45 protein-coding genes (1 of these 45 only partly in view) are annotated in these 57,671 nt (G+C 73.4%); 31 read left to right on the plus strand and 14 right to left on the minus strand.

Annotated elements, in window-relative coordinates; genetic code table 11:
• Positions 1-37: 37 nt before the first annotated feature.
• The 4 genes from H9641_RS02540 to H9641_RS02555 form a co-directional block, all read right to left on the minus strand.
• The gene (locus H9641_RS02540) at positions 38-976 is read right to left on the minus strand and encodes an energy-coupling factor transporter transmembrane component T family protein (protein ID WP_318244340.1); all 939 of its coding nucleotides are present in this window, start codon (positions 974-976) and stop codon (positions 38-40) included.
• Entirely contained in the window at positions 973-2,811 is a 1,839-nt protein-coding gene (locus H9641_RS02545) for an ABC transporter ATP-binding protein (protein ID WP_191800751.1), read from the minus strand. Before H9641_RS02545 ends, H9641_RS02540 begins: the two co-directional genes overlap by 4 nt.
• Positions 2,811-3,851 carry a cell division protein FtsQ gene (locus tag H9641_RS02550; RefSeq protein ID WP_225219870.1) on the minus strand — a complete coding sequence of 347 codons (1,041 nt, stop codon included), beginning with the start codon at positions 3,849-3,851 and terminating at the stop codon, positions 2,811-2,813. Before H9641_RS02550 ends, H9641_RS02545 begins: the two co-directional genes overlap by 1 nt.
• A gap of 75 nt (positions 3,852-3,926) precedes the next feature.
• Positions 3,927-5,726, minus strand: a complete 1,800-nt coding sequence (locus H9641_RS02555) for an HAD family hydrolase (RefSeq protein ID WP_318244341.1) — start codon at positions 5,724-5,726, stop codon at positions 3,927-3,929.
• A 119-nt stretch (positions 5,727-5,845) separates the two neighbouring features.
• On the opposite strand from H9641_RS02555, the gene H9641_RS02560 reads away from it, so the two are divergent.
• The 3 genes from H9641_RS02560 to H9641_RS02570 all read left to right on the plus strand — a co-directional run bounded on the left by H9641_RS02560 (position 5,846) and on the right by H9641_RS02570 (position 10,078).
• On the plus strand, positions 5,846-6,826 hold the full coding sequence (locus tag H9641_RS02560; protein ID WP_191800753.1) for a LacI family DNA-binding transcriptional regulator: 981 nt from the start codon (positions 5,846-5,848) through the stop codon (positions 6,824-6,826).
• 199 nt (positions 6,827-7,025) lie between these two features.
• Complete coding sequence (locus H9641_RS02565; protein ID WP_318244342.1) at positions 7,026-8,543, plus strand: MFS transporter; 1,518 nt, start codon at positions 7,026-7,028, stop codon at positions 8,541-8,543.
• On the plus strand, positions 8,540-10,078 hold the full coding sequence (locus H9641_RS02570; protein WP_318244343.1) for a M20/M25/M40 family metallo-hydrolase: 1,539 nt from the start codon (positions 8,540-8,542) through the stop codon (positions 10,076-10,078). Before H9641_RS02565 ends, H9641_RS02570 begins: the two co-directional genes overlap by 4 nt.
• A 49-nt stretch (positions 10,079-10,127) precedes the next feature.
• On the opposite strand, the gene H9641_RS02575 is transcribed toward H9641_RS02570, so the two are convergent.
• Positions 10,128-10,832, minus strand: coding sequence for a TetR/AcrR family transcriptional regulator (locus H9641_RS02575; protein ID WP_191800758.1), 705 nt, complete (start codon positions 10,830-10,832; stop codon positions 10,128-10,130).
• A 169-nt stretch (positions 10,833-11,001) separates the two neighbouring features.
• Between H9641_RS02575 and H9641_RS02580 the strand changes: the two genes are divergently transcribed.
• The 7 genes from H9641_RS02580 (at position 11,002) to H9641_RS02610 (ending at position 16,866) form a co-directional block, all read left to right on the plus strand.
• A complete protein-coding gene (locus H9641_RS02580) occupies positions 11,002-11,580 on the plus strand; it encodes a hypothetical protein (protein ID WP_191800759.1) in 579 nt (192 codons plus the stop codon).
• Positions 11,581-11,653: 73 nt separating this feature from the next.
• Positions 11,654-12,082 carry a hypothetical protein gene (locus tag H9641_RS02585; RefSeq protein ID WP_191800761.1) on the plus strand — a complete coding sequence of 143 codons (429 nt, stop codon included), beginning with the start codon at positions 11,654-11,656 and terminating at the stop codon, positions 12,080-12,082.
• 111 nt (positions 12,083-12,193) lie between these two features.
• Positions 12,194-13,783 carry a DUF7059 domain-containing protein gene (locus H9641_RS02590; RefSeq protein WP_191800763.1) on the plus strand — a complete coding sequence of 530 codons (1,590 nt, stop codon included), beginning with the start codon at positions 12,194-12,196 and terminating at the stop codon, positions 13,781-13,783.
• Positions 13,784-13,995: 212 nt separating this feature from the next.
• Positions 13,996-14,412, plus strand: a complete 417-nt coding sequence (locus H9641_RS02595; RefSeq protein WP_191800765.1) for a VOC family protein — start codon at positions 13,996-13,998, stop codon at positions 14,410-14,412.
• A gap of 313 nt (positions 14,413-14,725) precedes the next feature.
• Positions 14,726-15,232, plus strand: coding sequence for an AAA family ATPase (locus H9641_RS02600; protein WP_318244344.1), 507 nt, complete (start codon positions 14,726-14,728; stop codon positions 15,230-15,232).
• A gap of 190 nt (positions 15,233-15,422) precedes the next feature.
• Positions 15,423-16,079 (plus strand): hypothetical protein, encoded by a 657-nt coding sequence (locus tag H9641_RS02605; RefSeq protein ID WP_191800767.1) that lies wholly within the window; start codon positions 15,423-15,425, stop codon positions 16,077-16,079.
• 202 nt (positions 16,080-16,281) lie between these two features.
• Complete coding sequence (locus H9641_RS02610; protein WP_191800768.1) at positions 16,282-16,866, plus strand: hypothetical protein; 585 nt, start codon at positions 16,282-16,284, stop codon at positions 16,864-16,866.
• 39 nt (positions 16,867-16,905) lie between these two features.
• Here the strand turns inward: H9641_RS02610 and H9641_RS02615 are convergent, their stop codons facing one another.
• Positions 16,906-17,565 carry a hypothetical protein gene (locus H9641_RS02615; protein WP_191800770.1) on the minus strand — a complete coding sequence of 220 codons (660 nt, stop codon included), beginning with the start codon at positions 17,563-17,565 and terminating at the stop codon, positions 16,906-16,908.
• Between the two features lie 336 nt (positions 17,566-17,901).
• Here H9641_RS02615 and H9641_RS02620 point away from each other — a divergent pair, with 336 nt between their 5' ends.
• Genes H9641_RS02620 through H9641_RS02630 form a run of 3 tightly spaced genes read left to right on the plus strand, consistent with a single transcriptional unit; the run spans position 17,902 to position 24,028 of the window.
• Positions 17,902-19,737 carry a DUF3375 domain-containing protein gene (locus H9641_RS02620; RefSeq protein ID WP_191800771.1) on the plus strand — a complete coding sequence of 612 codons (1,836 nt, stop codon included), beginning with the start codon at positions 17,902-17,904 and terminating at the stop codon, positions 19,735-19,737.
• The gene (locus H9641_RS02625) at positions 19,734-20,540 is read left to right on the plus strand and encodes a DUF4194 domain-containing protein (protein ID WP_191800773.1); all 807 of its coding nucleotides are present in this window, start codon (positions 19,734-19,736) and stop codon (positions 20,538-20,540) included. The genes H9641_RS02620 and H9641_RS02625 overlap by 4 nt, the downstream gene beginning before the upstream one ends.
• A complete protein-coding gene (locus H9641_RS02630) occupies positions 20,540-24,028 on the plus strand; it encodes an ATP-binding protein (RefSeq protein ID WP_191800776.1) in 3,489 nt (1,162 codons plus the stop codon). Before H9641_RS02625 ends, H9641_RS02630 begins: the two co-directional genes overlap by 1 nt.
• 142 nt (positions 24,029-24,170) lie before the next feature.
• Here the strand turns inward: H9641_RS02630 and H9641_RS02635 are convergent, their stop codons facing one another.
• The 3 genes from H9641_RS02635 to H9641_RS02645 all read right to left on the minus strand — a co-directional run bounded on the left by H9641_RS02635 (position 24,171) and on the right by H9641_RS02645 (position 27,639).
• On the minus strand, positions 24,171-25,970 hold the full coding sequence (locus H9641_RS02635) for a sensor histidine kinase (protein ID WP_191801126.1): 1,800 nt from the start codon (positions 25,968-25,970) through the stop codon (positions 24,171-24,173).
• 63 nt (positions 25,971-26,033) lie between these two features.
• Positions 26,034-26,873 carry a response regulator transcription factor gene (locus H9641_RS02640; RefSeq protein WP_318244346.1) on the minus strand — a complete coding sequence of 280 codons (840 nt, stop codon included), beginning with the start codon at positions 26,871-26,873 and terminating at the stop codon, positions 26,034-26,036.
• An 85-nt stretch (positions 26,874-26,958) separates the two neighbouring features.
• Entirely contained in the window at positions 26,959-27,639 is a 681-nt protein-coding gene (locus H9641_RS02645) for a TetR/AcrR family transcriptional regulator (RefSeq protein WP_139107917.1), read from the minus strand.
• A gap of 98 nt (positions 27,640-27,737) precedes the next feature.
• On the opposite strand from H9641_RS02645, the gene H9641_RS02650 reads away from it, so the two are divergent.
• The 8 genes from H9641_RS02650 to topA all read left to right on the plus strand — a co-directional run bounded on the left by H9641_RS02650 (position 27,738) and on the right by topA (position 41,047).
• A complete protein-coding gene (locus H9641_RS02650) occupies positions 27,738-30,464 on the plus strand; it encodes a beta-d-glucosidase (protein WP_318244347.1) in 2,727 nt (908 codons plus the stop codon).
• Between the two features lie 174 nt (positions 30,465-30,638).
• Positions 30,639-32,309 (plus strand): ABC transporter substrate-binding protein, encoded by a 1,671-nt coding sequence (locus H9641_RS02655; protein ID WP_191800779.1) that lies wholly within the window; start codon positions 30,639-30,641, stop codon positions 32,307-32,309.
• Between the two features lie 170 nt (positions 32,310-32,479).
• A complete protein-coding gene (locus H9641_RS02660) occupies positions 32,480-33,559 on the plus strand; it encodes an ABC transporter ATP-binding protein (RefSeq protein ID WP_191800780.1) in 1,080 nt (359 codons plus the stop codon).
• Positions 33,556-34,536 carry an ABC transporter permease gene (locus H9641_RS02665; protein WP_191800782.1) on the plus strand — a complete coding sequence of 327 codons (981 nt, stop codon included), beginning with the start codon at positions 33,556-33,558 and terminating at the stop codon, positions 34,534-34,536. The genes H9641_RS02660 and H9641_RS02665 overlap by 4 nt, the downstream gene beginning before the upstream one ends.
• Before the next feature lie 3 nt (positions 34,537-34,539).
• On the plus strand, positions 34,540-35,757 hold the full coding sequence (locus tag H9641_RS02670; protein ID WP_318244348.1) for an ABC transporter permease: 1,218 nt from the start codon (positions 34,540-34,542) through the stop codon (positions 35,755-35,757).
• Positions 35,754-36,842, plus strand: coding sequence for an ABC transporter ATP-binding protein (locus H9641_RS02675; RefSeq protein ID WP_191800784.1), 1,089 nt, complete (start codon positions 35,754-35,756; stop codon positions 36,840-36,842). The genes H9641_RS02670 and H9641_RS02675 overlap by 4 nt, the downstream gene beginning before the upstream one ends.
• Before the next feature lie 206 nt (positions 36,843-37,048).
• Positions 37,049-38,026, plus strand: a complete 978-nt coding sequence (locus H9641_RS02680) for a phosphatase PAP2 family protein (protein WP_318244349.1) — start codon at positions 37,049-37,051, stop codon at positions 38,024-38,026.
• Positions 38,027-38,242: 216 nt separating this feature from the next.
• A complete protein-coding gene (gene topA / locus H9641_RS02685) occupies positions 38,243-41,047 on the plus strand; it encodes a type I DNA topoisomerase (protein WP_191800786.1) in 2,805 nt (934 codons plus the stop codon).
• A 258-nt stretch (positions 41,048-41,305) separates the two neighbouring features.
• Here topA and H9641_RS02690 read toward each other — a convergent pair whose 3' ends face one another.
• Positions 41,306-42,451: a glycerol dehydrogenase gene (locus H9641_RS02690; RefSeq protein ID WP_191800788.1), complete on the minus strand. Its 1,146-nt coding sequence runs from the start codon at positions 42,449-42,451 to the stop codon at positions 41,306-41,308.
• A 157-nt stretch (positions 42,452-42,608) separates the two neighbouring features.
• Here H9641_RS02690 and H9641_RS02695 point away from each other — a divergent pair, with 157 nt between their 5' ends.
• Positions 42,609-43,136 (plus strand): MarR family winged helix-turn-helix transcriptional regulator, encoded by a 528-nt coding sequence (locus H9641_RS02695; protein ID WP_318244350.1) that lies wholly within the window; start codon positions 42,609-42,611, stop codon positions 43,134-43,136.
• Between the two features lies 1 nt (position 43,137).
• Positions 43,138-44,487 (plus strand): MFS transporter, encoded by a 1,350-nt coding sequence (locus H9641_RS02700; RefSeq protein WP_191800792.1) that lies wholly within the window; start codon positions 43,138-43,140, stop codon positions 44,485-44,487.
• A 100-nt stretch (positions 44,488-44,587) separates the two neighbouring features.
• Here H9641_RS02700 and H9641_RS02705 read toward each other — a convergent pair whose 3' ends face one another.
• Together H9641_RS02705 and H9641_RS02710 are read right to left on the minus strand one after the other, a co-directional pair.
• Positions 44,588-47,170 (minus strand): ABC transporter permease, encoded by a 2,583-nt coding sequence (locus H9641_RS02705; RefSeq protein ID WP_191800794.1) that lies wholly within the window; start codon positions 47,168-47,170, stop codon positions 44,588-44,590.
• Positions 47,170-48,000 carry an ABC transporter ATP-binding protein gene (locus H9641_RS02710; protein WP_191800796.1) on the minus strand — a complete coding sequence of 277 codons (831 nt, stop codon included), beginning with the start codon at positions 47,998-48,000 and terminating at the stop codon, positions 47,170-47,172. Before H9641_RS02710 ends, H9641_RS02705 begins: the two co-directional genes overlap by 1 nt.
• 178 nt (positions 48,001-48,178) lie before the next feature.
• Between H9641_RS02710 and H9641_RS02715 the strand changes: the two genes are divergently transcribed.
• The 3 genes from H9641_RS02715 to H9641_RS02725 all read left to right on the plus strand — a co-directional run bounded on the left by H9641_RS02715 (position 48,179) and on the right by H9641_RS02725 (position 52,188).
• The gene (locus H9641_RS02715) at positions 48,179-49,774 is read left to right on the plus strand and encodes an Ig-like domain-containing protein (RefSeq protein WP_191800798.1); all 1,596 of its coding nucleotides are present in this window, start codon (positions 48,179-48,181) and stop codon (positions 49,772-49,774) included.
• A 78-nt stretch (positions 49,775-49,852) separates the two neighbouring features.
• Positions 49,853-50,887: a Gfo/Idh/MocA family protein gene (locus H9641_RS02720; RefSeq protein ID WP_191800800.1), complete on the plus strand. Its 1,035-nt coding sequence runs from the start codon at positions 49,853-49,855 to the stop codon at positions 50,885-50,887.
• 203 nt (positions 50,888-51,090) lie between these two features.
• Positions 51,091-52,188: a Gfo/Idh/MocA family protein gene (locus tag H9641_RS02725; protein WP_191800802.1), complete on the plus strand. Its 1,098-nt coding sequence runs from the start codon at positions 51,091-51,093 to the stop codon at positions 52,186-52,188.
• A gap of 124 nt (positions 52,189-52,312) precedes the next feature.
• Here the strand turns inward: H9641_RS02725 and H9641_RS02730 are convergent, their stop codons facing one another.
• On the minus strand, positions 52,313-52,537 hold the full coding sequence (locus H9641_RS02730; protein ID WP_056762982.1) for a hypothetical protein: 225 nt from the start codon (positions 52,535-52,537) through the stop codon (positions 52,313-52,315).
• A gap of 88 nt (positions 52,538-52,625) precedes the next feature.
• Here H9641_RS02730 and H9641_RS02735 point away from each other — a divergent pair, with 88 nt between their 5' ends.
• From H9641_RS02735 to H9641_RS02745, 3 genes are all read left to right on the plus strand, one after another.
• Complete coding sequence (locus H9641_RS02735) at positions 52,626-53,186, plus strand: MarR family winged helix-turn-helix transcriptional regulator (RefSeq protein WP_191800804.1); 561 nt, start codon at positions 52,626-52,628, stop codon at positions 53,184-53,186.
• Between the two features lie 156 nt (positions 53,187-53,342).
• Entirely contained in the window at positions 53,343-54,440 is a 1,098-nt protein-coding gene (locus H9641_RS02740; protein WP_191800806.1) for an FUSC family protein, read from the plus strand.
• 96 nt (positions 54,441-54,536) lie between these two features.
• Complete coding sequence (locus tag H9641_RS02745) at positions 54,537-54,950, plus strand: hypothetical protein (RefSeq protein WP_068627274.1); 414 nt, start codon at positions 54,537-54,539, stop codon at positions 54,948-54,950.
• A gap of 7 nt (positions 54,951-54,957) precedes the next feature.
• Here the strand turns inward: H9641_RS02745 and H9641_RS02750 are convergent, their stop codons facing one another.
• Positions 54,958-55,689 (minus strand): HAD-IA family hydrolase, encoded by a 732-nt coding sequence (locus H9641_RS02750; protein ID WP_191800808.1) that lies wholly within the window; start codon positions 55,687-55,689, stop codon positions 54,958-54,960.
• Between the two features lie 66 nt (positions 55,690-55,755).
• Here H9641_RS02750 and tmk point away from each other — a divergent pair, with 66 nt between their 5' ends.
• Positions 55,756-56,541: a dTMP kinase gene (tmk, locus tag H9641_RS02755; protein ID WP_191800810.1), complete on the plus strand. Its 786-nt coding sequence runs from the start codon at positions 55,756-55,758 to the stop codon at positions 56,539-56,541.
• Positions 56,538-57,671: the 5' portion of a DNA polymerase III subunit delta' gene (locus H9641_RS02760; protein WP_191800812.1), read on the plus strand. 3 nt of this gene lie beyond the right edge of the window; only the first 1,134 of its 1,137 coding nucleotides appear in the window; the start codon lies at positions 56,538-56,540; the stop codon falls past the right edge of the window. The genes tmk and H9641_RS02760 overlap by 4 nt, the downstream gene beginning before the upstream one ends.

Consider the following 57,671-nt stretch of genomic DNA (forward strand, 5'->3'; position numbering starts at 1 on the left):
GCCCGGCGCGGCCGGGGCCCCCCCCGGGCCCGCTCCCTCAGCCCAGCACCGGCCACGTCGTACCCACCACGAACGCCGCGACCACGACGACGAGCGACGTCGCGAGCAGCGCGACGTCGCCCGCCCCGAACGCCAGGTGCGCGAGGCGGATGCGTCGGCCGGCGTCGTCACGCCGCTCGGTCGTGAAGCCCTTGGTCTCGAGGGCCTCGACCGTCGTCCGTGTCCGCTTGGCCGTGTTGAGCATGAGCGGGTAGAACGACTCGACGACGATGAGCGAGACCCGCCGTGCGGTGCGCCAGCCGAGCAGGCCGTGCCGGGTCGCGCGTGGTCCGCGCAGACGATGGCCGTCGATGATCGTGTGGAACTCGTCGATCAGCAGCGGCAGCATCCGGTAGCCGTAGCTGACCCCGAACCCCAGCATCGCGGGAGCGTGCAGCGCGAGGAGGGCGTCGGAGAGCTTCTCGGGGTCGAGAGAGACGAACGCGGCCATGCTCACGAGCGAGACCGTGCCGAGCTTGAGCGTGATGACCGCGAGCCCCTGGATCGCGGTCGCGTCGCCCTGGAGGAACCAGACGAGCGCCAGCAGGTAGAGGCACTGCCCCGCGATCCCGAGCGCGAACACCCCGAGCAGGAGGGGCCCGATCCTTGCCGCGAGCGCGGTGCCCGCCGCGATCACGAACAGGATCGCGAGCACCGTGAGGTCGTACGTGAACCACGGTGCCAGCCCGCACAGCGCGTACCAGAAGAGCACCGCGCGCGGGTCGCGCCGGGCGAGGAACCCGCCGCGCGTCGCGTAGGCGACACGCATGAGCTCGAGCTTGATCCACTCGAGCGACAGTCGTTCGCTGTCGGCCCGGCGGAGTCGCGAGGACCGCCCGCGCCCGGCACCGGTCGGAGGGGGAGCGTCGGTGCGTGGTGCCGGGCGCGGGGGGACCTGCGCGGACAGCGTGGTCGTGGCGCCGGTGGTGCTGCTCACGAGAGCCTCCCGTTGGTGCGTAGGGTCGCGTCGGGGGTCGTGGTCCGCAGGGACAGCCGGGCCACGAGCTCGGGCACCGACAGCGGGGCGGGCTCCAGCCCGAGGGCCGCCCCGAGCTGGACGACCTGTGGTGGGACGAGGCGGGCCTGGCGCAGGAGGTCCTGGCGCGAGAAGAGGGTCCGGGGGTCGGTGTCGGCGACGACCTGCCCCTGGTCGAGGACGATCACCCGGTCCGCCCACTCGGCGACCAGGTGCATGTCGTGGGTCGCGATCACGGTGCACCGGATGTGCGCCGCGAGGGCCGCGAGCATGTCGATCACGTCGTCGCGGCTGCGCAGGTCGAGGCTCGACGTGGGTTCGTCGAGCAGCAGCAGGCGGGGCCGCATCGCGAGCCCGACGGCGAGGGTCGCCCGCCGTTGCTGGCCGCCGGACAGCAGCCGCCCGTCACGGTCGGCGAGGGAGGTCAGGTCGACGCGGTCGAGGACCTCGGTCACGAGCGCCGCGGTCCCGGGCACGCGGCGTCCGGCGGGGTGCATCGCGACGTCGGCCCGGACGGAGTCCTTGAGGAACATCTCCTCGGGGCGCTGGCACAGGTAGCAGACCGTGTCGGCGAGCTCAGCGGCCGAGACGGTCCGGGTGTCGGTCCCGTCGACGCTCACGCTCCCTGCGTCCGGGACGTCGAGCCCGGACAGGAGCTTGAGGAGGGTCGACTTCCCGGCACCGTTCGAACCCACGAGCGCCACGCGCTCGCCCTCGTGCAGGTCGAGGTCGAGCCCGTCGATCACGACCGACCGGGGACCGGCGAGCGTGCGGTAGGCGCGGGTGACCCGCTCGACGCGGGCGATGACGGGGCCGCGGTGCGGGGCCGTCGCTCCCGGAGCGCCGGTGCCCTCGCCCGGAGCCTCCGCCGCCTGGTCGTCTGCCACGGGTCTGTCCGCTGCCGTGCCCCGGTCCGGACCCGACCCCGACGGCGTCGCCGGGGCCGGGGCCGGATCGGCGAGCTGCCGGTCCCGCAGCCACTCGATCGCCGCGGGGACGGTCGAGGGCACGGGGCCGTGCGGCTCGAAGGCCCGGGCGACCGCGGTGACCTGCGGGACCGGGATGTTCGCGGCCTCGAGGTCCTCGGTCCGGGCCAGGGCCTCGGCCACGGGCAGGTGCCAGCGGGGGAGCCCGTCGGCCATGAGGACCACCGACCGGGCGTAGCGGGCCACGAACTCGGCGTGGTGCTCGACCACGACGATCGTGATGCCGAGCTCCCGGTTGAGCCGCGACAGGTGCTCGTAGATCTCCTGGGCGCGGTGCGGGTCCACCTCGGCCACGGGCTCGTCGACCACGAGCACCGAGGGGGTCAGCGCGATCGCACCGGCGATGGCCGTGAGGTGCTGCTGGCCCCCCGAGAGCTGCCAGGTGAACCGGTCGGCCAGCGAGGTGATGTCGAGGGTCTCGAGCGCGGTCGTCGTCCGCTCCCGCCAGTCGGCCAGGCCGAAGTTGACGGGGGCGAACGAGACGTCGTCGCGCACCGTGGGGCGCACGAGCTGGTTGCCGAAGTCCTGGAAGACGTATCCGACGCTGTGCGAGAGCTCGGCGACCCCCACCTCGGCCGTGTCCTGGCCCAGGACGTGGACCGAGCCCTCGAGGTCGCCCGACCAGAAGTGCGGGACGAGGCCGTTGAACGTCTTGCACAGCGTCGTCTTGCCGGACCCGTTGCCGCCGACCACGGCGACGAAGTCGCCCGCCTCGATCCGCAGGTCGACCCCGCGCAGTGTGTCCTCCTCGGCGCCCGGGTAGCGGAACGTGAGCCCGCGGACCTCGATCGCCATGGCCGGCGCGGGCATCAGACCTCGCCCCGGTCCGCTGCGTGCTGCTGCGAGGCCGAGGTGAGCGGCGCACCTGCGTCGCGGCGCCGTCGGGCTCGCAGGACCGCGACCAGCACGCACGCCCCGGCGACCGCCAGCGCGGCCACCGTGAGGGCCACCCAGAGGTAGGCCGTGCCGTACTCGTCGACGAAGTCGGGCTGGAACGCGCCGAGCGTCATGAGGCCGCCCTCGCGGCCCACGAACTCCTCCCACTGCGAGACCACGCCGATCGCCACGGCCCCGAGCAGCGCCAGGACACCGATGAGCCAGAACGGCGTGCCGCGCGGCCCGACGAGCCGCGGCGGGTTCTGGGGGTCGCGCGGGCGCAGGCCCATGAGCGGCTCGATCTTCCCGTAGAGGCGCGGCGCGAGCCACATGGCCGGCAGGGCACCGAACAGGACGCCCGTGATGAGCAGCGCCATGACGAGCTCGATCGACTCGGACACCAGCACCGCCTGGAACAACCCGTTCGACTCCTCAAGCGTCTCCGGGTCGATCCCGATCCCGACCTTGGCGAGGTCGATGAGCCCCGAGGAGACTTTGTCGATCGAGACCAGGGCGAGCGCCGCGGCGAAGAGCTGACGACGGTTGCGCGGGTCGCGCACGATGCAGCCCGCGACGTAGATGCCCAGCAGGAGCTGGAGGAAGCCCTCGAGCTCGCCCAGACCGCCGAAGTCGCCGAGCAGCATGTCGGAGAAGACCATCTCGCCGAGCGGTGCGCCGATCGCGACCCACAGCGGGCAGAACAGGGCGGCGAGGACCACCGGGATGAACGCGAAGTACGCGACCTCGAGCTCGAACGGACCGACCTCGATGCTCGGCACGATCCCGGTGACGATGTCGGAGACCCCGAACAACGTCATCGACAGCACGAGGATCATGAGCTTCTGGGAGCTGCTGATGCCGTCCGGGTCGTGCAGGCGGCGGCGCAGGGCGCTCACGGGCGCGGCCGGCTTCCGGGCGGACGACGGGGGCGGGGACTGACGGGCCGGGGCGGTGGAGCTCGCGGAGCCGTTCATGGTGTGCCTTCCTGGGGCGGTAGGTGCTGCGGTGGGTGACGGGTGGTGCGTCAGGGGAAGGGCGTGGGCTGCCGGTCAGCCGTCGTGCCGCCGCGGGGGCGTCGGCGACGGCCGCGACGCGGGGGACCAGAGCGCCAGGAGGTCTCCGACCTCGGCGATCACGTGGTCGGGCCGGAGGGTGCCGTCGGCCGAGTCGAGGGTCGCGTCGCTGCTCGACCCACCGCGCACGAGCACGACGGTCCCGACGCCCGCGCCGCGCGCGGCCAGGACGTCACGGTGGGGCTTGTCCCCGACGAACCACGCGGACCGGGGGTCGGCGCCGAGCGCGGTCAGGGCCGTGCGGGCCGTGACCGGGTCGGGCTTGCGGTAGCCGAGCTCGTCCGAGTAGACGTGCACGCCCACGAGGTGGTCGATCCCGAACGCCTCGAGCTCCTCGCGGACCGCTCGTCCGCAGACCGTGTTGGACACGATCGCGACGGGGACCCCGCCGGCGCGCGCGGCCTCGAGCACGTCGCGCACCCCCGGGCGCAGGGTCGGCAGGCTCTTGGAGCGCGCGTACTCGAGGATCAGCGCGTACGCCTCGGCGCGAAGCCAGTCCTCGATCCCGTCCCCGAGGTGGGCAAGGGCCGGGCCGACCAGCTCGACCCAGAAGGTCGTCGCGTCGATCTCCTCGACGTCCTCGACGAGCCCGGCCGCGGGGTCCGCGGGAGTGCCCGCGGCGGGTGCCCCCTCGTGCCGGTCCTTCCAGGCGCGGTGGCGCACGCGCGCGCCGGCCACGGCCTCGACCGCCTCCTCGGGCGAGAGTGCGTACCCCGCGACGGCGAGCCGCTGCGAGAGGTGACGTCCGAACGCGAGGCGCGCCGCGTCGTCGGGCACCGAGGTCACGACGACGCCGCCGTGGTCCAGCAGGAGGGCCGACGGGCGTCCCGCGAGCGCGTCGGCCGCCGCCTCCGCCGCGGCGCCCGGCGCCGCGTCCGGCGTCCCCGCAGGGCGGGTCGACGCGCGCAGCAGGTCCGCGATCCCCTCGGGGGTGTCGAGCACGGCATCGGCCGTGTCGGTCACGGGGTAGGGCGGGACGTCGCTGTGGTGGCGCGTGAGGATCACGGCCCCGACGCCGGCGCGGCGTCCGGCGACCACGTCGCGGTCGAGCGTGTCGCCCACGTACCAGGTCCGCTCGGGGGTCGTGCCGAGCGCGCGCGCGGCCATCGCGATGATGCCCGGGTGGGGCTTGCGGAGGCCGACCTCGTCCGAGTAGACCTGCACGCCGAACGCCTCGTCGAGGCCGTGCGCGGCCAGCAGCGTGCGGTGCGCGCGGCCCGAGTGCGCGTTGGACACGATCCCGACCGTGACACCGAGCTCGGCTGCGGTCGCGAGCAGCTCGGGGATCCCGGGGCGCACGGTGTGCTCGCTCAGGGTCGCGGTCAGACGGGCCAGCAGCGTGCCCGCGCTGCCTGCGAGGACCTCTCGCGCGGCCAGGGGCAGGGGCGAGGCGAGGAAGTCGTGCCAGATGGTCCGGTGGTCCAGCTCGAGCGGCGCGAGGCGCCGGCTCGACGCGTTCTTCCAGTCCTTGAGAGCCTTGACGCCGCCGCGCAGGACGGGCTCGAGCGTCTCGGGCGACCAGCGGTGGCCCGCGCGGCCGAGCACCTCGCTGAGGTGGGTCGCGAGCTCGCCGTAGCCCTCGGGGCGCTTGGTCGTCTGGAAGATCACGCCGCCGAAGTCGAGGAGCAGCGCGTCGGGGCGCGCGCCCAGGCCGGGCGGCGTGCGGCGGGCTGCGACACGGGGCGCGACGCTCGCGAGCGTGAGGATCGCGCCGTCGTCGGCCGGGTCGGTGGCGCCGGGGAGCGGCGCGGGGCGGGTGAGGTCGGTCGTGGTCACAGTGGGACCGTAGGTACGGGAAGCGACGGCCCGGCGTCCGCCCGGTGTCCGGGAGGCAAACCACGCCCGAACTTCTGGAACGTTCCAGTTCCGAGCCGACGAGAGGGGACAATGGACCGGTGAACCCCCGCCCGACCCTCCTCGACGTCGCCGCTCACGCAGGCGTCTCCAAGTCGCTCGTCTCGCTCGCCCTGCGCGGCGACCGGGGCGTCAGCGAGCGCACCCGCGAACGCATCCGGCGCGCGGCCGACGACCTCGGCTACCGCTCCAACGCCCTCGCACGAAGCCTCAAGCAGGGCCGCACGATGCTCATCGGGGCCGTCCTGTCGAGCCTCGACAACCCGTACCACACCGAGATCGTCACGGGTGTGGAAGAGGCCGCGGGCACCGCAGGCTTCTCGGTGCTGCTCGTCCACGGGTCGCGCGACCGCGGGCACCTCGCGCGCCACCTCGACACGCTGCTGGGCCTCAACGTCGACGGGCTCGTCGTCATCAGCTCCTGGCTCGAGGAGGAGCACCTGCGTGCCGCCGCCCGCCGCGCACCCGTCGTCATGGTCGGGCGCCCGCTCGGCGCGGTCGACGGCGTCGACACCGTGACCAACGACGACGCCCGGGGCGCGGCGCTCGCGGTCGACCACCTCGTAGGCCTCGGGCGCTCGCGGATCGCGCACGTGAGCGCGAGCGCCCGCCCCGCCGGCCTCGCGCGCCGAGCGGGCTACGAGGCGGCCATGCGTCGCCACGGCCTGGCCGAGGCGATCCGGGTCGTCGGCCCCGACGTGCCGGTCGCGGACCTCGTCGCGGACGGCTACCAGGGCGTGTTCGCGCGCAACGACGTCGAGGCGTTCGACGTCGTGGACCACGCGCACGACCAGGGCCTGCGCGTTCCCGAGGACCTCGCGGTCGTCGGCTACGACGACTCGGCCCTCGCCCGGCGGGCCCGGCCCCGCCTCACGAGCGTCCACCAGCCGCGCGGGCGCATGGGGGCGCTCGCCGTCGAGCTGCTGCTCGAACGGCTGGGCGGTCGGGGCGAGGACCGGCACGAGGTGCTCGCCCCGCGCCTCGTGGTGCGCGGGTCGACGGTCGCGCCGCCTCCGGCGTGACGGCGTCCTGACCGGGGAGGCGGCCCCCGAGGGCGTGCTGCGCCCCGCCGGCGGACGGACGGCCGGGGCCCCGACCTCGACATCTACGTGAAACGTGAAGTACCTAGTATCCTGCCGAGCGGTCCAACGGCGGGCCAGGTACAGGCCGGTCCCACCCGGCCCTGCGGAGGCGAACATGTTGAGAGGCGTTCCAGGACGCGTGGACAGGGCCGGCAACGGCACGGCGCTCAAGGTCGGCGGGATCGCGGGCGGGATCGTCGGCTACCTGTTCTTCGTCGAGTTCACGAGCGGCATCCTCCAGGGCTTCTACACGCCGCTGCTGACCGACATCGCCCGGCACCTGAACATCCACGACGCCGACGTCAACTGGTTCGAGGCGGCCCAGCTGCTGCTCTCGGCCATGGTCGTGCCGGTCTTCGCCAAGCTCGGCGACATCCACGGCTACCGCCGGATGCTGCTCGTCACGACGGCTCTGACGGCCGCGGCCTCGTGGGCCGTGGCGTTCTCGCCGACCTTCTGGGTGTTCCTCGTGGCGTGGTCGCTCCAGGGGTTCTACGTGGTGTGGCTGCCGCTCCAGGTCGCGCTCGTCTACGCGCGCTCGCGCGGCCGTGCCGACGGCCCGTCGCTGACCCGCAGGGCGACCGGCGTGATCGTGGCCGCGCTCCAGGCGGGAGCGATCGTCGGGGCGCTGGCCGGCGGGCAGGCGGGCGCGCTGGCCCAGGACCGCCTCTGGCTGGCCCTGAGCATTCCCGCCATGGCCGTGACGGCCGTGTTCTTCGTGGTGTGGTTCCGCATCCCCGAGTCGCCCGAGAAGGGCGAGGGCACGCTCGACCGCGGCGGCGTGGTCCTGCTGAGCCTGACCCTGCTGCTCGTCAGCGCGGGGCTCACGTTCATGCGCACCAACGGCCTCGGCACGTGGTGGGCCTGGGGGCTCGTCGTGGTCGGGGTCGCGTCGCTGTGGCCCCTGGGGCGCTACGAGCTGCGCCAGGCCGACCCGCTCGTCGACCTGCGGGTCCTTCGCCGACCGACCATGTGGCCCATCATGGTCACCGCGGCCCTGTTCGGGGTCAGCATCCTGGGTGCCCAGGGGCCGCTGTCGACGTTCGCGCGCACCGACCCGGAGGTCTACGGCTACGGCCTGGGTGCGTCGTCCATGACGGTCTCGCTGCTCGTGGGCGGGTACGTGGTCTCGTGCCTGCTGGGGGCGCTCGCGTTCTCGCGCATCACCCGGCTGCTCACGCCCCGGCGAACGCTCATCCTCGCGGCCTCGCTCGTCGCGGTCGGCTACCTGCTGTTCCTGCCGTTCCACGAGACCACCGCGAACCTCCTGACGAACATGGTCGTCGCGGGGCTCGGGTCGGGAGCGCTCGTGGCGGCGCTCCCCGCGGCGGCCGCGGCCGCGGCCCCCGTGGGGCGCACGGCCGTCGCGACCGGCCTGACGAACACGACCAAGACCATCGGCGGCACGTTCGCGTCGTGCGTGTTCGCGCTGGCCCTGATCTCGGGCACGCACGCGACGCTCGACGGCTCCGAGGCCACGGCCGGTTCGCTCAGCGGCTACATGATCGTCTGGACGATCTGCGGGGTCACGGCGGTCGTGGCGGCCGTGGTGCTCGCGTTCGTCCCGCGGCTCGCTTTCGCGGACGCCGAGGCGGCGCCCGTCGAGCCCTTCGTCCCCCAGCGAGCACCCGTCGTCGTCAAGGAGGCGCAGCAGTGAGCAGCAGGAGCACAGGACAGGGCCCGACGGCGGCACGCGCCGTCGCGGGCGCCCTCACCGCAGGAGTGGTCGCCCTGGTCGGCGCCGGGGTCGCCCGGGCCGCGCGGTTCACGCCCCAGGGTGCGGACGTGCGCACGGGCCGGTTCGCGGGCAGCGGGACGCGCGCGACCCGACCCCAGGACGAGGCGGTGCGCGACGACCCGGCGAGCTACGCCGTCGGGACGGCCGAGCGGCTCAGTGCGCTGGTGCGCATCCCGACCGTGTCCTCGCGCGTGCCCGGCGAGGAGGACCCCGCGGTCTTCGAGGCGTTCGTCGAACGGCTCGCCGAGCTGTACCCGCGCGTGCACGAGCGGCTCACGCTCGAGCGCGTCGCGGGCCACGGCCTGCTCTTCCGGTGGCGCGGCCGGCAGGGCGCGGCACCGGCGGCGCCCGCGGTGCTCATGGCGCACTACGACGTCGTGCCCGTCGAGGCCGAGGACTGGTCGGGCGACCCGTTCTCCGGCGCGATCCGGGACGGCGCGGTGTGGGGGCGCGGCACGCTCGACGACAAGGGGTCGCTCGTGGTGCTCCTGGAGGCGGTCGAGTCGCTGCTCGCCCAGCGCTTCACGCCCGACCGTGACGTCTACCTGTCGTTCGGGCACAACGAGGAGACCGCGGGGGACGCCGCACGCTCGGCCGTGGCCGTGCTGCGCGAGCGCAAGATCAGCCCGTGGCTCGTGGTCGACGAGGGCGGGGCGGTGGTCGAGGGGGCGTTCCCGGGCGTGACCGCGCCCACGGCCGTCGTGGGCGTCGCGGAGAAGGGCATCCTCGACCTCGAGATCAGCACGCAGTCGCTCGGTGGGCACGCCTCGACGCCCGTGCGCGGAGGGGCCACGGCTCGGCTGGCGCGCGCGATCACGCGCATCGACGACCACCCGTTCCCCCCGCACCTGCCCGAGCCGACGCTCGAGATGATCGACACGCTCGGGCGCCACTCGCCGTTCGGGCTGCGGCTGCTGTTCGCGAGCGCCCGCCAGCTCCGCCCCGCGCTCGCCCGGGTCCTGGGGACGGTGAGCCCCGAGACGAACGCCATGGTCCGCACGACCGTCGCGATCACCCAGCTCCAGGGCAGCCCCGGGGCCAACCTCCTCGCGGCGTCCGCGAAGGCCAACGCGAACGTCCGGATCGCGACGGGCGAGACGGTCGAGACGGTCGTCGAGCGGCTCCGCCGCGTCGTCGACGACCCCACGATCGAGCTGCACGTGGTCTCGGGCGAGGACCCCTCGCCCGTGTCGCCGACCGACGGAGACCAGTTCGCGCTGGTCCGCGAGTCGATCGGCGCGGCGTACCCCGACGCGGTCGTGACGCCCTACGTCATGCTCGGCGCGTCCGACTCGCGCCACTTCTGCGAGATCTCCGAGCACGTCTACCGGTTCAGCCCGTTCGCGATGACGCGCGAGCAGCGCGAGTCGATCCACGGCGTCGACGAGCACGTGACGATCGACGCGCTGGGGCGCGGGGTCGTGTTCTACCGGGCGCTGCTGCGGGGGCTGTGAGGCGTCGCGCGGGGGCGGGCCACGGCCGGCGCCGGGCCCGAGCGGCGCTTCAGCGCCAGTGCTCGAGCAGCCGTGCCGTGGTCTCGGTCGCCCGGTCGAGGACCTGCTCGGCGCCGTCGGAGGCCGCGGACATGAGCGAGGCGTCGACGAAGTGGCCCAGGAGGTCGACGTCGGTCACGTGCTGGTACCCGCTCGCGTCCAGGACGGTCCGCAGCGCGGCCAGGAGGCGCGGGCGGGAGGCCCGCATGATGGGGCGGAGAGCGGGGTCGCGCATCGCGGTCAGCATGGGGTCGAGGCGCACGTCGACGACCGAGTCGTCGACCGACGGCGCGTAGAACGTCTCGATGAGCAGGCGGGCCGTGCGGGTCGTCGAGCGCTCGCGGCGCGCGAGGGCCGCAGCACGCTCGGTCGCTGCCGAGCCCCGCAGCTCCTCGGCGGCCTCGACCGCAGCGGTGACGAGCGACGAGCTCGACGGGAAGTAGTACGAGGCCGAACCTTGCGGCACCCCGGCGGCCTTCGCGACGCGGCGGTGGGTCACGGCGGGGAACCCCTCGGTGATGAGCAGGCGGGCCGCGGCCTCGACCATGGCGCGCTGGCGGAGGTTGCTCCGGTCCTGCACGGGCGTGCGGGCCTCGGTGTGCCGTCGGAGCGGCGGCTGGGAGGCGGCCGGGGTCGTCGGGGAACCCGAGGGGTGGCCTGCGCTGCCGGGGTCGTCGTCGGGCCGGTCGACCGGTCCCCGCTGTGTCGCACTCACCGGCCCATCCTAGGGAGAAAAGGCGCATTCCGGCGCGAGATGTCGCGCGGGCACCGCCCGGACGTGGGCTCGGACGTGCGGGCCCCGTCGAACCGGTGCGCCGCCGGGCTCCGCCGCTGCTGTGACCAGCGAGTTTCGGAGGAGGGCGCCGAGCAAGGATGATGGACGTATGAGTACCTCGTTCCTGCGCCCGACGACGGCGCTCGCCGTCGTCGCGCTCCTCGCCCTGGGGGCGTGCTCGGGAGGCGGCGACGCCGACTCGGCCGAGTCCTCGCCGAAGACCGCTGCGACCGGGTCCTCGACCGCCGAGGACAGCGCGGCCGTCGACGCGGCGACCGACGCCGCCTCGGCAGCCGACGCCGACGCAGAGGCCGCCGCCGCCGCGGGCGGAGAAGCGGACCCGGCGGTCGACACGTCGTTCTGCGCCGAGACGGAGGCGGCCTGGGCCGCGGCCAACACCGCCCAGGTGTCGATGAGCGTCGAGCACCCCCGCACCCTGGTGACCGGCTTCGAGAACGCGCGGGTCGCGCTCACGAGCGTCGAGCCGCCCGCGGAGGTCGCGGCCGACTGGAAGACCGTCACGTCCTACGTCACGACCGCGGCCGAAGCCCTGTCCAAGGCCGACATCGACTCCGCGAAGTCGATCGTCGGCGCGCTCGACGACGCGGGCAAGGACCTCGACACCGACGCCATGACGGCGGCCTCGGGACGCGTGACTGCCTACCTGGACGCGACCTGCACCGGGTGAATCCGATGGGGAGAAGTCCCCAGGGCGCGAATTCTCGCCGTGATCCTCACAGGAATGCTTCAGGATGGTGTGCATGACCAACCGAAAGAACCTGACCAAGACCGTCGGCGGCCTCGCGACTGCCGTCCTGCTGACCTTCTCCCTCGCCGCCTGCAGCGGCGACGCCGACGTCAAGGCGTTCTGCGAGACGGGTGAGGGCTTCGAGGACTCGATGAACGACGTCGACGCGAGCGACCCCGCGGCCGCGGGCGAGGCGTTCGACAAGCTCGTCACCGAGCTCAAGGCCGCCAAGGCCCCCGAGGCCATCGCGGCCGACTGGACCACGCTGACCGAGGGCTTCGAGAACATGGGGGAGACGCTCACGGCACTCTCCGAGCTCGACCCCACGGCCGACGACTACATGGAGAAGGCCACCGAGCTCTCCGACTCGCTCCAGTCGACCGACTTCCAGACGGCCGCGGACAACGTCGAGAAGTGGACGACCGAGAACTGCACGGCCTGACGTCCAGCCGTCCCGGAGGGGCGGGTCCGCAGCACGTGCTGCGGGCCCGCCCCTCTGTCGTCCTCGCGTGCGGTCGCGCGCGGCACCGGGTCACCGGGGGAGGATAGGCGCATGCCCCTCGGTGAACCCGCGATCGACCCACGCCTCCTGCCGCTCCTGCGGACCGACCTCGAAGGAGCCGGCTACACGGTCGACGGCGTCGAGGACTTCCTCGGTCCGCTCGCCGCAGCGGCCCTGCACCGCGAGCAGGCGGTGCCCGCGCTGCGTGTCGCCCGGGCCGCGCTCGACGACGCGACGGGCGCGACGTCGTCGGGCCGGAAGAAGGACCCCCGCGCCGTGCTCGCCGCGCTCTTCCTGCTGGGCCTCGAGGTCCGCCGCGCGGACCTCGACGCCGCCCTGCCCGGGGTCGGGACGGACGGCGCGGCGCGCCTCGGCCTCGTGGCCGCGGCAGGCAACGGGCCCGACGACGGCGTGCGCGCACTGGCCGACCTGCGCCCCTACGCCGCGGCCGACGCGGCGGGTCCGGTCACGTGGTGGCTGGCCTCCGACCTGGGCGAGCTCGCGACCGGGCGACGCCTCGCGGGAGACCACGTGCTGGGGGCGGGCGGGGCCTCGATCACGCTCGCACAGGTGACCATGCGGACTCCCGTGGGGCGGGTGCTCGACCTCGGGACCGGGTGCGGCATCCAGGCGCTGCACGCGTCGCGGCACGCGCAGTCCGTCGTCGCGACCGACATCTCCCGGCGCGCGCTGCGGTTCGCCGAGTTCAACGCGGCCCTCGACGGCGTGCGCCTCGACCTGCGCGAGGGCTCGATGCTCGACCCCGTCGCGGGCGAGCAGTTCGACCTCGTGGTCTCCAACCCGCCGTTCGTCATCACCCCCCGCGGTGCGTCGACCGCCGACGGTGCCATTCCCGAGTACGAGTACCGCGACGGCGGCCGCGCGGGAGACGACCTCGTGCGCGACCTGGTCCTGGGCGTCGGCGACGTGCTCGCGCCGGGCGGTGTCGCGCAGATGCTCGGCAACTGGGAGCACCGGCGGGGCGAGCCGTGGACCGAGCGCGTCGGGGCCTGGCTCGAAGAGGCCGGGCTCGACGGCTGGATCATCCAGCGCGAGGTCCTCGACCCGGCCGAGTACGCCGAGACGTGGATCCGTGACGGTGGCACCACGCCCGAGCGCGAGCCCGGGGCGTGGGCAGCGTCGTACGAGGCGTGGCTCGACGACTTCGCGACGCGCGACGTCGAGGCCGTGGGGTTCGGGATCGTGACGCTCCGCAAGCCGGGTGCGGGCCACGGCGTGAGCCTGCGCCGCCTCGAGGAGCACACGGGGTCGGTGCGCCAGCCGCTCGGCGGTCACCTCGCGGCCTCGCTCGCCGCCCACGACTGGCTCGAGGCCCGCGACGACGCCGCCCTCGCGTCGTCCCGGCTGTCCGTGGCGCCCGACGTGACCGAGGAACGCTACCTGACGCCCGGCGCCGAGGACCCGAACGTCGTGATCGTCCGGCAGGGCGACGGGCTGGGCCGCGGGATCCAGGCGTCGACAGGGCTCGCGGCGCTCGTGGGAGCGAGCGACGGCGAGCTCACCGTGGGGCAGCTGATCGGGGCGATCGCGTCGCTGTTCGAGGTGCCGGCCGGAGAGCTCGCGGGCGAGCTGCTGCCCGCGGTGCGGGGACTCGTGCGGGACGGCTTCCTGGTGCCGTGAGGGGGGCGTCCCGGTGCAGTGGCGGTGTGGGGTGCCGAGCATGCGGTTGGCGTCGTGAATCTGTCGATCTCGAACGGCCACCGCATGCTCGCCTGACGCCAACCGCATGCTCGTCGCGGGGGCCAGGGCCGGGACCCGAGCCCCTGACCCTGACGACGGTCGCGACCGGAATTCCTGCTGCGCCACGGACCCGCCGTCCTTAGGTTGAGCCCATGACCTCTCGCATCCAGCACACGACGATCGACGCCCGCGACGCCTACGCCCAGTCGGTCTGGTGGAGCGGGGTCCTCGGCTACGTCGAGGACCCCGACGACCCCAACCTGCCCGGCCACCAGGAGTGCATGATCTTCCCGCCGGCCGGCGGCGACGCACCCGCGGAGAGCCGTGGGCGCCTGCTGTTCATCGAGGTGCCCGAGGGCAAGGAGCTCAAGAACCGGCTCCACCTCGACCTGCGCCCCGTCGACGGGACCCGTGAGCAGGAGACCGAGAGGCTCCTCGGCCTGGGGGCCACGCAGCTCGCCGACCACCGCCGTCCCGACGGCTCGGGATGGTTCACGCTCGCGGACCCCGAGGGCAACGAGTTCTGCATCCTGCGCAGCGACGCCGAGGTCGCGGCCCAGGGAGGCTGAGCCCCGCGGTCTGTCGGGTGTGCAACCGGGTGCAGCTGGCGCCCCTGGGTGCCGGTGCCCGCCACCGGGTGCGCCGAGCACGAGGTTGCGGTCGTTCTCCCGGGGAATACGACCGTAACCTCGTGCTCGACCCCGGCGCGGTGTCGAGCGTGCGGTCGTCGTCATCCAGGCGGCGGACGGGAGCCGCCTCGCCGGCAGTGGACGTCGCCACCCGGACCGCCGTGGACATCGCCACCTGGACGACAACCACATGTTCGACTCCGTTCCGACGTTCGACCCCGTCCCGAAACATGACGGGCCTATCCTCGCGATCGTGCTGATCGCCATGGCTGGACTGCCCGGAACCGGTAAGAGCCGACTCGCGCGTCTGCTCGCGCGTGACCTGGGCGCGGTGATGCTCAGCGTCGACCCCGTCGAGGACGCGTTCCTGCGCGCCGGCGCGGTGCACGACGACGCCACGGGCCTGGGTGCGTACCTCGCCGTCGAGTCGGTCGCCCAGGAGAACCTGCTGCTGGGCAACGCGGTCATCGTCGACGCGGTCAACGACCACCCCGCGGCCCGGCAGCAGTGGATCGACCTCGCCGCGCGGACCGGCACCCGCCTCTGGTTCGTCGAGGTCTACCTCGCCGACGAGCGGCTGCACCGCGAGCGCCTCGTGACCAGGGGCTCGCGCTACCCCGCGCTGCCCGAGCCCGGCTGGGACTCGCTCGCCGCGCGAGCCCGGGCGCTCGCGGACTGGGCAGACCCACGGCTGAGGCTCGACGCCTCGCTCGACGACGCAGAGCTGCTGGCAGCGGCCAAGGACTGGCTGGACGGCTGACGTCGGGCTCGAGGGCCTCGAGCTCGGGGACCTGGCTCGCGGTTCGGGGCTCGGGTGTGCGCGACGAGTGGCTCGCGGTCCGCTGCCGAGCGTGCGGTTGCCGTCACGATCCGGGCCAGACCGGACGCCCACCGCATGCTCGGCATGGTGACCGATGGACTTCGCCTCGTGCGCACCGCACCCTCGTCCCATGAGACGAAGCCGACCCGGGGCGACGGGCGAGAGGCACTGGAGGGGAGGTTTCTACGAGCTGGCCCTGCTGATGGACGGTAGCGACCAGGGGAGACTCGGCGACGGCATCAAGGCGCTGGCCGCCGCCGCAGGACTCTCGGGGGCGACGATCGACACGGCAGCGGGACCGGTCGTCCCGGACCTGACGACCGCCGAGGGGCTGCGGCTCGCCGCCGAGGCGCTGGCCCAGGGACGACAGCTGCGAGGCAGGGTGCTCCTTCCCGCTGGGCGCGAGTCCGCCTGCGGAGTGCTGCTCCTGCGTGACGCCTTGGACGCGGTCGAGGACCCGGGGTCCGGTCCGGCCGGATGCTCGTTGGTCCTCTTCCTGCCGCTTGCCGGCCTGGCCTCCGCGGGCGTCGAAGTCGGCGGTTTCCCGTTCGGGGACCGGTCCGGGGTCGAGTCTCATGTCTGGCGGCGGCCACTCGACGAGTGGCTGGCCCGGATCGGCCGAGCGGTGCACGTCTCCGTCCCGTTCCGGCGCGCTGTGATCGGGTTCGACGTCGCAGGTGACGACGAGCTGTCGGTCGGGACGGAACTGTCGGTACCTGCTCCGCGCGACCGTGCGTTCCTGGTTCAGGAGCCCGACGGGCTGGTGTTCCTCGCGGCCGATCGTTGACGCGGGCCCCGTAGCCCGCTGCCGAGCATGCGGTTGCCGTCACGATCCGGGCCAGACCGGACGCCCACCGCATGCTCGACGGGTCCCCACCGCATGCTCGACCAGCGTCTCCTCGACCCCACATCGAGCCGCCGTCCCACCCGCGTTGACCAGGTCGGAAATCCGGTCCTGCATCAGAGACCTGGGGCGCTACGCTCCGGCCATGTCCCGTACCGTCTCGCTCGACGAGGCCCGCACGACCGGCGCCGTCGTCACGATCCACCGCCGCACCCTGGGCCCCGACACCGACCGGCTGGACGGCGTGGTGCTGGCGACGGGGGTGTGGACACTCGTCGGGTCGCTGGCGGACTGGGCTCACGCCGACGGCTACGAGGCGATCCGGACCGAGGACGTCACGAAGGTCCGCCGGTTGCGACGCGCGAACCAGCGTCTCGTCGAGCGCGCTGCTGCGGGGCTCGGGACCTGGCCGCTCCCGCACCCGGACCTCGCTGTCGACCTCGCGTCCGTCGAGGGCGTCGTGCGGTCGGTCGCCGGCACGAGCCGCCTGCTCGCGGTGCACGTCGAGGGCGAGTCTCCCGGCGAGTACTTCCCCGGAGCCGTGGGGGACCTGACGGACGAGGGTCTGGGGCTGCGGTTCATCGACACGGCCGGCCGTTGGGAGGCGGCGTCGAGGTGGTTCGGGCTCGACGAGATCACCCGTGTCTCGTGGGGGTCGCGCTACCTCGACATGTTCGACCGGTACGGGGACCGCCCCCCGTTCGAGCCGCGCGAGCTCTCCGACCGGTGACCGGCCCGGGGAGCGCCCGAGCTCGCCGAGGACATCGGCTCACCCGGATCGCCCGGCTCGCCCGCAGCGCGGCCCCGTCGGCACCGTCCGGTCGTCGTGCTCGTGCCGCGCACCCTGCGTCTCCCGCGACCTGCCTCCGGACCCGAGGAGCACCCAGACGGGGCCGAACACGACCCACGCACCGAGCACGATCGCGACGCGCAGCGCCCACCCCCACAGCGGGTCTCCCGGCCACTGGGCGGGAGGCACGAGCCCGGTCCCGGCGACGGTCGACAGGGTCGCGATCACCGCGAGCGCGATCACCGCGGCGACCGCTGCCCTCCCGAGCTCCTTGGTCTCGTGGAGCAGGCCCGCGAGGCCGTCCTTCGGCGGCTCGACGGGCTTCGGCCCGTCGCCGAAGCGGTACGCGGCGTGCGCGTCGGCCCAGCGGACGATCGAGTGCCCGAACGCCACCGTGAACCCCAGGTACACGGCCGCGAGCCCGTGCACGGCCTCGGGCGGTGACCCGCCCGCGACGCTCGCGATCGACACGCTCACGAGCACCAGGTCGATCAGGGGGACGCTGACCAGCAGGATCGTGCTCAGCCGGCGGCGGTGCAGCAGGTACCGAGCGATCAGCCCGGCGGCGAGCACGACCCAGAAGCCGACCTCGCACGCGAGGACCAGCAGGACCAGCGGGTTCTCCAGGAGGGTGCGCATGGTGTCCATGCTGGTCGGGAAGGTGCCCGACGGCGTCGCCCACCTCGCCGATCTTCGCTCGCCTCGCGTACATCGTTCGAGGGAGGGAAGGTCGGCGAGCACAGGGGGTCGGGTGGCCGTGCCGATCCCGGGATCGTGGGCCCCGGCGCCTAGGATGCTCGGTGCGGCAGGTGGGACGGACGGTCCTCGTGAGGAAGGGCGGCAGCTCGCCCAAGGGGCGTCGATCGGCGAGCACCGACCGACCAGCCGACCAGCACGACCGGCCGGCAGGACCACAGCCCGACCAGCACGACCGAGCACGCAGCACGAACCACAGACACACGCGAGAGGGCCTGAGTGCAGCACGACGACATCGACGCCCTGCGGCGCACCCCGGCCTGGCGCCTCCTGCGCTCGGACAACGCACCGCTCGCCCTGAGCTTCCTCGGCACGGTCTTCGTCGAGCAGAACGTCCGATCGATCGGCGAGGCCGAGCTGGTCTCGCTCCTCGACGACGCGCTCTACGCGATCGACGGACCGGACCGGCCCGCCCGCGCGCAGCCCCGACCCGTCGCGGAGGGGGACGAGCACGCCACCGGTGACGAGCCCGCGGTGGTGAGCGACGCCGTCGGGCCGGACGATGCCCACGCACGCGATGCCCACGCACCTGGGGTACCCGCGGACCACCCGACCGAGGCCCGTCGCTACCCCCGCTCGCCCAAGGCCTACCTCGACCACTGGTCCGCGCCCGAGCAGGGCTGGCTGCGCAAGTTCTACCCGACGGGCTCGGACGAGGCGCACTACGACGCGACCCCGGCCGTCGAGAAGGCCGTCGCGTGGGTAACGGCGCTGCGCGAGCGCAGCTTCGTGGGCACCGAGTCGCGCCTGAACACGGTCTTCGAGCTGCTGCGCCAGCTCACGGTCGGCACCGAGTCCGACGCCGACGCGCGCCTGCGCGAGCTCGAGGCGCGGCGGGCGCGGATCGACGAGGAGATCGAGCGTGTTCGCGCGGGCCAGCTCTCGCTGCTCGACGCGGCCGCCCAGCGCGACCGCTACCAGCAGCTCACGGGCACGGCCGCGGACCTGCTCGCGGACTTCCGCGAGGTCGAGGCGAACTTCCGGAACCTCGACCGCGACATGCGCGAGCGCATCACGGGCTGGGACGGGGCCAAGGGGGACCTGCTGGACGCGGTCGTCGGGAGCCGTTCGGCGATCGCGGACTCGGACCAGGGGCGCAGCTTCCACGCGTTCTACGACTTCCTCCTGGACCGCCAGCGTCAGGAGGAGTTCGCCGAGCTCGTCGAGAAGGTCCAGGCCCTGCCCGCGCTCGAGGAGCAGGTCGGGCCCGACGACGAGGCGGCCCCCGGGATCACGGGCCGTGCGGCCGGGCGACGCCTGCGCCGCATCCACTACGACTGGCTCGACGCGGGCGAGCGCACGCAGTCGACCGTGCGCGTCCTGTCCGAGCAGCTGCGCCGGTTCCTGGACGACCAGGTGTGGCTCGAGAACCGTCGCGTGATCGACATCCTGCGCAGCATCGAGGGCCATGCGCTCGCGCTGCGCGACGCTCCCGACCGCCTGCGCCTGGGCGCTGCGGACACCGGTCCGCTCGCGACGACCATGGACTCGACCTCGGTCGACGTGCACCTGCCGACCGAGCGCCCCCTCTACCGGCCCCAGCACCAGGAACCGCTCGCGAGCGAGGGGGTGACCGCGGGGGTCGCGGACTTCGACGCGTCGGCACTGTTCACGCAGGTCCACGTGGACCCCGAGCGCCTGAGCCGCACCGTCCGCGACGCTCTGCGCCGCCGCGGTCAGGTCTCGCTCGCGGAGCTCGTCGGGGAGAACCCGCTCGAGCAGGGCCTCGCGGAGCTCGTGACGTACCTGTCGCTCGACGACCCGCGCTTCGACGTCGTGCACGACCCCGCGCACACCGACGAGGTGCGGTGGGTCGTCGACGACCACGTGCCGGACCTGCCGGTGGCGGGCGCCGTCGAGGTCGCCGCGGTCGACGAGCGGCCCACCGGACCGCGCGTCCGGGTCGCGCGCGTGCCGCGCGTGACGTTCGCCCGCACGGGAGCCAGGGACCTCGCGGGGGCCGTGGCCCGGTCGCTCGCGCAGGCCCCGCCCGCTCCGCCCGGACCGTCCGCCCAGCAGTCTCCCCAGCCGTCTCCTCAGGAGGGAACCCCGTGAGCCAGCAGCCCGTCCGGACCGAACGCCCGGGGCAGACCGGCGGCCCGAGCCCCGAGCTGTCCCTCGTCGTGACCTCGCTCGTCAAGGGCGTCGTCTACCGCGAGGCCGGGACGCGCACGTGGCGCGACCTGCTCGCGCTCGAGGCGCAGGCGCGGGACTTCGTCGCGACGCTCGGCCTCGAGGTCGTGATCGACGAGTCCGAGGGGTACGCGTACCTGCGCGCGCAGCCCGAGGACGAGGGCGACGGCACGTTCATCCCGCGCCTCGTCGCGCGGCGCGAGCTGTCGTTCGACGTCAGCCTGCTGCTCGCGCTGCTGCGCAAGCGGCTCGCGCAGTTCGACTCCGAGGGCGGCGACACGCGCCTGGTCCTGACGCGCGACGAGATCGTGGACCTGGTCCGCGTGTTCCTGCCCGGGTCCAGCAACGAGGCCCGCGCACGCGACCGCGTCGAGGCCAACGTGCGCCGCGTGGTCGAGCTGGGCTTCCTGCGCCCCGTGCCGGACACCCCGGACACGTACGAGGTGCGCCGCATCCTCAAGGCGTTCGTCGACGGGCAGTGGCTCGCGGACTTCGACGCGCGCCTCGCGGAGTACGCGGCCGAGCTCGCGTCGCGCGACGGGGGAGCGCTCCTGCCCGATGGCGGAGCGCCCGCGGGCGTGCCGGCTGCGGCGGGTGCTGGCACGGGGGCCGCGCCGACCATGCGGTTGACGTCCGACGAGCATGCGGTCGGCGTCGAGAACGGGCCTGAATCGGACGACAACCGCATGCTCGGCACCGAGCGCCCGACCCACGAGGAGGCCTGATGGCCGAGGCACTGTTCAGCGCGGTCGAGCTGCACGACGCGGCAGCGGACCTGGACCAGCGGTCGGGCTACCGCCTCGACCGGCTCGAGGTCCTCAACTGGGGGACGTTCGACAAGTACGCGTGGAGCTTCGAGCTCGAGGGGCGTAACGCGCTCCTGACGGGGGACATCGGCTCGGGCAAGTCGACCATCGTCGACGCCATCACGACGCTCCTGCTCCCCGCGAACCGCATCAGCTACAACAAGGCGGCCGGCGCCGACACGCGCGAGCGCACGCTGCGCTCGTACGTGGCCGGGCACTACAAGTCCGAGCGCAACGAGGTCACGGGCGCCTCGCGGCACGTGGGCCTGCGGCGCGGCCACACCTACTCGGTCATCCTGGGCGAGTTCGCCAACCGCGGGTTCGACTCGCGCGCGGTGCTGGCGCAGGTGTTCTGGCTCAAGGACGGAGCGCAGGGGCAGCCCGAGCGCTTCTACGTCACGAGCACCTCGCCCATGACGATCGCCGACGACTTCGCGGGGTTCGACGGCGACATCAACGTCCTGCGCCGCCGCCTGCGCGAGTCGGGCGCCCAGATCCGCGACCACTTCCCGGAGTACGGGCGCGACTTCCGGCGCCTGCTCGGCATCGAGTCGGAGCAGGCCATGGAGCTGTTCCACCAGACGGTGTCCATGAAGTCGGTGGGTGACCTCAACGAGTTCGTGCGCGAGCACATGCTCGAGCCGTTCGACGCGGCCCGCTGGACCGAGAAGCTCGTCGCGCACTTCGACGACCTCACGAGCGCGCACGACGCCGTGGTCAAGGCCCGCGCGCAGATCGACCAGCTCGCGCCGCTGCTGGCCGACGCCGACGCGTACGACGCGGTGGGGGAACGGGCCCGCGGGCTGGTCGCCCAGCGCGAGGCGTTGCGCGGGTTCACCGCGGGGCGGCGCGTCGAGGCGCTCGACGCGCGCATCGCCGAGCTCGAGGCGTCGATCACGGCGCGCGCCGACGGCCTGGACCGCCTCAAGGAGGAGCTCGCGCTGCTCGACGCCGAGCGCCAGCGCCTCGAGGTCGAGCGGGCCGGGCACGGCGGCGACCGCCTCGCCCAGATCGAGGGCGAGGTCGCGCGCCGCGAGGTCGAGCGCGCAGAACGCCGGGCCAAGGCCGACGAGTACGCGCGCTACCTCGCCGCAGCAGGCCTGGAGCCCGTCGCGTCGCGCGACGAGTTCGCGGCGCTGCGCGAGCGCACGGCCGCCCTGCAGTCGGACGCGCAGGACGCCCTGGGCGAGATCGAGGGGCGCGCCGGGGAGGTCGCGGCCGAGCTGCGCGCGGTCGAGGCCGAGGCCCGCGAGATCAACGCCGAGCTCCGGTCGCTCGCCGACCGCGAGTCCAACCTGCCCCGCACGAGCCTGGACCTGCGCACCCGCCTGTGCTCCGACGTCGGGCTCACCGACGCCGACCTGCCCTTCGCGGGCGAGCTCATCGGCGTGCGCGCCGAGCACGCCGAGTGGGAGGGCGCGGCCGAGCGCGTGCTGCGCGGGTTCGCGCTCTCGCTGCTCGTGCCGGCCCAGCACTACGACGCCGTCGCGACGTGGATCAACTCGCAGGACCTGGGCACGCGGCTCGTCTACCACCGGGTCCCCGCGCCCGCCGCGGGCCGCTCGGGGAAGGCGCGCGGCGGCGTCGGGACCCCTCCGGCGAGCCGCGAGGACGGACCGCTGCTCGCGGACCTCCTCGAGGTCAAGGACGGCGACCTCGCCGCGTGGCTGAGCGACGAGCTCGAGCGCCGCGCGGACTACGTGTGCGCCGCGACGCTCGCCGACTTCCAGCGCGTGCCCCGCGCCGTGACGCGCGAGGGACAGGTCAAGCACTCGGCCAGCCACCACGAGAAGGACGACCGGCGCTCGGTCCGCGACCGCAGCGGCTACGTCCTCGGCTGGAGCAACCAGGCCAAGATCGACGCGCTGCTCGAGCAGGCGACCGACGTCGCCGGCCGTCGCACGGCGCTCGAGGAGAGGCGTGACGAGGTCGGTCGCGAGAAGAGCGCCGCGATCTCGCGCTCGGGCGCGCTCAACCGGCTCGACGTGTTCCGCGAGTGGCGCGAGCTCGACTGGGAGGAGCCCGTCCGGGCCGTCGCCGAGCTCCACGAGGAGAAGCGGCGCATCGAGGGCGCGTCGACCGAGCTGAGCCGCATCGCCGACCAGCTCCGCGACCTGTCCCGGAGGGCCGCAGGCCTCGCGAGCGACCGCGACGCGCTGCTCTCGGCCGCCGGGGCGGACCAGCACGCGCTGCAGACGGCACGCGACCAGCGTGGACGCTCGGCCCGCGTGCTGGCCGAGCAGGGGCCGGCCGACGCGGCGCTGGCCGAGGAGCTCGCCGGGCTCTTCGACGCCGAGACCGCGGCCCAGGCTGCCGCCCAGGCGGGCTCGCACCCCGGCTCGCGCGGCGACGTGGACCCCGACGCGGTCGAGAGCGCCCTGCGGACCCGGCTCACGAGCCAGGTCGAGGAGGCCCAGACCCGGCAGGGGCAGCTCGGTACGCGCATCGCCGCCCAGATGACGGCGTTCCGGGCCGCGTACCCGGTCGAGACCACGGAGCTCGACAACGACGTGCGCTCCGCCCCCGAGTACCGGGCGCTGCACGAGCGGCTCACGCGAGACGACCTGCCGCGCTTCGAGGGCGACTTCAAGACGTACCTCAACACCAACACGATCCGCGACATCGCGGGCTTCCACGCCGAGCTGTCCAAGCAGGCCGACCTCATCCGCGAGCGCGTCGAGATCATCAACGACTCCCTGCGCGCGATCGACTACAACCCCGGTCGGTACATCCGCCTCGAGATGGCGCCCACGCCCAACACCGAGGTGCGCGAGTTCCGGGCGGACCTGCGGGCGTGCACCGACGGCGTCCTGGGGCTCGACCTCGACGGGAGGCGCGACGAGGACACCGGTGAGGAGACCGTCGCGTACTACTCGGAGGAGCGGTTCCTGCGGGTCAAGGCGATCGTCGAGCGGTTCCGGGGGCGCGAGGGCCAGACCGAGGCCGACGAGGCGTGGAAGCGTCGCGTGACCGACGTGCGGAGCTGGTTCGTGCTCTCGGCCTCCGAGCGGTCGCGCGAGGACGACGTCGAGCACGAGCACTACTCGGACTCGGGCGGGAAGTCCGGTGGCCAGAAGGAGAAGCTCGCCTACACGATCCTCGCCGCCTCGCTCGCCTACCAGTTCAAGCTCGACTGGGGCGCGGTGCGGTCCAAGGCGTTCCGGTTCGTCGTGATCGACGAGGCGTTCGGCCGCGGGTCGGACGAGTCGACGCGGTTCGCGCTCGAGCTGTTCAAGAGCCTGGGTCTTCAGTTGCTCATCGTGACGCCGCTGCAGAAGATCCACGTGATCGAGCCCTACATCTCGGCCGTGGGGTACGTCGACAACCCGACGGGCCGCAACTCGCGGCTGCGGACGCTGACGATCGAGGAGTACCAGGCCGAGAAGGAGGCGCACGCGGCGCTCTGATCCGTCGTCCGGGGTGCCGTGGACGCTGCGCTCCGGTGCCGAGCACGAGGTTGCGGTCGTTGTCGGGCTGACAACGAACGCAACCTCGTGCTCGACCGGCCGCAACGCGACCATCAGCAGGCCGAGGCCGCCCCGCACCGGCTCAGCCTCGCGGCAGCCGGACCTCGAACGTCGTGCCCGACGCCGGAGCGCGCCCCGCGTCGTCGGCCTCCGGTCCGTCGTCGCGCCGCGGTCCCGTGGCTCCTGGCCGCGCGAGGTCGCTCGCGGTCGCGTCGCGCACCGAGATCTCCCCGCCGTGCGCCTGGACCACGGCCTGCGCGATCGCGAGGCCCAGCCCGGTCGACCCGCCGACCCGGTTGCGCGCCGAGTCGCCGCGGCTGAACCGCTGGAACAGCGACGGCAGCAGGGCGGGCGGGATGCCGGGGCCGTCGTCGGTCACGGACAGGACCACGTGGTCCTCGCCGTCGGGCCGGATGCTCACGACGACGCGCGTGCCGGGCGGCGTGTGGACGCGGGCGTTGCCGAGCAGGTTGGTGAAGACCTGCCGCAGCCGCGCCTCGTCGCCCACGACCGTGACGTCGGGGATGTCGAACGTGTCGTCGCCGTCGGCCCAGAGGGCGTCGCCCTCGGCGAGGATCCCGTCGCCGTCGAGCGTCAGCGTGTCGACCTCGGCAGGGTCGCGGTCGCCCGTGGTCGAGCCCTCGTCCCCCTCGACGACCGGCCCCTCGCCCCCTGCGAGCGGCAGGTCGAGCTCCCACACGTGGTCGCGGCTCGCGGCGTGCGCGTCGGCCACCGCGTCGATCGCGAGGGCCGCGAGGTCGACGGGATCGCGGTCGAGCGGCCGCCCCGCGTCGAGCCGGGCGAGGAGCAGGAGGTCCTCGACCAGGTCGCCCATGCGCAGGGCCTCGGACTCGATACGGTCGAGGGCGCGCAGCGTGTCGGGCGGGACCTGGTCGGGGGAGCGGCGGACGAGCTCGGAGTACCCGCGGATCGAGGCGAGCGGCGTGCGCAGCTCGTGGCTCGCGTCGGCGACGAACTGTCGGACCTGGGTCTCGGACTCGTGCCGCGCGGTCAGGGAGGCCTCGACGTGGTCGAGCATGCGGTTGAGCGCCGCGCCCACCTGCCCGACCTCGGTCCGTTCGTCGGTGAACTGCTCGTCGACGCGGGGGATCTCCTCGACCTCACCGCGGTCGAGCGGTAGCTCGGACACGTGCACGGCCGCGTCGGCGAGCGAGTCCAGGGGTCGCAGCGAGCGGCGGACGAGCCACGTCCCGAGCACCGACGCGAGCACGATCCCGGCGGCGACGAGCCCCGCCTCGACGAGCAGGTAGCCCTCGAGCGTCTCGGTCACGGCGGCCGTGCTCATCGCGGTGATGCTGGGCTCGCCCCGCTCGGTCGTGGTCGAGACGGCCCGGAACGAGCCGAGGCCGCTCACCTCGACCGTGTGGGGCCGGTCGTCGGAGGGCACGGTCTCGAGCTCGGCGACCTGCTCGTCCGTGAGCTGCTGGAGGTTGCCCGACGCGTCGATGTACCCCGCGAACCGCACCGACCCGTTCTCGTAGACCACGTTGATGGTCCCGGCGCCCTGCCCGGGGGGCAGGGGGCTCTGGTTCTCCGTGCCCGACGACGGAGCCTCGCCCGGGAGCGTCCCGGCACCCGGGTCCTGGGCCGAGCCGTCCGACGTCGCGCCGGGCTCCGTGGGTGCGGTCGAACCGTCGGCGCCGCCCGTCGTGGTGTCCTCCGGAGCGCTCCCGGTCGTGCCGGCAGTGCCCTCGGTGGGAGGCGCGTCAGCGCCGAACCGGTCGAACGGGCCGCGCTCGGCGCGCTGGCTCGCCTGGACCAGCTCCAGGTCGAGGCGGTCGACCAGGCTCGCGCGGAGCGCGAGCGTCGAGCTGGTGGCGAGCGCGACGCTCAGGACGAGCAGGATCGCGACGAGGACCATGACGAGCTGTCGGCGCAGGGTGCGCGGTCGGGCGGTGAGCGACGCCCGGGGTGAGGTCACGCGTCAGGCCTTCGTGGCGCCGTCGGGCGCGGTGCTCGCGGTGGCCGCTGCGGCGCCCGCGGCGCCCGCTGTGCTCGACGTGCCCTCGGCGGGCTTGATGACGTACCCGACCCCGCGCAGCGTGTGGATCATGGGCTCGCGGCCCTTGTCGATCTTGCGGCGCAGGTAGGAGATGTAGAGCTCGACGATGTTGGCCTGCCCACGGAAGTCGTAGTTCCACACGCGGTCGAGGATCTGGGGCTTGGACATGACGCGGCGCGCGTTGCGCATGAGGTACCGCAGGAGCTCGAACTCGGTCGCCGACAGGTGGATGGGGTCGCCGCCGCGGAACACCTCGTGCGAGTCCTCGTCGAGGACCAGGTCGCCCACGACGACGGTCGAGTCCTCGCGGGCTGCGGTCGCCCCGCCGCGGCGCATGAGGCCGCGCAGCCGGGCCACGACCTCCTCGAGGCTGAAGGGCTTGGTCACGTAGTCGTCGCCGCCCGCGGTCAGTCCTGCGACGCGGTCCTCGACCGTGTCGCGCGCCGTGAGGAACAGGACCGGGACGTCGGGCGAGGTCGCGCGGATGCGGCGCAGCACCGAGAGCCCGTCGAGGTCGGGGAGCATGACGTCGAGCACGATCACGTCGGGACCCACGTCGCGGGCCGTGCGGATCGCGGACTGCCCGTCGAGGGCGGTCGAGACCTCCCAGCCCTCGTAGCGCAGCGCCGACGTGAGGAGCTCGGCGAGGTTGGGCTCGTCGTCGACCACGAGGACGCGCACGGGGGAGCCGTCGGCCCGGGTCAGGCGCTCGGGGGCGCGAGGCGAGACGAGGGGTTCCGTGGGCGCGGGCGTCGTGGTCATGCGTCCATGGTGCGCGCGGTGTCTCGGCGGCGCCTGTGGTGTTCCTATGAATCGACTGTGAGGCCCCGGGGGTCCCGCGCGCGGGTCAGTCGAGCGGCCGCTCCCTGCGTGACGCGGCGAGCGTCGAGGACAGGATCGCCTCGATCGCGAAGGCCGTGGCGCCGGCGAGGTCGACCGCCTCGGGGTCGAGCAGCCACTGGGTCTGGAGGCCGTCCATGACGGCGATGATCGTGCTGGCTGCGCGGTCGAGCGCGACGGGGTCGAGCTCGACGTCGTCCTCGGGCGTCAGGAGCCCGGCCTCGCGGCGCTCGGCGATCACGGTGTCGAGCGCGCTCGTGATGTCCCCGCGCAGGCCCGCGAAGCGGCGCGCGGCCCAGTCGCGCGCGGGGTGCTGGTCGGTCACGGACTCGCCGGTCAGGACGGTGTACGCCTGGACGATGCCGGGGCGCTCGGCGTTCATGCGGGCGGTCGTGACGAGGTGGCGGAACAGGTCGAGCCCGCCGGGGATGTGCTTGCCCTCGAGGTGCTCGACGTCGACGACGTCTCGGAACTCGAGGACCTCGATGAGGAGCTGGTTCTTGGAGCCGAAGTGGTGGAGCACCCCGGCGTGGGTGATCCCGACCTGCTCGGCGACCTCGGCGAGCGAGCCCTGGTGGTACCCCTTGGACCCGAAGACGCGCATGGCTGCGCGCAGGATCTCTTCGCGCCGGGCGGCGGTGCCCTTGCGCGGTCGGCGCGTGCGCGCCGGTGTGGTGGCCTCTGTCATGACCGCAACCATACTGTGATCTTCGTTGACTTACTGACTAGTCAGTAAGTGTGGTTGTATATCGGCCAGCAGACAACGCCGTCCGAACGGAGCACCTGGTGTCACTGAAGACCCACGACGTCACGACCGACGTCACCCCCGACGTCGTCGACGTCGGTGCCGACGTCGACGGGACCGAGGAACGCCTCGCGCGCCTCACCGCAGACCTCACGGTCGAGGAGAAGGTCTCCCTCCTCGTCGGCGCAGGCATGTGGACCACGACCCCGATCGAGCGCATCGGCCTGCGGGCCGTCGCGATGTCGGACGGCCCGGTGGGCGTCCGTGGCACGGGCGGCGAGTCCACCCTGGCCGACGGCTCCCCGGTGACCGCGCAGACCTCCGCGATGTTCCCCGCGCCCAGCGCGCTCTCGGCGACCTGGGACCGCGGCCTCGCGGCCCGCGCCGGCGCGCTGTTCGCGTCCGAGGCGCGCCGCCACGGCGTCGACGTGGTCCTCGCCCCGCAGATCAACCTCCAGCGCACGCCCGTGGGCGGCCGGCACTTCGAGTGCTACTCCGAGGACCCGCACCTGACCGCGGAGATCGCGGTCGAGCTCGTGCGCTCCTCGCAGGCCCACGGCGTGGGCATGAGCGTCAAGCACTACGTCGCGAACGACTCCGAGACCGAGCGCACGCGCTACCTCGCGCGCCTCGACGAGCGCACGCTGCGCGAGGTCTACCTCCCGCCGTTCGAGCGCGTCGTGCACGAGGCCCAGGCCTGGAGCGTCATGGGTGCCTACTCGGGCGTCGACGACGGCGAGACCGCGGCCCCGGTGCTCGAGCACCGCCCGCTGCTCACGGGGGTCCTCAAGGAGGAGTGGGGCTTCGACGGCGTCGTCGTGAGCGACTGGGTCGCGACCAAGACGGTCCGCGGCGCGGTCGAGGGAGGCCTCGACCTGCAGATGCCCGGCCCCGACGGCCCGTGGGGCGACGGCCTGCTCGCCGCCGTCCGCTCGGGCGAGGTCGCCGAGGGCGAGCTCGACGACAAGGTCCTGCGCCTCCTGCGCCTGGCCCACCGGGTCGGCGCGCTCGACCTCGGGGCACCCCACGCTCCCGGCACCGCGCAGGTGACCGGGTTCCAGCCCGACGACGCACCCTCCTCCGCGTCGTCGGCCCGCGACGGGCTCACGGGCCAGGAAGCGTCGGCCGCGTTCCTCCGTGAGCTCGTCGCACGCTCGATCGTCGTGCTCAAGAACGAGGCCGTGGCGGCCCCTGGTGCCGACCGGGCGGGCGGTGCCCGCGGCGCGGACGCCGGGCTCGTGCCCCTCGACCCCGCGGCCCTGGCCCCCGCCGGCCGTCCCCTGACCGTCGCGCTGCTCGGCCCCGCCGCGACCACCCCGTTCCTCCAGGGCGGCGGCTCGTCGTTCGTGGTCCCCGACCGCGTGACCACCCCCGAGGACGAGCTCCGCGCGGGCCTGCCCGAGGGCACGCGCATCCTGGTCCACGACGGTGCCCGCTCGCGCTCCAACCCGCCCGCGCTCGACGTCTCGGGCCGCTGCAGCGACCCGGTCACGGGCGCGCCCGGCCTGCGCGTCGAGCTCCTCGACGCGCACGGCGAGGCCCTCGACTCCCGCACGGCCCCGACGTGGGACGGGTGGCTCCAGGACGTCCGGGCCGACGCCGTGGCCGTGCGGGTCCGCGCGGACGTCGACCTCGAGGAGCCCGGCACGCACGAGCTCGGCATCGGCACGGTCGGCGTCCACACCGTGACGGTCGACGCACGGCTCGTCTCGACGGGCGACGTCGTCGTCAACGAGGACGTCGTCCTGAGCTCGGGTCACAACCACCCCGTGGCCCGCACCGTGGACGTCGAGGTCACCGAGCCGCGCACCGCGCGGCTCGACGCGACCCTCCAGGTGGTCCACGCCGTCGGGTACGCGTCGTTCGTCCGGGGCGAGCTCGTCCACCGGCTCCCCGGCGCGACCGCTCAGGAGCTGCTCGACGAGGCCGTCGCCGCGGCGACCGAGGCCGACGTCGTGGTCCTCGTCGTCGGCACGACCGAGGAGGTCGAGTCCGAGGGCTACGACCGCCCCGACCTCGATCTCCCGGGCAACCAGGACCGGCTCGCCGAGCTCGTCCTGGCGGCCAACCCCCGCACGGTCGTGGTCGTCAACGCGGGCGCCCCGGTCCTGCTGCCCTGGCTCGACGACGCCCCGGCCGTCCTGTGGGCGTGGCTCGGCGGCCAGGAGGCCGGTTCGGGCCTCGCCGACGCGCTGCTCGGCGTGACCGAGCCCTCGGGCCGGCTGCCCTGGACGCTGCCCGCGCGCTTCGAGGACGTCCCTGTCCCGCACGCGATCCCGCAGGACGGGGTCGTCGAGTACTCCGAGGGGCTCGACGTCGGCTACCGCGCCTGGGAGCGTACGGGCGCCACGCCCGCGGCCCCGTTCGGGCACGGTCTCGGCTGGTCCACGTGGGAGTACCTGGGCGCGACGGTCGTCGAGGACCCCGCCGGGTCCGACCCCGCCCCGTCCGGCGACGTCCTGCTCGACGTCTCCGTCCGCAACACGGGCGAGCGCACGAGCCGCGAGGTCGTCCAGGTCTACGTCGAGCCCGATGCGGCGTCGACCCCGCCCGGAGCCCCCTCCCGCCCCGTGCGCTGGCTCGGCGGCTTCGCCGTCGTCGATGCCGCCCCGGGCGAGCTCACCACGGCGCGCGTGCGCATCCCCGCACGCGCCCTCCAGATCTGGGACGTCCCCTCGCAGCAGTGGGTCATCGCTGCCGGCGGGCACGTCCTGCGAGCCGGCCGGTCGATCCGCGACCTCCGGCTCCGGGCACCACTGCCCGCCTGACCCGGGGAGCGGCGGCGTTCCCCCGCCGCAGCTCCTCGACAGCACCACCGCACGACCCGCACCACCCGCTCGGCCCCGCAGCACAGCGCACGACCCAGCCCCACCCAGCAGATGTCAGGTTCACCGCGGACCGCACGTACGGTTCGTTCAGATTTTCAGTGCAAGGAGGCACTCATGAACAAGCGCAGGATCAGCACGGCGATCGTCGGACTCACGTCTCTCGCCCTCATCGCCACCGCATGCAGCGGCGGCGGCAGCGGAGAGGGCGGCACCTCGTCGGCAGGAGGCTCGAGCGTCCTGACCATCGGGATGCCGAACGGTCCCCAGACCGACAACTCCAACCCGTTCGCCAACACGTCCTCGGCGATGTCGCTGGGCTACGCGTTCGCGATCTACGAGCCGCTGGCCCAGGTCAACACGGTGCGTCCGTCCGAGGACCCCACGCCGTGGCTCGCGAGCGAGTGGGAGTGGAACGCGGACTACACGCAGCTGACCCTCACGGCCCGTGACGGCGTCAAGTGGTCGGACGGCGAGGACTTCACGGCCGAGGACATCGCCTACTCGTTCCAGATCCGCAAGGACAACGAGGGCCTCAACACGTTCGCGCTGCCGTTCGGCGACATCACGGTCGACGGCAACAAGGTCACCGTCTCGTTCACCTCGGGGCAGTTCGTCAAGCAGGGCCAGATCCTCCAGCTCTTCGTGGTCCCCGAGCACGTCTGGAAGGACGTGGAGGACCTCACGACCTGGACCAACGAGGAGCCCGTCGGCACGGGCCCGTACACCCTCAAGTCCTGGACCGCGCAGGCCGCGACCCTCACGGCCCGTGACGACTACTGGGGCGGCGAGCTCGGCGTCAAGGAGCTGCGCTACAGCTCCTACAACGACAACAACGCACTCACCAATGCCCTGGTCTCGGGCGAGGCGCAGTGGGGATGGACCTTCATCCCCGACTACGAGAAGGTCTACATCGACGCCAACCCCGAGGTGAACAACCAGTGGGCGCCCACGGGTCTGGGCATCGACACGCTGTTCCTCAACACCGAGACCGCGCCGTTCGACGACGTCGCCGTCCGCAAGGCCGTGCAGCTCGTGCTCGACCGGGAGCAGATCTCCGAGCTCGCGTCCTCGGGCGTGTTCCCGCCCCTGACCAACGTCGCGGGGCTGCCCGAGCCCGCAGGCACCGACTTCATCACCGCGCCCTTCCAGGGCAAGGACTACACGGTCGACGAGGCCGGTGCCAAGCAGGTCCTGGCCGACGCGGGCTACACGCTCGACGGCACGACGCTCAAGGACCCCGAGGGCAACGCCGTGACGTTCACGCTGACCAACCCCACGGGATGGTCGGACTACCTGACCGAGCTCCAGATGATCGCCGACGCGGTCAAGCCCCTGGGGATCACGGCCACGGTCGAGGGCCAGAACGCCGACGCCTGGTTCACCGCGATCGCCGAGGGCGACTTCCAGGCCTCGATGCACTGGACCGACGGCGGTGCGACCCCCTGGGACACCTACTCCAACCAGATGGACGGCGCCCAGTACCTGCCGCTCGGTGAGCGCGCCATCTGGAACTTCGGCCGCTTCAAGAACGACGAGGCGACCGCTGCCCTGGCCACGTACGCCAACGCCACGGACGAGGCGGCCCGCACGGCCGCGCTCGAGACCGTCCAGCAGGTCTTCGTCGACGAGGTCCCGGCCATCGCGCTCCTCGGACGCCCGGCCGCGGCCCAGTACTCGACCAAGAACTTCGTGGGCTGGCCCTCGGACGAGGACCCGTACGCGAACCCGCAGCCGACGACGGCCAACGCGTCGCTCATCCTCACGAAGCTGAAGCCGGCTTCCTGATCGCGTGACTGCTCGTGAGTGAGGGGGCGGGGCCGTCGCCGGGCCTACCATCCGGCCTCGTTCCTCGGCCTCCCGCCAGGCCCGACCACGGCCCGGCGGCGGCCCCGCCCCCTCACGAGCAGCTGGTCAGCGCTGACTCCACCCCGTTCCCCCCAGCAGTCAGGTTCACCATGAGTTCCGACACGCACACCGCCCCGGCCGCGCCCCCGCCCGACGCGCCCGTCCTCGAGGCCCGCGGGCTCACCAAGCACTTCCCCGTCCGGGGCCTGCGCTCGAACGCCGTGGTGCACGCGGTCGACGGCGTGGACGTCTCGTTGCGCAGCGGCCAGGTCGTCGCGCTCGTGGGGGAGTCCGGGTCCGGCAAGTCGACCATCGCCCGCCTCCTGGCCCGCCTGTACACGCAGACGTCGGGCGAGATCCTGCTGCACGGCGAGCCCGTGACCGCGCACCGCGGCCGAGCCTTCCGCCGGTACTGCCGGCGCGTGCAGATGATCTTCCAGGACCCGTTCGGGTCGCTCAACCCGGTCCACACGATCCGCTACACGCTCACGCGCTCGCTGCGGATCCACCAGCCGAGGCTGCGCGGGCAGGCCCTCGAGGACGCCCTCGCGGCGCTGCTCAACCGGGTCCAGCTCCAGCCCGAGCGGTACGTCGACAAGTACCCCCACGAGCTCTCGGGCGGCCAGCGCCAGCGTGTCGCGATCGCCCGCGCCCTCGCCGCGGACCCCGAGGTCCTGCTCGCGGACGAGCCCATCTCGATGCTCGACGTGTCGATCCGCATCGGGATCCTCAACCTCCTCAAGGACCTGCGCGACCGGCTCGGCATCGCGATCCTCTACATCACGCACGACATCGCCTCGGCCCGGTACTTCGCCGACGAGACCCGGGTCATGTACGCGGGCCGCATCGTCGAGCACGGCGAGAGCGAGCTCGTCACGCAGGAGCCCGCGCACCCCTACACCCAGCTCCTGGTGCGCTCGGCCCCCGACCCGGAGAACCTCGCGGCGCAGGACCGCACGGGAGCGAACGGCGAGCCGCCGTCGATGGTCCGCCCGCCCGCGGGCTGCCGCTTCAGCCCGCGCTGCCCGTTCGCGACCGACCTGTGCCGGAGCACCGTCCCCGACCTCGTGGACGTGGGCGACGGCCGCAAGGTCGCCTGCTGGGGCTACGTGGGAGCGTCCGACGTCGAACCTGCCGAGCGGGACCTGCTCCCCGAGCTCGGCTCCGCACGAGTGGGGGTGTCGGCATGAAGTACTTCCTGCGACGCATCGTCTTCTACGTGATCACCGCGTGGGCGGCCATCACGATCAACTTCTTCATCCCGCGCATGATGGACGGCGACCCGGTGTCGTCCTTCATCAACAAGAACCAGGGCCGCATCAGCTCCGAGGCCCGCGAGTCGCTCTACGTCCTGTTCGGGCTCGACAGCGGGGCCTCGCTCTGGGAGCAGTACGTCGACTACTGGAAGATGCTGTTCTCGGGCGACCTGGGGCTCTCGATCATGCTCTTCCCGAGCACCGTGAGCGAGGTCATCGCCCAGGCGCTGCCGTGGACCATCGGGCTCGTCGGCATCGCGACGGTCATCAGCTTCCTGCTCGGCTCGTTCCTGGGCGTCGTCATCGGCTGGCGTCGTGGGTCCTGGGCCGACGGCCTCCTCCCGATCACGACGTTCTTCTCGTCGGTGCCGTACTTCTGGCTGGGCCTGGTCGCGATCATGCTCTTCTCGGTGACGTGGTCGATCTTCCCGTCGTCGGGCGCCTACCAGCCCGGGCTGGTGCCCGGGTGGAGCTGGGAGTTCATCGGCTCGGTGATCCAGCACGGCACGCTGCCCGCGATCACGATCGTGCTGTCCTCGGTCGCGGGCTGGATCCTCGGTATGCGGAACATGACCGTCACGGTCACCTCGGAGGACTACGTCACGGTCGCGCAGGCCAAGGGCCTCTCGGAGCGCCGCGTGATGTTCGGGTACGCGGCCCGCAACGCGATCCTGCCGCAGGTCTCGGGCTTCGCGCTCTCGCTCGGCTTCATCGTGTCCGGGACGCTCGTCATGGAGAAGGTCTTCTCCTACCAGGGCGTGGGCTTCACGCTCCTGCAGGCGATCGGCGCGCACGACTACCCCCTCATGCAGGGCATCTTCCTCATGATCACGCTGTCCGTCCTCGTGGCGAACATCCTCGCCGACCTCGCGTACGTGGTCCTCGACCCGCGCACCCGACAGGAGGGCTGACCGATGACCGGCATCCCCGTCCAGATGGACCACGCCCAGCTCGACAACGGGGCAGAGCCCCTCGCCCCGGAGGTGCCCAAGCGCCGCAAGGGCTCTCCCAAGAAGCAGAAGCTCCTGTTCCTGCGCAACGGCAAGTCCTTCACGGGGCTCGCGATCCTGGGCTTCTTCGCGATCCTCGCGGTGATCGGCCCGTGGATCGCGCCCTACGACCCGAGCGCGATGTCCTCGGACATCCTCCAGCCGCCGAGCGGTGCGCACTGGCTCGGCACCACGCACGTGGGCCAGGACGTGTTCTCCCAGATCCTCGTGGGCACGCGTGGCGTCATGATCGTCGGCTTCATCGCGGGCATCGGTGCGACGCTCCTGTCGATCCTCGTCGGCGTGAGCGCGGGCTTCCTGGGGGGCGTGAGCGACGAGCTGCTCTCGTCGCTGTCCAACATCTTCCTCGTCATCCCGGCGCTGCCGCTGATCATCATCGTCGCGGGCCAGCTCCCCGACGCGGGCGGTCTGACGGTCGCGCTCATCCTGGCGGCGACGAGCTGGGCGTGGGGCGCACGCATCCTGCGTGCGCAGACCTTGTCCCTGCGCCGTCGCGACTTCGTCGAGGCCGCGCGCGCCAACGGCGAGTCGACGTGGCGCATCGTGTGGTTCGAGACGCTGCCGAACCTCACGGCCATCATGGCGTCGAGCTTCGTGGGCACCGTGACGTTCGCGATCCTCATGCAGACGACGCTGGCCTTCATCGGCGTGACGTCCATCTCGGACTGGAACTGGGGCACCATCCTCTTCTGGGCCGAGCAGCAGCAGGCCCTCTCGCGAGGTGCGTGGTGGTGGTTCGTCCCGGCGGGCCTGTGCATCGCGATGCTCGGCATGGCGCTGACGCTCATCAACTTCGGGATCGACGAGTTCGTCAACCCGCGCCTGCGCTCGACGGGCGCGAGCCCGCGCGCCCTGCGCAAGCGCCGCATCTCGCCGCGCATCGGCTTCACGGCCGTGGTCCGCGAGGGGGCTCCGGCGTCGTCCGGGGGGAGCGCCACGACCACCAGCAGGCCCGACGGCGCCACGCGCCCGGGTGCGTCTCCCGCCTCGACCGGTGCGACGTCGTCGGGCACGGGGACGAGCGCGACCACCACGGGCGGGCCGGGCACCCCCCGGCCCGGGACCTCGCACGACGACCGTGACAACGACGGCACGACCACACGCAAGGAGAGCGTCCGATGACGGTCACCGACCTTTCCCCCGCCGGCGCTCCCACCGGGACCGGCAAGCCCGTGCTCGAGATCCGCGACCTGCACGTCGCCTACGGCTACGGCCCCGAGCCCGTGCGTGCCCTGCGCGGTGTGAACCTCACGCTGCACGAGGGCGAGGTCCTCGGCATCGCGGGCGAGTCGGGCTGCGGCAAGTCGACTCTCGTCTACGCCGCTACCCGCCTCCTGCCCCCGCCCGGCCTCATCACGGGCGGCGAGGTCCTGTTCCACGGAGGAACAGGGGCCACGGGCGACGAGCCCGTCGACATCCTGCGCATGAGCGACAAGGAGCTGCGGCGCTCGCGCTGGCAGGACACGGCCATCGTGTTCCAGGGCGCCATGAACTCGCTCAACCCGGTCTACCGGGTCGGCAAGCAGCTCACCGACGCGATCGCGGCCCACCGCCCCGGGATGTCGCGCTTCGACCGCAACGAGCGGGCCGGCGAGCTGCTGTCCATGGTCGGGATCGCGAAGGACCGCATCTCGGCGTACCCGCACCAGCTCTCGGGCGGCATGCGCCAGCGCGTCATGATCGCGATGGCGCTCGCGCTCGAGCCCAAGGTGCTCATCATGGACGAGCCCACGACCGCGCTCGACGTCGTGATGCAGCGCCAGATCGTCGAGCAGATCATCGAGCTGCGCGACCGCCTGGGGTTCTCGGTCGTGTTCATCACGCACGACGTGTCGCTGCTCATCGAGGTCGCTGACCGGATCGCGATCATGTACGCGGGCGAGATCGTCGAGCAGGCCTCGGCGAGCGACGTGTACCGGCGCCCGCGCCACCCGTACACGCACGGGCTGCTCAACTCGTTCCCGCCCCTGCACGGTCCCAAGCGCCCGCTCGTCGGGATCCCCGGCTCGCCGCCCGACCTCCAGGCGCTCCCGAGCGGGTGCCCGTTCCGGCCCCGCTGCGCGCACGTCATGGACGCGTGCGCCGAGGTCCATCCCGCACTGGGCCCCACGTCGCTGGGGCTGCCCGGCGTCGGGGAGCCGGGCCGCTCGGTCGCCTGCCTGCTGCACGAGGGCCAGGGCGAGCTGCCCGCCGAGCTGCGGGTCTGAAGCCGCCAGGGTCGGTGATCCCCTGGCCGCGGGGGCGCCCAGTCGTCCCCGTGCGCAGAGCCGGCCGGTACCCCGCGTCGGGTGCCGGCCGGCTCTCGGTCGTCGCGGCGGAGCGGGACGCGGCTCTGCTCCTCGTCCGGTCCGGCTGCCGTGACCTGCCCCTTCTCTTCGCCAGATCCCCACACCCGGTGACCTACCGTTGACGGGTGACCTCCCCCCTCCCGACGCCGTCCAGGCCGTACCCCGCCCAGGGGTACGCCCCGCCGCCCGCTCCTTCGCGGGTCGTCGCGCCGAACCCCGCCCGCGCGCCGCGGTCGGCAGCGACCAACGTCGGGGCGCGGGCCGTGGCCGGCCTGGTCGCGGTCGCGGCGGTCGTCGCGTACGCGGTGGTCTGGCGCTACTTCGTCCTGTCGGCCGCGGGCCAGCACCTCGACCAGGCAGCGCTCCGCGGTTCGGACTACGGCCAGGGTCGGCTCTGGGAGCTGGCCGAACCCGTGCTCGACGTGGTCTCGGTGAGCTTCGTGGTGCTGGGCCTCGGCACGGCCATGGGCATCGCGTTGCTGCGCCGCCGGTGGGGACTGGCGGTCCAGGTCGCGTTCGTCGTGGTCGGCGCCAACGTCTCGACCCAGATCCTCAAGAAGGTGCTGCTCGAGCGGCCCAACCTGATCGGCGACTGGGGCGTGGGCAACACGTTGCCCAGCGGGCACACCACGGTCGCGGCCTCGGTCGCCGTGGCCCTGCTTCTCGTCGTCCCTCGAGCGGCGCGTCCGATGATCGCGGTCCTCGGCGCGACCTACACGGCAGCGACCGGGGTCTCGACCCTCATCGGCCAGTGGCACCGCCCGAGCGACGTCGTGGCCGCGGTGCTCGTCGTGACGGCCTGGACTGCGCTCACGCTCGCGTTCACGCCGACGAGCGCTCTCGACCGTGTGCCGCCCGGACGCAGCAGCTCCTATCCCGGATCGGTCGTCGTCGGGGTGCTCATGCTGGTCGGTGCCGCGTTCGCGGCCGTCGCTGCGGCCTGGTGCCTGCGTGAGGTGGCCCCGGCGAGCTGGGACATGACGGACCTCGCGGAGACCACGGCCTACGTCGGGGGTGCGTTCGGGGTGGTCGCCGCCACGGCGGGCGCCTTCGCGGTGCTCCTCCTGCTCCGGCAGGCGACGTCGCGCCCCGCCCGGCCCTGAGGGGGCGTCCGCAGGACGTGGCCGCGATGGTGGTCCACAGTCGATAAGGTGCCGCCTGGCGTCGGTGGCGTAACGTCATAGGCTGCCGGTGGGAGCCGCGCAGCGGTTCGGGCACACGAGACGTGCCCGACGCCGGAGCTCACCCCAGCACGTCGGCCCACCTGGAGATCGCTCCAGGCGTGGGCCTCGATCAGCAGCTACGGAAAGCAGGAACGGATGTCCTCAGGTCGCAAGCTCGTCATCGTGGAGTCCCCCACGAAGGCACGCAAGATCCAGGGCTACCTCGGTGACGACTTCGAGGTGGAGTCGAGCGTCGGGCACATCCGCGACCTCCCGCAGCCCTCCGAGCTGCCCGCCGACATGAAGAAGGGGCCGTTCGGCAAGTTCGCGGTCAACGTCGACGACGGGTTCGAGCCGTACTACGAGGTCTACGCGGACAAGAAGAAGAAGGTCGCGGAGCTCAAGCGCGCGCTCAAGAACGCCGACGAGCTCTACCTCGCGACCGACGAGGACCGCGAGGGCGAGGCCATCGCGTGGCACCTGCTCGAGGAGCTCAAGCCCAAGGTGCCCGTGCACCGCATGGTGTTCCACGAGATCACCCGCGAGGCGATCGAGCGCGCGCTGGAGAACACGCGCGACCTCGACGTGCACCTCGTCGACGCCCAGGAGACGCGCCGCATCCTCGACCGCCTGTACGGCTACGAGGTCTCGCCGGTCCTGTGGCGCAAGGTCCGCCAGGGGCTGTCCGCGGGGCGTGTGCAGTCCGTGGCCACGCGCCTGGTCGTCGAGCGCGAGCGTGAGCGCATGGCGTTCGTCGCGGCCGAGTACTGGGACGTGTCGGGTACCTTCTCGCTCGCGGACAAGGGGGCTGCGGACGCCGACAAGAGCTTCGACGCGCGCCTGGTCCAGCTCGGCGGCGCACGCGTCGCCTCGGGCCGCGACTTCGACGACCGCGGGCAGCTCAAGCCCGCCTCGGCGCGTGACGGCGTGGTCCAGCTCGCCGAGCAGACCGCCTCGCTCGTCGTCGGTGGGCTCGCGGACGCCGACTTCGCGGTCCGCAGCCTCGAGACCAAGCCCTACACGCGTCGTCCGGCCGCGCCGTTCACCACCTCGACCCTCCAGCAGGAGGCGAGCCGCAAGCTCCGCTTCAACTCGCGGCAGACCATGCGCACCGCGCAGGCGCTGTACGAGAACGGCTACATCACCTACATGCGTACGGACTCGCCGTCGCTGTCGGCCGAGGCCACCGACGCCGCGCGCCGTCAGGCGGCCGAGCTCTACGGTCCCGAGTTCGTGCCCGGCTCGCCGCGCGTCTACGCGTCGAAGGCCAAGGGAGCCCAGGAGGCCCACGAGGCCATCCGTCCCGCCGGTGACTCGTTCCGCACGCCGGCCCAGGTGGCCCGGGAGATCAGCGGCGACCAGTTCAAGCTGTACGAGCTCATCTGGAAGCGCACGGTCGCCTCGCAGATGGCGGACGCCAAGGGATCGACCGCCTCGGTGCGGCTCGCCGCGCCCGTCGCGGGCACGGACGCCCAGGTCGCCGGCAAGGAGGCCGTGTTCGCGGCCTCCGGCACCGTCATCACCTTCCGCGGCTTCCTCGCGGCGTACGAGGAGGGCACGGACGACTCCGCGGAGTCGGCCGAGGGCGCCGCGGCGAAGTCCGGCCGCCGGGGCGACGAGGACGCACGCCTGCCGCAGATGGGCGAGGGCGACCTGCTCGACGGGCGGGACCTCACGGCCGACGGGCACTCGACGTCCGCACCCCCGCGCTACACCGAGGCGAGCCTCATCAAGGCCCTCGAGGAGCGCGGCATCGGCCGCCCGTCCACGTACGCGTCGACCATCTCCACGGTCCAGGACCGCGGCTACGTGCTGCCGCGCGGCCAGGCCCTGGTCCCGAGCTGGCTCGCGTTCGCCGTGATCCGTCTGCTCGAGGAGCACTTCGAGTGGCTCATCGACTACGACTTCACCGCGGAGATGGAGGCCGATCTCGACGCGATCGCGGCCGGCGACAAGGACCGCGTGGCGTGGCTGACCCGGTTCTACTTCGGCGACGGCACGGGTCGCGAGGAGGGCGAGGGGCTGCGTCAGCTCGTCGACGACCTGGGCGAGATCGACGCCCGCGACATCAACTCGGTCCCGATCGGCGAGGGCATCCAGCTGCGCGTCGGTCGGTACGGGCCGTACATCGAGGACCTCAGCCAGCCCGTCGCCGAGGGCGTGACCCCGCCGCGCGCCTCGGTACCGGACGACCTGGCCCCCGACGAGCTCACGGTCGAGAAGGCGCGCGAGCTCCTCGCCGCCGGTGCAGACGACGGCCGGATCCTCGGCACCGACCCGGTGTCGGGGAACCCGATCGTGGCGCGCGCAGGACGCTACGGCCCCTACGTGACCGAGCAGCTCCCCGAGCCCAAGTTCGACGAGGGGCTGTCCGCGGCCGCGCTCAAGAAGGCCAAGGCCGCGCTGCCCAAGCCGCGCACGGCGTCTCTCCTCAAGGACATGAGCCTCGACACGGTGACGCTCGAGGACGCCCTCCGGCTGCTCTCGCTGCCGCGCGTCGTGGGCACGGACCCGGAGACGGGCGTCGAGATCACCGCGCAGAACGGCCGCTACGGCCCGTACCTCAAGAAGGGCACGGACTCGCGCACCCTCCCCTCGGAGGAGGCCATGTTCACGGTCACGCTCGAGGAGGCGCTCGAGCTCTACAAGCTGCCCAAGCGCGGTCGTGGGGCCACGGCCACACCGCCGTTGCGCGAGCTCGGTGACGACCCGACGTCGGGCAAGCCGATCGTGGTCAAGGACGGCCGCTTCGGTGCCTACGTGACCGACGGCGAGACCAACCGGACGCTGCCGCGCGACGTGACGCCCGAGTCGATCACGCCCGAGCGAGCCATCGAGCTCCTGGCCGAGAAGCGCGCGGCGGGCCCGGCCAAGAAGAAGGCGCCTGCCAAGAAGGCTCCTGCCAAGAAGCCGGCCGCGAAGAAGGCCCCGGCCAAGAAGGCGCCCGCCGAGAAGAAGTAGGTGTCCCGGACACGGCGGTCGCGTCCGACGGCCGCCGAGCCGGCGCCAGGCACGACGAAGGCCCCGGACCCGCCCCCGTGAGGGAGCGGGCCGGGGCCTTCGTGCGTGCGGGCCTGGCCCTCGAGGTAGAACGTTCTGCGCGAGGTAGAACGCGGCGCGCACTACCTCGCGCACCACGTTCTACCTCGGCGGCTACCTCGTTGGTGGGAGGGCCGGGTGGGAGGGCCGGCCGGAGGGCCGCGGGTGGTCGACCGCGCCTCAGTGCCCCGTGTACCTCACGGGCTCGGGCAGGCCCGCGTCCGCACGGATCGCGCGCGACAGCCCCTCGATCGAGCGCAGCGCGTCGACCAGCTCGGGGACCCGGACCTCGAACGGCATCGCGTGGATGGTCTCGCCCGGTGCCGTCGCGGCCTCGGCGACGCGGCGCAGGTCGCCCACGTCGGCCGTCGTGAGCCCGATCTCCGTCAGCGTGTTGGGCAGCCCGACGCGCGTCGTGAACTCGACGAAGTCCCGGATCTCCTGGGACGGGGCCCCTTCGAGCACGAGCTGGGTGAGCGAGCCGATGTTGACCTTCTGGCCGTGCGTGAGCCCGTGGGTCTGGGGAGCGGCCGTGAGCCCGTTGTGGATCGCGTGGGCCGCCGCGAGGCCGCCCGACTCGAAGCCGAGCCCGGAGAGCAGGGTGTTGGCCTCGACCACGGCGTCGACCGCGGGCGTGACGAGGTGCTCCTTGACGGCCTCGATCGCCGCGAGCGAGTTCTCCCACAGGATCTTCCACGAGAGCTCGGCGAGCGCCGTCCCGGTGATGAGAGGCAGGCCGCCCGCCATGGTCGTCGCGTTGGCCTTGGCCACGGCGCGGGCCTCGATCCACGTCGCGAGGGCGTCGCCGATGCCCGCGACGAGGAACTTCACCGGGGCGTTGGCCACGAGCTGGGTGTCGACCAGGACCAGGTCCGGGTTGTGCGGGAAGAACCGGTACTCCTCGAACGCCCCGTCCTCGGTGTAGATGACGGACAGCGCGGAGCACGGTGCGTCGGTCGAGGCGACGGTCGGGACCGAGACCCACCGGATCCCTTCGAGGTGCCCGGCGGCCTTGACCGCGTCGATCGTGCTGCCGCCGCCGATCCCGACGATCACGTCCGACCCGGTCTCCCGGATGCGGCGTGCCAGCCGGTCGACCTCCGCGGCGGTCGCGTACGTGCCGAAGCCCTCACGCGCTCGCGGCAGGTTCGCGGCCTGGAACGACTCGGCGACGGTGTCCTGGACGATCTCCCAGACGACGTCGTCGGCGACCAGCAGCGGCTTGGTGCCGATCGGTGCGACGAACTCGCCGAGCCGCGACAGCGCGCCGCGCGACTGCACGTAGCGCAGCGGGCTGATGAGGGTGCGGATCGGGACCTCGGACATGTGGACCTCCTCGGGTGGGGACAGGGAATCGCGCGGCCGTGCGCTGGAGGGTCTCTCCCGCGGGACCGCGGCACCTCGACGCTACGTCGGGGCGGGGTCGACCGCCTGTCGAAGCACTGGCTCGACCTACTTGTATGAGTGCTGTTATAACAGTGCTGTGACATCCTCCGACCCAACCGCCGTCCCCGGACGCTGGGACTCCCTGCACGCCCTGCTGCGCCGGCTCGACGACGAGATCGGCACCGTCTACACCGACCGCGGGGTCGACGGCGTGCGCCCGCGCTTCGTCTACCCGCTCATCCGTCTCGCCCACACCGGGCCGCTGACCATCCGTGAGCTCGCCACGTCGCTCGGCCGCACGCACTCGGCCATGAGCCAGACCGTGACCGCGATGCGCAGCGAGGGGCTCGTCCGGACGGAGTCGGGCGAGGACGCCCGCACGCGCCGGGTCGCGCTCACCGACAAGGCCCGCGCGCTCGTCCCCCTCCTCGAGGCCGAGTGGCGTGCGACCGAGGAGTCGATCGCGGAGATCGACGACGAGCTGCCCTACGCGCTGAGCGCCGTGGTCACCGACCTCGAGCGTGTCCTCGCGAGCAGGTCCCTGCGCGAGCGCCTCGTCGAGCGGCTCGACGCCGCCGGCCACCCCGCGCAGGCGCCCGGCGCCCCGGCACCCGAGAGGTCCTGACGTGCGGGGCACCGTCCTCGACCTGCGCCCGCTGCGCACCAGCGCTGCCTACCGCGACCTGTGGGCGGGGTCGGCGGTCGGCGGTCTCGGGTACCAGGTAGCCACCGTCGCGGTCCTGCTGCAGGTGTGGGAGCTCACGCACAGCCCGGTGTGGACCGGCACGATCGGCCTCGCGACCGCCGTGCCACTCCTCACGCTCGGCCTCGTCGGCGGGCACCTGGCCGACGTGCACGACCGCCGCACGATCATGCGCCTCGCGTCGACCGGCCAGGCGCTCGCCGCGGTGGGGCTCGCCGCCCAGGCGGTCGTGGGCAACCGGTCCGTGTGGGTGCTGCTCGCCCTCGTGAGCCTCGGCGCCGCGTGCAACGCGCTGGGCGCACCCGCGCGGCGGACCGTGCCGCCTCGTCTCCTGCCCGCCGACCAGGTCGCGGCAGGGCTCGCGCTGCAGAACCTCGCGTTCCAGGTCGCGATGCTCGTCGGTCCGGCACTGGCCGGGCTCGTCGTCGCGCGCTGGGACCTCCCGGCCGCCTACGGGCTGCAGGTGGCGGCGGCCGTGGTCGCCCTGCTCGGGCTGGTGCGGCTGCCGCCGCTCCCGCCGGCGCCCACGCCTGTCCCGGCGCCTGCGTGGCACGGCGGCCCCGCACCCGCACCCGCACCTGCCCCGGTGCCCGTGCCGGACGGCGGTCCGGCGGCCAACCGCGGACGACCCGTGCGCCGGCGGGCCGCGGCGGGCGGGTGGTCGATCGTCTGGAGGAGGCCGACCCTGCGGGGGTCGTTCGCGACCGACGTCGCGGCGACCGTGCTCGCGATGCCCGTCTCGCTGTTCCCGCTCGTCAACGAGATCCGGTTCGACGGCGACCCGCGCACCCTCGGGCTGTTCCTCTCGGCGGTCGCGGTGGGCGGGATCGGCGCCGGGTTGCTGTCCGGCGCGGTCACGCGGGCGCCGCGGTCGGGCGCGCTGCAGCTCGCCGCCGCGGCGACGTGGGGGGTCGCGCTCGCGGGCTTCGGGCTGGCCGGACCGCTGTGGCTCGCGCTCGCGTGCCTCGCGGTCGCGGGGGCGGCCGACACGGTGTCGGTCGTGACGCGCGGGGCGCTCGTCCAGCTCGAGACGCCCGACGAGTTCCGGGGCCGCGTGTCCTCGGTCGAGCACGTCGTGGGGGTCGCGGGCCCCGAGGTGGGCAACTTCCGCGGTGGGGTCCTCGCGTCGTTGACCTCGGCGCCCGTCGCCCTGGTCGCGGGCGGTCTCGCGGCGAGCGCCGTCGTCGGGCTGGTCGCCTGGCGCAACGCACCCTTGCGTCGCTACCGGACCCCGGCCGCGGCGGCCAGGGTGGTGTCCGCCGAGACGACGTAGACGTGTCGCCCCGGCGCGAGGTAGTACGTTCTGCGCGAGGTAGGACGCGCCGCGCACTACCTCGCGCAGAACGTACTACCTCGACGGCAGGCACGACGTGTCAGTCGACCGTGACCGCCTCCAGGACCGGCAGGCGCGAGGCCCGGATGCCCGGCCACACGCTCGCGACCAGGCCGATCACGACTGCCAGGCCCAGGACCGCGAGCACCTGCCCCCAGGGGACCGCTAGGCTCGTGAGCCCCTGCTCGGCGAGCACCCCCGGCAGCGCCGCGGCGATCGCGATGCCCGTGATCACGCCCAGCACGGTGCCGTAGACCGCGGTCAGGACGGACTCGATCGTGATGATGCCCGCGAGCTGGAGGCGCCCGAGGCCCACGGCGCGCAGCAGCCCGATCTCGCGCGTGCGCTCGATGATCGACAGCGCGAGCGTGTTGACGATGCCCAGCAGCGCGATGACGATCGACAGACCGAGCAGCGCGTAGAGGATCACGAGGACCTGGTCCACCTGGGCGGCTGCCGCGTTGGCGAGCTCCTCACGGTCCAGGACCGAGACCACGAGGAAGGGCTTGACCGCCTCGGTGAGCGCGTCACGCAGCTCCGCGCCGGACGTCCCGGAGGCGGCGGTGACGTAGATCGCGTACGTCGGGATCTCGGGCACACCCACGCTCGCGTACGTCGCGTCGGCGAGGACCACGTCGGACGAGATCACCTGGGTGTCGACGATCGCCCCGACGCGCACGTCCTGCGTGCGGGCGCCGTCGTCGCTCGTGAGGGTCAGGGTGTCGCCGACCTCCCACGCGTCGTCCCGCGCCGCGGTCCGGCTGACCACGGCCTCGCCGTCGGCGAGCGCCCCGTCGGGGTCGCCCTCGACCACGGGGGCGTCGAGCGCCTCGGCGAAGAACCCGGGCGGCACGACCGTGGCACCGCTTGGCTCGCCGTCGACGTCGAGGGTCCCGAGCCGTAGCGCGAGCGCCTGCCCGACGGTGGGGAGGCCGGTCACGGCATCGGTGACACCCGGGGGGAGCGCGCCCGTGGCGGCGGCGGCCTGGACCACGTAGTCGGCCCGCACCTGCTCGTCGACGATCGACCGCACCGAGGCCTGCGTCGAGGCCGCGATGACTCCGGTCGCGCTCACGAGGGCCATCCCGATCAGGAGCGCGCCGGCCGTGTTCGACGTGCGGCGCGGGCTGCGCGTGACGTTGCCGCGGGCCAGGCGGCCGAGCGGCCGGATCGCGGCGACCGCCGGGGCGGCGAGGACCGTGATGACGGGGCCGGCGATCGCGGGCGACAGGACCAGGACGCCCACGAGAGCCGCGCTCGCGCCCACCGCGAGCAGGACCCGCGGGTTGAGGTCGTCGACCAGGGCCCACCCGGTCGGGTCGGCCGAGGCCGAGCTCCCGAGGCGCGAGGCCAGCACCAGCAGCCCGGCACCGACCACGGTGAGCACCAGCCCGACCACCGCCCGGGTGCCCGTGCCGCGGTCCGGTGCGACGTCGTCGTGCATGGCCTGGACCGGAGGCGTGAGGGCCGCGTGGCGGCCCGGGACCGCGGCTGCGACCACGCTCACCAGGACCCCCAGCGAGATCGCGACCACGACCGACGTGACGCTCAGCGGAACACGTCCCGAGAGCTCCATGCCCGTCGAGCCGAACGCCGCCCGCAACCCGCTGACCAGGACCCTGCCCAGGACCACGCCCGCTGCCGCCCCCAGCAGCCCCACCGCGACGGCCTGCGCGAGGATCGACGCGAAGACCTGCGCGGGCGAGGCCCCGAGCGCGCGCAGCAGCGCGAACTCGCGCTGGCGCTCGCGGACCGACATAGCGAACGTGTTGGCGATGATGAACGCCCCCACGAACAGCGCGATGGCCGCGAAGACCAGCAGGAACGTCTCGATGAAGCCGAGGATCTGCTCGACGCCCTCGCGGGCCTCGTCGCGCATGGCCTCGCCCGTGAGGGACTCGGTTCCCGCGGGCAGGACCTCGGCGACCCGGTCGGCGAGCACCTGCTCGGACACGTCCCCCGCGGCGTAGACGGAGATCGTGGGGACCGTGCCGTCGGGCGCGTAGGTCGCGAGCGCGGTCGAGGGGTCGAGCCCTACCAGGATGGTGCCCGCCGCAGCGGCCTCGATCGCGAAGATCCCCGTGACGGTGACGGGCTGCGGTGCGCCCGCGAGGACCACGGTCGTCGTGTCGCCCGTGGTCAGTCCCGCAGCCGCGGCCGCGCTCTCCTCGAGCGCGATCTGCGTGCCGCCCACGGGCCACGCCCCGTCCGCGAGCGTCACGGTCGGCTCGTCGGGCCCCACCGCGATCCCGATGCTCGGTGGGCCCGACGTCGTGACGGCCGTGCCGTCGGCCGCGACCAGGACGATCGGGCCCGAGGTGTCGGGCACCGCGCGCGCGACGCCGTCGACCCCCGCGACCGTGTCCGCGAGCGAGACCGGGACCGGGGCGTGAGGTGTCCCGAACGAGCTGCCCGCACTCGTGGTGGCGTCGATCTCCTCGGCTCCGCGCACGTACACGTCGGCGACGAGGGTCGTCGCGATGATCTCGTCGAACGTCGACGACAGCATCGCGCGGAACGTGAAGGTCCCCACGACGAACGCGACGCCGAGCATCACGGCGAGGGTCGACAGCAGGAAGCGGACCAGGTGGGCCCGGACCCCGCGCAGCGCGACCCGCAGCATCAGTCCTCCTCCGCCTGGCCGAGCGCGTCGAGGATGTCGCGCCTGGTCGGGGCCGCGAGGTCGGCAGTGATCCGCCCGTCGGTCAGGAACAGGACCCGGTGCGCGTACGAGGCCGCGCGCGGGTCGTGCGTGACCATGACGACCGTCTGCCCCAGCTCGTCGACCGAGCGGCGCAGGAAGCCCAGGACCTCCGCGGACGAGCGCGAGTCCAGGTTCCCCGTGGGCTCGTCGGCGAACACGACCGACGGTCGCGACACCAGGGCGCGTGCGCACGCGACCCGCTGCTGCTGGCCGCCCGAGAGCTCGGACGGACGGTGGTGCAGGCGGTCGCCCAGGCCCACCGCGGCCACGACCTCGTCGAACCAGGCCCGGTCGACGGGCGCGCGCGCGATGTCGAGCGGGAGCGTGATGTTCTCCGCGGCGGTGAGCGTCGGGACCAGGTTGTACGACTGGAAGACGAATCCGATCCGGGTCCGCCGCAGGGCCGTCAGGCGCCGCTGCGAGAGGCGACTCACCTCGGTCCCGCCGATCACGACGCTGCCCGACGTCGGGGTGTCCAGGCCGGCCAGGCAGTGCATGAGCGTCGACTTGCCCGAGCCCGAGGGCCCCATGATGGCCGTGAGCTCGGCCGCGCGGAAGTCGACGTCGACGCCGTCGAGGGCGCGGACCGTCGTCTCGCCCTGGCCGTAGGTCTTGACCAGGCCGCGGGCACTGGCGGCGCTGCCGGGGGCGCCCGCGTTGTCGGCGGCGCCGGCTCGGTCGGCCGGGGCGCCGGGCCGCGCTCCGGGCGGCGGGCTCGCCGAGGGGCGTGGGGAAGTCGGGTGCGCCATCGGGGTTCCGTTCGTTCGGGTGGATCCATCGTGTCCCGGCACGGGGTGACGTGCGACACATCGGCAGTTCTCGCGTCAAGCGGCACGGCGCCCGGCGTCTTGCCAGTTACCACGGATCACCCGTCCGTGCGACCCGACGGTCCTCCCCGACCCGCCGGGCACCACCCGAGGAGCCATCATGACGAACAACCGACCGGCCGGCTCGCCCCGGCACGCGGCGACGGTCGCCGCACCCCCCTCCACCGCAGCCCTGCCGTGGCGCGTGCTGACGGCCGCGCTCGCGGCTCTGCTCGCCCTCGTCGGCGTGCTCGCGATGCCGCGCACGGCGGCCGCGGCCGAGCTCGACGCCATCAAGACGGTCACGATCACCGAGCCGGTCGACGAGGTCCACCTGTGGCAGTCCCTGCGGATCGAGGCCACGTGGGCCGTGCCCGACGGGTCGCACGCCGGCGACACCTTCACCCTGGCCTTCCCGCAGTCTCCCCGCGTGACCGGCTTCGCGACGACGTTCGACCTCAAGACTCCCGAGGGAGCGGTCGTCGGGACCTGCGACGTCACGCAGGACGGGTTCGCGTGCACGCTCAGCCCCTATGTCGAGACCGCGACCAACGTGCACGGCACGCTGTACTTCTGGGCGCAGGTGGACGACGTGGGCGAGGGCGGCACGTTCTCGTTCGTGACGGGCGACGACATGGTGATCCAGGTACCGGTGCCGGGTGGCGAGGTGATCCCAGGGGCGGGGTGGTCGGCCCCCGAGCAGCCTCTCAAGAACGGCTGGGTCAGCACCGACGGCAGGACCGCGGTCTGGGACGTCTACGTGCCGAGCGAGTTCCTGGCAGCATCGGCAGGTGGCCCGGTCGTCGTGACCGACACGTACGACTCACGGCTGACCATGAGGGACGACTCGCTCGTGGTCGGCTACGTCCCGCTGGCCGACTGGAACGACGGCGACTTCTCCGGCGACGCCGTGTGGCTCGAACGTGGCACGGGGTACGTCTACACCCCGGACGTCGCAGGGTCCTCGTTCGACCTCACGTTCGTCGATCCCGTCACCGACGGCTCGCGCATGTACATGGTCCGCTACGAGATGACGCTCCCCGCAGGCGTGCGGGACGGGGACACGTTCGGCAACCAGATCGCGGGCAGCACAGGCTGGGACGACCAGCGGGTCCTCGAGTACGCGGGCGCGGGCGGTGACGGCGACGGGGACGGCAACGGCGAGCTCCGGCTGACCAAGCGTGTCACCGGCGAAGGTGCCGCCGGGGTCCCGGCGGGGACCGAGTTCACCGTGGAGTACACGACCGAGCGGGACGGGCGGACCGCGTCGGGGAGCCTGACTGTGACCGACGGTGCCACGGTGTCGCTGCCGGGTCTCGCGGCCGGGACGGTGGTCACGCTGAGCGAGGTCTCGCCCACCGCCGTCGACGGCGTGACCTGGGGGGCGCCGGTGTTCTCGGGCGAGGGCGTCACGCCGGTCGACGGCGGTGCGCAGGTGACGGTCGGAGAGGAGGGTCTGGTCGAGGTGGCGCTCGACAACCCGGCGACCCCGGTCGTCCCGCCTGCGACGGTGCCACCCGTGACCGAGCTCCCCGGCGAGACGCCGCCGGCCGCCGTCGTGCCGCCGACCGAGCCGCCTTCCGCCCGGCCGACGGCGACGGGCGGGGCCCTCGCCACGACGGGCGCGACGGTCGGCGTGCTCGCCGGCGTGGCTGCCCTGCTGCTCGGGACGGGGCTGGCTCTCGTGGCGCTCCGGCGTCGCGGAGCGGCGTCCTGAACCTGTCCTGAGGGCTGCGGCCCCGGGGGAGACCGGTCCGTCGACCGGTCTCCCCCGGGGCCGCAGTAGCGTGGAGGCATGGTCTCCCACGCCGTGGTCAACGTGCTCGACGCCGTCCCCGACCCGGGCACGGCCCCGCCCGTGCGGTGGGGGATCCTCGGCGCGGGGAACATCGCCGGCTCGTTCGCCGACGAGGTGCGGACGTTCACGCAGGGTCACGTGGCGGCCGTGGGCTCGCGCGACGAGCACCGGGCGCGGGACTTCGCGCAGCGGCACGCGCCGTCGGCGACGGTGCACGGCTCGTACGAGGCGCTCGTCGCGGACCCCGACGTGGACGTCGTGTACGTCGCGACCCCGCACTCGCACCACCGCGACCACGGGCTGCTCGCGATCGCGGCGGGCAAGCCCGTCCTCATGGAGAAGGCGTTCACGCGCAACGAGGCCGAGGCCCGCGAGGTGCTGGACGCGGCGCGGGCGGCCGGGGTGTTCGTCATGGAGGCCATGCTCACGCGGCACCTGCCGCACGTCGCCGCGATCCGCGCGCTGATCGCGCAGGGCGAGATCGGGGACGTCCGGTCGGTCACGGCGAGCTACGGGTCGAACGCCGCGTACGACCCGGCGAGCCGGCTCTTCGCGCCCGAGCTCGCGGGCGGCGCCCTGCTGGACATCGGGATCTACCCGCTCGCGTTCGCGACGGACCTCCTGGGCATGCCCGACGACGTCACGGCCGTGGGTCTCCCGGCTCCCACCGGGGTGGACGCCCAGTCGACCGTGGTGCTGCGGTACGGCGACCGGGCGACCGCGACGCTCGCGTCGTCGGTCCTGGCGCAGTCGGCGACGTCGCTCGTGGTCGCGGGCTCGGGCGGGTGGATCGAGGTCGTCGACCGCTTCATGGTGCCCACGGCGTTCAGCGTGGTCTGGGCCGACGGTGCCCGCCGCGACTACGACGGGTACACCCCGGGCGCCAAGCAGTACGAGGCGGCCGAGGTCGCGCGCTGCCTCGCGGCGGGACTCACGGAGAGCCCGCGCATGACGTGGCAGGACACGCTCGACCTGATGCGGGTCATGGACGCGGCGCGTTCTCAGCTGGGGGTCGTGTACCCGGGCGAGTGAGTGGGGGCGCCGGGGGCCGGTGCCGGGCGCCGGGTGCCGAGTGCCGAGAACGGGGTTGCGGTCGTTCTGACGGCCGGGACGGACGAGATCGCGGGGTTCGACCGCGCGCAACCTCGTGCTCGTCGCCGACGTGCCTGGGCGCCGCACGACCACACCTCGGGCAATGACCCGTGGCCGCGCTCCCACGGGGTTAGCGTGAACCCATGAGCAACGACGCCCGCACCGCGGCACCGACCGACCTGAAGCCAACCTCCCTGCCTCACCTCGCCGCGACCGCTGCCGACCTCCCCGAGGTGATCTCCGGCGTCGTGCCCGATCCCCGGACCGCGCCGACCGTCCGCTGGGGGATCCTGGGCGCCGGGAACATCGCCGGGTCGTTCGCCGAGGCCGTGCGCGACCACACGCGCGCCCGCGTCGTGGCGGTGGGGTCGCGCGACCGCGTCCGCGCCGAGCGCTTCGCGACCGAGCACGGCATCCACACGACCCACGCCGACTACACCGAGCTCGTCGAGGACCCGCAGGTCGACGTCGTGTACGTCGCCACGCCCCACTCGCACCACCGCGACCACGCGCTGCTGGCCATCGCCGCGGGCAAGCACGTCCTGGTCGAGAAGGCGTTCACGCGCAACGAGGCCGAGGCGCGCGAGATCCTCGACGCCGCCCGGGCCGCGGGCGTGTTCGTCATGGAGGCCATGTGGACGCGGTTCCTGCCGCACGTCGCGGCGCTGCGCGGAGTGATCGCGCGCGGTGAGATCGGCGAGATCGTCAACGTGACGGCCGACCACGGCCAGTTCTTCCCGTTCGACTCCGCGCACCGGCTCTACGCGCCCGAGCTCGCGGGCGGCGCGCTGCTGGACCTCGGCGTCTACCCCGTGTCGTTCGCGCACGACGTGCTGGGCGCGCCGTCGTCGGTCACGGCGGTCGGTGCGCTGACCGAGACGGGCGTCGACGGCCAGCTCGGCATCACGCTGGGCTACGGCCGTGCGATGGCCACGCTCTCGACGACGCTGTGGTCGCAGACGCCCAACGTGGCGTCGATCTCCGGCACCGCGGGGCGCATCGAGGTCGAGGGCACGTTCTACGCCCCGACGTCGTTCCGCGTGGTCCGCCACGACGGCGCCGAGTGGCGCTACGAGGGCTTCCGCGGCGAGGGCAAGCAGTACCAGGCGGCCGAGGTCGCGCGCTGCCTCGAGGCCGGGCTGACCGAGAGCCCCCGGATGACGTGGCAGGACACGCTCGACGTCATGCGGACCATGGACGAGGTCCGTCGCCAGACGGGCGTGGTCTACCCGGGCGAGTGAGCCGGGTGGCCTGACCGGGGGCCGCCTCGGACCGCGTTGCCGACTCCGACCGGTGCCGAGAACGGGGTTGCGGTCGTTCTGACGTGCAGAACGACCACAACCCCGTCCTCGGCAGGGCGAGAGCTCAGCCCGCGGTCGGCTCGTCCGTGTGCTCGACGACGTAGCTGCGGCCGTCGGGACCCGTCACGTACTCGAAGCGCGTCTTGAGCTCGCGGTCGCGCTCGGCCTCGGCCGCGGAGACGCCGCGACCGGGCGAGCCCTGCTTCCCGACCTGGGCGGGGCCGAAGATCGGCAGGAACGTCTCGGTCATGCGCAGGCCCAGGGGGCGTCGTCGCTGCTTGTCGGCCATGCGCCTCTCCTCACGAGAACGGTGCAGTTGCATTGTGCACCAATGATTGGTGTACCAAGCATAGGCGAAGCCTGGCTACCATGGCGACATGACCACCTCGACCGAGAGCGCCGGACGCGCAGCCCAGGCACCCTCGACCGCTCCCCGCGAGGAGACTCCCGCCACGGGCCGCGAGGGCTCCCGCGCTCCGCGCGACGGCTACGACCCCCTCGCGCTCGAGTCCCAGGTCTGCTTCGCGCTCTCCGCGGGGGCGCGCGCCATGGTCGCCATGTACAAGCCGCTGCTCGAGCCCTTGCGTCTGACCCACCCGCAGTACCTCGTGATGCTGGCGCTGTGGCAGGACGCGGCCGCGGGCGAGCCCACCACGGCGACCTCGCTCGCGGACCGGCTCCACCTGGACCCGGGCACGCTCTCGCCGCTCGTCCGCCGCCTCGAGGCCACGGGGTACCTCACCCGGTCGCGCAACGAGCACGACGGCCGCGTCGTCGACGTCACGCTGACCCCGGCCGGTCGCGAGCTGCGCGACCAGGCCGAGCACATCCCGCCCGCGATCACCGCGGCGACGGGCCTGAGCCTCGACGAGCTCGTCGAGGTCCACGCGGCGGCGTCGAAGGTCGTGGCTGCGGCGCTGCGGGCGGGTGTGATCTAGCTCCGGCCCCCGCGGCCGTCCCTGGCGACATGTCGTACGTGCCCCACGGGGTCGCGGTCGCGAAGGAGTCGTCGAGCCAGCAGCCGAGCGAGCCGTCGAACCGCCGCAGCACCACGAAGCCCCCAGACGCGTCCCAGTCGTGCCTAGGGTGGCGCGATGAGTACTCCCACCGCCTCCCACCCGCGAACGGCCCGTGCGCGCGGACTGGCTGCCGCCGCGCTCCGGCAGTGGCACCTGCACCCCCGGTGGGCCATGGCGCTGCGCGGCGCTGTGGCCGCCGCGGTCGCGTGGGTCGTCGGGATCGTGCTGCCCGAGCCCTTCTCCGACTATCCGTACTACGCGCCGCTCGGCGCCGTCGTCGCGACCACGAGCACCGTGGCCCGGTCCGTCCGGGAATCCTTCCAGGCGGTCGGTGCGATCGTCGTCGGGGCGCTCGTCGCGCGCGGCGTGGACGTCGTGCTCGCGCCCAGCGCGCTGTCGATCGCGCTCGTCGTCGCGATCGCGATCCTCGTCGCGGGGTGGGGGCTCCTGGGTGACATGGGGTCGTGGGCCGTGACCTCGGCGCTGTTCGTCCTCATCATCGGGAACGCGGACAAGGTCGGGTACATGGGGGCGTACATCGGCCTCGTCCTGGTCGGGTCGCTCGTGGGGATCGGGATCAACCTGCTCTTCCCGCCGCTGCCCCTCGCGGCGTCCGACGTCGACCTCGACCGGCTCAAGGACGCGCTCGCGGACCAGCTCGACCACCTCGCGGACGGGCTCGACAGCGACGTCGCGCCCTCACCCGAGGAGTGGGACGACCGGCGTCTGCTCCTCGGTCCGGTGGTCGACCGGTCGCAGCGGTCGGCCGAGCAGGCGCGCGAGGCGGCGCACATCAACCGCCGGGCCCGCCGGTACGCCGAGGCGACCCGAGCCCAAGGCTCCCAGGCGAGCGCGCTGGGGGTGACGTCGTCGGTCGTCGGGGACCTGACCCGGCTCGTCACCGGGTGGGAGCGGCAGGACCTCGACGACCTCGCGTTCGGCCAGTCCCTGAGGCCCCTCGTGCGCGACGCCCTGCGCGCGTACGCGGGAGCCGTGCGCTCCACGGCCGGGGCGCTCGCGGACCCCGAGGCGCTCGCCCGCGTCCGGGACGCGACCGAGCGGCTGCGGCGGGCCGTGCGCGAGGTGCGCAGCGGGTCGGACGAGGACTATTTCGTCGCCGGGGCGACCGTGCTGGCGATCCGGCGCGGGGTCGCAGCGCTGGGCGGGGAGTAGGGCTCGCGCAGCCCTGCGGACCGGGCGCGGCGAGAGGCCGCGCGGCTACCCTGGTCCGGGACGCCTTCCGGGAGCCCACGATCAGGAGGTCGTCCGATGAGCACGTCCGCCTCGGTCGCCGTGCAGGAGATCCTCGCGCGGTGGCACGGCTTCCAGGAGTGCTACCTCGAGGAGGTCCGCGTCGAGGAGTTCGGCTACAGCCTCCGCCTGACCTTCGACCACGTGTGGCAGTCCGAGGGCGTCCTGCGGGACGACCTTGATGTGCCGTCGCTCGTCTCGCTCCGGTGCGTGGGGGTCCGCAGGCTCGAGTACGTCGCAGATGCTCCCGCGCGCACCGTCGCCAACCGGGCGCAGCTCGCACCCGGCTGCACCGAGGTCTCGCTCGTCGTCGCGATCCCTTCGGACGATCCCGTCGCGATCCGTCTCGGGTGGGAGTGGGACGGGCGCGAGCTGGAGATCCACTGTGTGGCCGTCGAGGAGGTGCCGCCCGAGGCCACTGGGGCACCGTGAGCGCGCGTCAGGCGTCGGTCACGCTGATCGACCCGTCCTGCCCGACGGCGAAGCGCACCTCGTCGAGCCCGCTCGCTCCCGCGTCGGGGGCCACGGAGGCTCCGGCGAGCTGCGCGAGCGTGTGCGTGCCCTCGACGACGAGCACCGCGCACCCGGCCGCTCGACCCGCGGTCACGCCGGCAGGGGCGTCCTCGACCACGAGGCACCGCGACGGGTCGACGCCGAGCCGCTCGGCACCGAGCAGGAACGGGTCGGGGTCGGGCTTGCCGTGCGCGACGTCGTCGGCCGTGACGACGACCGCGGGCGGCACGAGGCCCGAGGCCGCGATGCGTGCCGCGGCGAGCGGACGCGTGCACGAGGTGACGATCGCCTGCCGGGTCGCGGGCAGCGACGCGAACGCGTCGACCGTGCCGGGCAGGATCCGCACGCCCTCGTTGTCGTTCAGCTCGAGGTCGTGGATCCGCTCGTACGCCTCCTCGACCTGGTCGACCGGCAGGAGGCGCGCGATGAAGGTGCGGGCGGGGGTGCCGTGCTCGATCTGGAACGAGTCGGCGTCCGGCAGCCCGTACTCGTGCGCCCACCGGCGCCAGTTGCGGTCGACGGCCGGCACGGAGTCGATCAGCGTGCCGTCCATGTCGAACAGGATCGCGTCGAACGTGCGCCCGGCGAACGCGGCGCCCGGCGTGGGGAGCACGGGAGGCTCGGGGAGGTCGGGGCCGGGTACGGGGAGGACGGACATGCCCCGAGGCTACCGGCCGTGCCGGGTCGCCCGACGTGTGTCAGGCGGCCCGACTATCGTGGGCGCGTGAGCACACCCGGTTACTTCATCTCGTTCGAGGGCGGCGACGCCGTCGGCAAGTCCACCCAGTCCCGCCTCCTGGGGGAGTGGCTGGGGGACCTGACCGGCCGCGAGGTCGTGCTGACGCGCGAGCCCGGGGGCACCGAGCTGGGCGTCGAGCTGCGCCAGGCCGTGCTGCACGGCCGGGACATGGACGCTCGCACCGAGGCCCTCATCTACGCCGCGGACCGCGCGCACCACGTCGCCCACCTGGTCCGCCCCGCGCTCGAGCGCGGCGCGGTCGTCGTGACGGACCGCTACCTCGACTCGTCGGTCGCCTACCAGGCGGGCGGCCGGGAGCTCGGCGTCGACGAGGTCGAGCTCATCTCGCTGTGGGCCGTCCAGGGGCTCATGCCGCACGTGACCGTCCTGCTGGACCTGGACCCGGCCGTCGCCGCCGAGCGTCTCCAGGGGAAGCCGGACCGTCTCGAGAGCGCCGGGCTCGACTTCCACCGCCGCACGCGCGAGGCGTTCTTGTCGCGCGCTGCCGCGGACCCCGAGCGGTGGGTCGTGATCGACGCGACCGCCTCGATCGAGGACATCCAGGCCCAGATCCGGGTGGACCTCGCGGTCCGGCTCGAGCTCACGCCCGTGGTCGAGGAGGCCGAGGACACGGTCGAGGCGCTGCCCGACGACGGGTTCGACGACTCCGACTCGGCGATCGGCTACGTCCCTGACCTCGCGGACCTGCCGGTCACGTCCCCCGTGACGCACCCCGCGCCGGGGCCGGCCGAGCGGACGAGCGCCCCGTGACGGTCTGGGACGACGTCGTCGGGCAGGAGCACGCGGTCGAGCTGCTCTCGGCCGCGGCCACCGACCCCGCGGCCATGACGCACGGCTGGCTCCTGACGGGACCGCCCGGCTCGGGGCGGTCGAACGCCGCTCGGGCCTTCGCGGCCGCGCTGCAGTGCGAGCTGGGTGGGTGCGGGGTGTGCCAGGCGTGCACCACGACCCTCGCGGGCACCCACGCGGACGTGACGATCGTCGCGACCGAGAAGGTGACCATCGCGATCAGCGAGGTGCGTGACCTGGTGGGCGTCGCCAGCCGCCGTCCCTCGCAGGGGCGCTGGCGCGTCATCATCGTGGAGGACGCCGACCGCATGGCCGAGCGCACCACCAACGTTCTCCTCAAGGCCATCGAGGAGCCGCCGCCCCGCACGGTCTGGATCCTGTGCGCCCCCAGCCCGCAGGACGTCCTGGTGACGATCCGCTCGCGGTGCCGTGGCGTGGCGCTCCGGGTGCCGCCGGTCGAGGCCGTCGCCCGTCTGCTCGTCGCCCGTGACGGCGTGGACCCTGTCGTGGCCGAGGCCGCGGCGCGCGCCGCGCAGAGCCACATCGGCCTGGCGCGCCGTCTGGCCCGGGACGGCAAGGCGCGCGAGCGCCGGTCCTCGGTCCTGTCGATCGCGCGCCGCATCCGTGGCGTCGGGGACGCCGTGGTCGCCGCGGGCGAGCTGGTCGAGGTCGCTCAGGCCGAGGCCAAGGCCGCGACCGAGGAACGCGACGCGGTCGAGAAGGCTGAGCTCCTGCGTGCGCTGGGCGTCGAGGCGGGCGGCGTGATGCCGCCCAAGCTGCGCTCGCAGCTCACGGACCTCGAGAAGGACCAGAAGCGCCGCGCGACCCGTCACCAGCGCGACGTCCTGGACCGCGCGATGCTGGACCTGCTCTCGCTCTACCGCGACGTGCTCGTGGTGCAGCTCGGTGCCCACGTGGACCTCGTGAACACCGAGCTCGCCGAGACCGTGCAGGCCCTGGCCGAGGACTCGACCCCCGAGCAGACCGTGCGCCGCATGGACGCGATCGGGGTGGCTCGGGAGCGCCTCGACGGCAACGTGGCGCCGCTGCTCGCGCTCGAGGCCATGGCGATCGCCCTGCGCCCGCAGGGC

The organism is Oerskovia merdavium, assembly GCF_014836755.1.
Classification (GTDB): domain Bacteria; phylum Actinomycetota; class Actinomycetes; order Actinomycetales; family Cellulomonadaceae; genus Oerskovia; species Oerskovia merdavium.

Excerpts from the sequence above, each read along its gene's own strand:
- H9641_RS02545 (WP_191800751.1), bottom strand. The coding sequence starts at position 2,811 with ATGCCCGCGCCGGCCATGGCGATCGAGGTCCGCGGGCTCACGTTCCGC.
- H9641_RS02550 (WP_225219870.1), bottom strand. The coding sequence starts at position 3,851 with ATGAACGGCTCCGCGAGCTCCACCGCCCCGGCCCGTCAGTCCCCGCCC.
- H9641_RS02580 (WP_191800759.1), top strand. The coding sequence starts at position 11,002 with ATGAGTACCTCGTTCCTGCGCCCGACGACGGCGCTCGCCGTCGTCGCG.
- H9641_RS02585 (WP_191800761.1), top strand. The coding sequence starts at position 11,654 with ATGACCAACCGAAAGAACCTGACCAAGACCGTCGGCGGCCTCGCGACT.
- H9641_RS02590 (WP_191800763.1), top strand. The coding sequence starts at position 12,194 with ATGCCCCTCGGTGAACCCGCGATCGACCCACGCCTCCTGCCGCTCCTG.
- H9641_RS02595 (WP_191800765.1), top strand. The coding sequence starts at position 13,996 with ATGACCTCTCGCATCCAGCACACGACGATCGACGCCCGCGACGCCTAC.
- H9641_RS02605 (WP_191800767.1), top strand. The coding sequence starts at position 15,423 with ATGAGACGAAGCCGACCCGGGGCGACGGGCGAGAGGCACTGGAGGGGA.
- H9641_RS02610 (WP_191800768.1), top strand. The coding sequence starts at position 16,282 with ATGTCCCGTACCGTCTCGCTCGACGAGGCCCGCACGACCGGCGCCGTC.
- H9641_RS02615 (WP_191800770.1), bottom strand. The coding sequence starts at position 17,565 with ATGCGCACCCTCCTGGAGAACCCGCTGGTCCTGCTGGTCCTCGCGTGC.
- H9641_RS02630 (WP_191800776.1), top strand. The coding sequence starts at position 20,540 with ATGGCCGAGGCACTGTTCAGCGCGGTCGAGCTGCACGACGCGGCAGCG.
- H9641_RS02635 (WP_191801126.1), bottom strand. The coding sequence starts at position 25,970 with ATGGTCCTCGTCGCGATCCTGCTCGTCCTGAGCGTCGCGCTCGCCACC.
- H9641_RS02640 (WP_318244346.1), bottom strand. The coding sequence starts at position 26,873 with ATGACCACGACGCCCGCGCCCACGGAACCCCTCGTCTCGCCTCGCGCC.
- H9641_RS02645 (WP_139107917.1), bottom strand. The coding sequence starts at position 27,639 with ATGACAGAGGCCACCACACCGGCGCGCACGCGCCGACCGCGCAAGGGC.
- H9641_RS02655 (WP_191800779.1), top strand. The coding sequence starts at position 30,639 with ATGAACAAGCGCAGGATCAGCACGGCGATCGTCGGACTCACGTCTCTC.
- H9641_RS02660 (WP_191800780.1), top strand. The coding sequence starts at position 32,480 with ATGAGTTCCGACACGCACACCGCCCCGGCCGCGCCCCCGCCCGACGCG.
- H9641_RS02665 (WP_191800782.1), top strand. The coding sequence starts at position 33,556 with ATGAAGTACTTCCTGCGACGCATCGTCTTCTACGTGATCACCGCGTGG.
- H9641_RS02670 (WP_318244348.1), top strand. The coding sequence starts at position 34,540 with ATGACCGGCATCCCCGTCCAGATGGACCACGCCCAGCTCGACAACGGG.
- H9641_RS02675 (WP_191800784.1), top strand. The coding sequence starts at position 35,754 with ATGACGGTCACCGACCTTTCCCCCGCCGGCGCTCCCACCGGGACCGGC.
- topA (WP_191800786.1), top strand. The coding sequence starts at position 38,243 with ATGTCCTCAGGTCGCAAGCTCGTCATCGTGGAGTCCCCCACGAAGGCA.
- H9641_RS02690 (WP_191800788.1), bottom strand. The coding sequence starts at position 42,451 with ATGTCCGAGGTCCCGATCCGCACCCTCATCAGCCCGCTGCGCTACGTG.
- H9641_RS02705 (WP_191800794.1), bottom strand. The coding sequence starts at position 47,170 with ATGCTGCGGGTCGCGCTGCGCGGGGTCCGGGCCCACCTGGTCCGCTTC.
- H9641_RS02710 (WP_191800796.1), bottom strand. The coding sequence starts at position 48,000 with ATGGCGCACCCGACTTCCCCACGCCCCTCGGCGAGCCCGCCGCCCGGA.
- H9641_RS02715 (WP_191800798.1), top strand. The coding sequence starts at position 48,179 with ATGACGAACAACCGACCGGCCGGCTCGCCCCGGCACGCGGCGACGGTC.
- H9641_RS02720 (WP_191800800.1), top strand. The coding sequence starts at position 49,853 with ATGGTCTCCCACGCCGTGGTCAACGTGCTCGACGCCGTCCCCGACCCG.
- H9641_RS02725 (WP_191800802.1), top strand. The coding sequence starts at position 51,091 with ATGAGCAACGACGCCCGCACCGCGGCACCGACCGACCTGAAGCCAACC.
- H9641_RS02730 (WP_056762982.1), bottom strand. The coding sequence starts at position 52,537 with ATGGCCGACAAGCAGCGACGACGCCCCCTGGGCCTGCGCATGACCGAG.
- H9641_RS02735 (WP_191800804.1), top strand. The coding sequence starts at position 52,626 with ATGACCACCTCGACCGAGAGCGCCGGACGCGCAGCCCAGGCACCCTCG.
- H9641_RS02740 (WP_191800806.1), top strand. The coding sequence starts at position 53,343 with ATGAGTACTCCCACCGCCTCCCACCCGCGAACGGCCCGTGCGCGCGGA.
- H9641_RS02745 (WP_068627274.1), top strand. The coding sequence starts at position 54,537 with ATGAGCACGTCCGCCTCGGTCGCCGTGCAGGAGATCCTCGCGCGGTGG.
- H9641_RS02750 (WP_191800808.1), bottom strand. The coding sequence starts at position 55,689 with ATGTCCGTCCTCCCCGTACCCGGCCCCGACCTCCCCGAGCCTCCCGTG.